This is a genomic window from Paraburkholderia dipogonis, from assembly GCF_042680985.1.
Lineage (GTDB): Bacteria > Pseudomonadota > Gammaproteobacteria > Burkholderiales > Burkholderiaceae > Paraburkholderia > Paraburkholderia phytofirmans.
Genome location: NZ_JBHUFR010000033.1, coordinates 112,062 through 154,523, shown reverse-complemented (window position 1 = coordinate 154,523; position 42,462 = coordinate 112,062). Strand labels below are relative to the sequence as shown.

Below are 42,462 nucleotides of genomic sequence, written 5' to 3'. Positions count from 1 at the left end.
GGGGCGCGAACTCCGTCTCCCAGCGCAAGCTTCCAGCTTCTGTCGCCTAACTCGAAAGCGACATACAGCGAGCCGACCACCTTTGAATCCTGCCCACCACGGGCCATGTCCGGTGCGTTCATTTGCGTGCTCCCACGAAGAAAACGGATGACGATTCCGTTTTACTCCTCCAGCTTTGCCTTTGCTGCCCTCATAGTATCTAGGGAAACGCTGATCAATCGGCTGGTCGTCCGCGTTGTTGGCGAGACGATGTGAAATTGTCAGGTTAGCGAAGGAATTTCTGATAGATCGAGACGAAATTGGCCCGCATTCGGGCTTCACCTCCCGCATTTTTCACACACATGACGGATTGCTCCCATGAGTGGACAGCAGCCGATTCTTCGCGATCACCAGGTTCGCCAAAGCGAACAGGCTGAACAACTGCGCCGTGTTCCTGGCCAAGCCTTTGTATCGGGTCTTGCGATGGTGAAACAGGTTCTTGACGATATGGAATGGATGCTCGACCCGCGAACGGATCTGCGCCTTGGTTCGCTCGACCGCGATCACCAGGTCCTTCAGCAATCCTTCCTGTATCGCCTCGATCTTTCCGCGCTTGGCTGCGAAGTGCCACTTCACCGTCTTGCCTTTCATTTCGTCGCGCTTGTCTACGCCAATGTAGCCCGCGTCGGCGAACGCCTCCTCTTCATGCCCGTGCAGCAGGGCATGCGCTTGCGACACATCCGACACGTTGGCCGCCGTGCCAACCACACTGTGGACCAGACCCGAATCGGCATCCACTCCAATGTCGGGTAGCGGTAGCGCATTGCCGCGCCACCGCCCCCTAAGAACCGGACGTGCGAGTCGCCCCGCATCCGGCTCAAGCCATTCCTCAGCCCCATCGAACAGGACCGGGCAATCAATCATCGATCGCGGCTCCGCGACGAGCAAAGTACGACGACCACGCAGGATCAAAGGGATTTGCCTGACCACGTATCTTCACGTGGCGAACAATTGAAATCATCGTGGCTCGAAACAGCCGAATCACTCCGCGGTCTTTGGTCCGCGCAGTAAAGGCCCAAGTACGATTTCCCTCTACCCGGAAGTATCTGTGCTTCACCCACCCCGTGCCTTTATTGGGATGCCGACGCATGGCCCATTTCCATAAGAGGTGCCAGATGTGAGCATCAATCGACGTAAAGCGAGACTTGGAAACCACATGACGGTGGTACATGGCCCAACCCCGAATCACAGGGTTGAGTTGTAAAATAAGATTCGTCTGTGTGGCACTTCTGTTCTGTCTCACGATTTCCCTAACCTTTTCCAACAGGACCTTCGCGTTCCTGTTGGCCGGTTTGATGAGCAGCTTACCGCCGTACTTCCGTACGTTCTGCCCAACGAAGTCGAACCCGTCGGCGATGTGAGTGACTCTGGTTTTCTCTTCCGAGAGTTCCAGCCCCCGAACGATCAGAAACTGCTTGATCGCAGGGAGTACGTTCTGTTCCAGAATCTCTTTCGATACTCCGGTTACGACGAAGTCGTCAGCATACCGATTGACGTTGACTTGAACTTTCGGCGAGCGCGTGGCGTCGGCCCTACGCTGGCATCTACTGCCGCTTCAAGTCCGTCCAACGTCATGTTTGCGATGACAGGTGAGATGATGTCTCCTTGCGGAGTTCCCGCCTCGGTCGCGAACAGGGTGCCTTTATCGATAAATCCGGCCTTAAGCCATCGCCGCAGGACCACCTTATCCATCGGTATATGTTTGAGGATCCAGTCGTGGCTAAAATTATCGAAACAGCCACGGATGTCTCCCTCTAAAACCCACTCAGGCGAGCAGACTGATGCCGCGCAGCGCCATCAACGCTTCGATTACCGGCCAAACCTGGCTGGCGTGCGCGGCTGTCTCGACTTCGCGGTCGAGGCTGGCCACGCGCCTGCCACAGGCCTGCACCGTGTCGATATATTCCTGCTGCACGATCTGTTGCTCCGGTCGGGCAAATTTGATGCTTTCGAGCCAGCGCCAGTGCGCTTGCGTCCACCTGGAGCGGCCCGTGTAGCGATGACCATGGCGCGACAGAAACGACAACAGCCGTTGCTTGGCCTGGCGTTGCAGATGCTTCATGTCCTCACGCGCACGGGTCAGATCGCGCAGCGCCTCCTGTGCCTCATCCGGAATCCACACGGGGCTCAACTCGCCGGCGCGATGCAGGCGCGCCAGGCTCAGGGCATCGCGCCGGTCGGTCTTCACCCGTTCGCCCGGTTTCTTCGGAATCAGCGACGGCGCGACGACCTGGCAATCCTGCTTGAGATCCCGCAGCTGTCGGCAAATTGGGTAGCCACAGGGGCCGGCTTCGTAGCAAAACGCCAGCCGTTCCGTGCGTCGCTTGAGCTGTGTAACCAGTTTCGCGATGGCTTCGGGCGTGTTCACGATCTCGCCCATATACCGCACCTCGCCGGCCGTGTCAGCGACCGCCACGGCAATCGTTTCCCGATGGACATCCAGGCCCACGTACTTGCTAAACTTGTTCATGACCTGCCCCCTCAATGGCGGCTCTGAGCCGCGGCGTAACCGACCTCAAGCTTAATCCGCGTACCTTGAGGTGCGGCAGGTCCATACATGATGTCTAGCTGTTCCAGCGTCTTCCACTGGCGAAGACCGTCGACGACTACGACGCGCTGTAGCGGAAGATGGCCGCCGAGCTCCGCTGACCCGTACCCCTACCACGCTTCTCACGCCTTTCACGCCTCAGAAACCCGCTCTGAGATGCGTCGTTTGTGGACCGCATACGTTTATGGAAAGTCCTGTCCGATTGTCGAAGCCACACAGCTCAGCTGTCCCTGCATTATCAAGGACAAGATTTTGAATGATCTGTACATCATAGGGTTATGGTTATCCCTATAGAAAATCGATAAAACTTACTTTAATCTACGGTTATTGCCAGCCAGATCGTGGAGAGGCCGCCCAGGCGCACATGAAAACGCAGGCGCGCGGGGCGATTGCTGCCACCACTTTCGCTGCCGGTTGCGGTGTTCATCTGGCTTGGCGCTGAGCGCATCTAACGCCAGCACGGCAATAAAAATTTTGGAGACAAGGAGATGCCTAAACCTCTTTTGAAAAGGCTTCGTATGTGTCTCCCGGTACTAGTGGCATTTTCCGCGTTCCCACTAGTTGCGCAGGAGCAAGGTCAGTCGCGGACGATGACGATGATCATCCCGTTGTCCGGATGCTCCGCAGTTGATGTCCTTGGACGTGCGTTGCGGAAGGGATTTCAAAGGCCCCAGGTCAACCCGTCGTTGTACTCAACCGCGACGGAGCTGGAATGACTTTGGATATGGATCAACTAGCCAAGGCCAAGCCTGACGGCTATACGATTGTCTTCAGCAGCGACGTCGCGATCAACATGACGCCACTGGTGATGCGCAGCGTTTCTTACAAGGATGGCGACTTCGAGGCTGTCTGCCGTCCAAATGTCCTCGATACGGTTGTCATCACCGGCCCCAACTCCTCGATCAAGTCTTTCGAGGACCTGATTGCTGTTGGGCATCCGTGGGCAGCACAGACAAGACTCATCAACGCAAAGGAGATCTCATGAGTGAGAAGGTCGTCATCAGTGGGGCGTCGGGAGACCTCGGTCGCCGGGTCACCGCTCTTCTGCAGCAGGAGCCAGGTGTCGAGCTGACGCTCGTCACGCGGACCCCGGAACGGCTTGCCCAGAAGCAGGCGAAAGGCATCACGGTGCGTCGGGGTGACTACTCCGAGCCTGAGTCGCTGGATACCGCGTTCGCCGGCGGCGACGTACTGTTCCTCATCAGCGGGCTCAACCTCGGGCGACGCGTTCCCGAGCACCGCAACGCCATTGCGGCCGCGAAGCGCGCAGGCATACGCCACATCGTCTATACCTCCGTCGGCGGTGTCCAGTCGGGCAACCCGGCGCTGTCGGCGAAGGACCACTACCAGAGCGAGCTCGACCTGCGCGAATCCGGCCTAGCCTACACCTTCCTCCGCAACCATCTCTACGCCGAAATCGTCAGCAACATCTGGATCGCTCCGGCCGCCACGACGGGGCGTCTTGAGCTCGCCGCGGGGCGTGGATCGCTGTCTCCGATCGGCAAGGAGGATATCGCGCGGAGTGCGGCCGCGGTCCTGCGGGCGTCGGAGCATCACGCGGGCGCCGTCTATGACATCACCGGCCCGGAGCTGCTGACGGTGGCAGAGATCGCGAAAATCGGCTCAGACGTTTACGGCGTGCCGATCGAGTACGTGCCCGTCACCGCCGAGGAGCGTCTCGCCTACTTCGACTCGGTCGGGATCCCGCGCACCTACGACCCGTCGATGGCACTGAGTACCGACGGGCACATGTGGGCCAGCGACGAGCTGGTCACCGCAGACGTGTCCCAGGCGGAGGACTTCCAGGCGATCCTCACGCACCACGTGAAGCAGATCACCGGACGCATGCCGGAGTCGCTTCGCTCGGTGATGGAGCGCGTGAAGTCTGTTCGCTACGACCAAATCGGGGCTGTTGCGCAGTGATGCCGCCCGGCGCCAATCAACAAGAAATCGGAGAATCACGATGACCAACGAAAACCCAGTTCCCCCGAGCCTGAGTGTCTACGATGTGCCGGTCTATCCGGACGTTGCCACCTACGGCAACGTCCTGGGAAGCCTGCGTATCTGGGAGGGCGACGGATGGAAGCGCGAGTCGATGTCCTGGAAGACGGGGGCTTACATCGCGTCCAACCTTAGTGGGCTGCCGGAGATCACGTTCAGTGGGCCGCATGCTCAGGAGTTTCTGTCGCGGGTCAGCGTCAACAACGTCTACAAGTGGCCGATCGGCACGTCGAAGCACCTCGTGTCGGTGAACGAGCACGGGCTGATCGCCAACCACGGGCTGGCCGTCCGCGACAGCGAGGATTCGTTCCGCCAGTTCGCGTCGATCCCGTGGCTTCCGTATCTGGCGGAATCCCTTGGCATCGACGTGCAGGTGGACTACCGGCAGATCTTCCTCTACCAGGTGGCCGGTCCCTCATCTCTCCAGGTGCTCGAGCGCCTCATCGGCGAGGAGCTGCGCAGCGTCGCGTTTCTCGGTTTGAAGAAGGTGCGCATTCCTGGCATCCCGGCGAATGTCGAGATCGAGGTTTCGCGAATCGGCATGGCCGGTACGCTCGCGTACGAGCTGCGCGGACCCATCGAGTACGGACCGGAGGTCTTCGACGCCGTGTACCGTGCCGGTGCCGACGTCGGAATCGCGCGGCTCGGCTGGCGCACCTATGTCGTCAATCACACGGAGGGCGGATTCCCGCAGCAGGGCTGCACTTTCCTGCCGTCGGCCTACGGCGACCCTGGTTTCGCGACGCACCCTGTGTTCGGAATCACCGCCCCGGATGCGAGCGCCCCGGCTGCGAACACCCCGAATGCCGGCCTGCCTGGCAGCGCCGACCCCACCGACATGCGCGCGCGCATGCGCACGCCTTTCGAAGTGAACTGGGGCTGGGTCGCGAAGTTCGACCACGACTTCATCGGTCGTGCCGCTCTCGAGGCCGAGGCCGCGAAGCCGCTGCGCAAGACCATAACCCTCCGCTGGAACAAGGAAGACGTGCTCGACGTGTTCGCTTCGCAGTTCGAACAGGGCGAGGAGTACAAGAACTTCGAGTTCCCGACCACCCCGCCCTCGCCGGCGGGCGGACATGCTGACCTGGTGACGAAGGACGGCGTCTCGGTGGGCATTTCGTCGCTGGCGGTCTACTCGTACTACTACCGCGAGATGATCTCCCACGCGACGATCGACAGGGACCAGGAGATCGGCAGCGAGGTCGTCGTCCACTGGGGCGATCACGGCGGACGGATCAAGGAGATTCGTGCGACCGTCGAGCGATTCCCGTACCTCGACCTGCCTAGTAACAAGGATTACGACCTCGATAGGATCCCCTCGGGAGTGGCGAGCGCGGTCATCGCACACCCGTGCGGTGAGATGACCGCGCGGATCCCCAACTCCCCGACGACCGAGTGCACGCGAGTGCAGGAAAGAGAAAGATGATGGCAACTGTGAACACCGAGACGGCGCGCGCCAGCGCGGGGGAACCTGTGGCACCGGATCCGCGGATGACCGGGCGGCTGATCGTGCAGTGCCGGGACCAGCCCGGCATCGTGAGCACGGTCAGCCGGATACTGACCGAGGCCGGGGCGAACATCGTCTCCCTCGACCAGTACTCGACGGATCCCAGCGGGGGGCGGTTCTTTCAGCGCACGGAGTTCCACCTCGAGCACTTCGCGGCGAAGCGCGCCGAGCTCGAGGCGACCCTGCAGGAACATGTCGGCGAAGCCTACGGCGCCGACTGGGCTCTCACAAGCCCTGCCCAGTGCAAGCGCGTCGCGATCATGGTGTCGAAGACGGAGCACTGCCTGCTGGAGCTCCTGTGGCGCCAGCGTCGGGGGGAGCTGCCCATCGACGTCGTCATGGTCATCTCCAATCACTCGGATCTCGCCAACGAAGTGCGGGGCTTCGGGATCCCATTCATGCATATCCCCGTCCACAGCGCGGACAAGAGCGCTGCCGAGCGTGCGCAACTCGAGCTCCTGCGCGGCAACGTCGATCTCGTCGTCCTCGCCCGATACATGCAGATCATCTCGGAGAGATTTCTCGAGGAGGTCGGCGTACCGGTTATCAACATCCACCACTCATTTCTGCCGGCCTTCATCGGCGCCGGGCCATATCAGAAGGCCAAGGATCGTGGCGTGAAGATGATCGGAGCGACAGCCCACTACGTGACGGCGGATCTCGACGAGGGACCGATTATCGAACAAGACGTCGCCCGCGTCGACCACACGCACACCGTGCGCGAGCTCCAGAAGAGGGGCGCCGACATAGAGCGCCGCGTTCTCGCACGCGCGGTCGAATGGCACTGCCAGGACCGCGTTCTGCGACACGGCAATCTCACCGTTCTGTTCCCCTAGGATAAGCGAGAGGCGGTCCATACCAGATCGGCCGCCTCTCGTCATGCGCACGCGGGTTACACAGCGTCGCCGACCTCCTGCGCGGTGGACGGTGGCTGGGCGGTATCCACGACGAATTGCAGGAAGCGGCTACTGCCTGCCCGCTCGGTCCGAGTGTCGGTGCCGATCCAATCCTCACCGCGAAGGGGCTGCGGCTAAAATGTCGCGGTGAAGTACGGCGTAATTGGGCAGATGCGACAGCAGTACCCCGTGCCGCCGATGTGGGGTGATTTCACCCTTACTCAGCAACATCTACCTCACCGAGGCGGACCGGATGCTGGAGCGGGCGAAAGACGCCACGCGTAACGGGAAGTACACCTACGTCGAGTATGCCCGCTTCGCTGACCATCTGGTCGTGCTGATCGATGCTCACCCGCGCCATGACTGGCTGCTGGGGGCGGCAAGCAGACGACTGCGGGAGGAGTTTGCCAGACTACAGGTCGAGGTGAATGATGAGAAGAGCCGCACCGTGGATCTGAGATGCAAGGAGAGCTTCGGCTTTCTGGGGTTTGACTTCCGTCAACTCCGCAGCTTCAGGACACGGGCGTGGCCAGCGCATTACACGCCGAAGCTGAAGAAGCGTACGGCGCTGCTGCGCAAGCTCGAGCAGATATTCCGGCGATACCAGTCGCAGCCGGTAAATCGGGTGGTATAACTCATCAATCCGGTGTTGCGGGGTTGGGTGCAATACTTCGCTGTGGGGGACTCCAACGAGGCTTCAACTTCATCAAGGACTGGGTGGAAAAGAAGATCCGGCGCTACATGGGGCGATCCCGGAACCGAAGGGGCTTCGGCTGGAAGCGGTGGAGTAGGCGCTGGCTGTATGAGGAACTGGGGCTGTTCAAGGCGCTGTCAAATTGTTTGGCGTAGTCTAGCTGGATCACAAAAAACAAGTCGTCCTAATTAAATAACCTTCTCTACCACGGCAGAGATTGTCCAGCCATGCCATGTGGCGAGGCGTTCCTTGAGTATGGTGCGATGACATGCTGCGTTCATCTGATGTCTGGGCAGCGCGAAGTGCTGCCGGATCGGGCCAAAACATGAGAGAAACGCTTGCGTGTGACGCGCATCGCGAAAACCGCACATCTGGCGTTCGCGCCTGCGGGTTGGCTGGTGGCTTTTCTCGGCGCGGTTGTTCACGCGTGCAGCCGCTTTGACGAAAACGTGCTTTACCTGAGCGAGCTCGGGAATATCAGCCTTCGCCGCTGGATAGCTGCGTAGCTGGTCGGTAACGATCCTGCGTGGCACGGGGTTTGAACGCAGCACCCGCCGGAAGAAGCGCTTGGCTGCGGCTCTGTCGCGCCGCTTTTGCACCAGCACGTCGAGTTCGGCACCATGTTCGTCGACCGCTCGCCACAACAGATACGGCTCGCCGCGGAGCGTCACGAACATCTCGTCCAGATGCCATGTATTGCCCGGTTTACGCCGCGCGGCCTTGGCGCGCTGGTTGAATCCCGCACCGAACTTGTCGCACCAGCAACGGATCGTTTCGTAGGTGACCACGACACCACGCTCGAGCAACAACTCTTCGATGTCGCGCAGGCTCAGGCTGAACCGGAAATACCACCGAACCGCGCAGCTGATGACGACCGCAGGAAAACGGTGGCCGTGATAAAGTGATTTTGCCTTCTTCATCGCCTCATTCTACCGCCGCATCCCCGTCAACCTGACAAAGCCTTCACGAGCAATGAACGCCGTCGGGGGTGGCAAACACCGGTCCGCGATCATTTTCCGCCGTCAGGACGAATTTTAAAAACCTCCGTCCCCACCGACTCACACCCCTGGTAAACCGCCAGTTTTTCAGTTTGCACTCGTACCGCTCGCACGCGGCCCTCCTCGAATAGCGCCGCGACAATTTCGTCACACATCGTCTCCTGAAGTCGAATGTGGCCACGAGAAAGCACTGACTGAATGGCGCTCGCGATAATGTCGCTGTTCACAATCTCGTGCAACTCGTCGCGCTCAGGCGTCGAGCACCGCAAGGCAACGAACAGGTCCACGTTGAATCTCATCTTCTGTGGCCTCTCCAGCTCTGACTCGTAGGCGCCTATCCAGGCATCCGCTTGGTAGTTTTTAACAAATACCCTTCGGCAATCGATTAAGGCATTGGACATTATTAGGTCGGTCATGACTCTTGCACCTCAAAACGCTAACACCTTACAGGGGCTGCGAAACTAAAACCAGAGAACAGCCGTGTCACTTCCACGGCCTCCATTCGTCTCGAATTTTCGGCCAGGCTGTTTGTGGACAGAGTCGGTCACTCGTGTCCATGGCAGCCGATGATTGCATCTTCTACCCAGGCCGGCCGCACGGTCCAGACCAGATGCTTACTAAACCATGCTTACAATAGAATCTTTAAGGAATGGTGCCAATCAATAGGTTCGTAAGATGGCGCGGACCGGGCTGGCGTCGACCGATACCAGTTTGAGCGGCAAAGCAATGAGTTCATAGACACCCACTGTAACGTCATCCAAAACAAGGCCCTCAAAGATAGCCATGCCGTGATCTCGCGCGCGATGATGCGCATCCATAGTTTTTTAATTTTGGAGGTCTAGAGATGGAGTGTCGATGCCAATAAGCTTCACACCTCGCTCGGCGAGCCAGTCGATCGCGTCGGCCGATACGGCCTTGAAGTCGTTGTTCCATTCTGCAATCGAGGCTTGAGCGCAAGTGCGAAGAGGTACGCGCGAGGCGAGACCCCAAGGTATATCGCTGAGAGCCACGTCGATGTCTTTAATGGTGACCACGGGTCCTGCGGATTCGACATGCAAGGCCAAACATTCGCCCAAATAGGTATCTATATCAACCAGTCCGATAGCGACTCCCTGTTGGTCATAATGCAACGGCGCATCAGCATGCGTCGCAGTACGGGGCGGCAGCGTCATACTGCCGACGTTTGACGGCGAACCCGACTCCATATCCCAGACTCGCTCTGTGCTTATTGGAGTGTCACCTGGCCAGATTGGCGTAGTAGCGTCTATGGAAGCGCTGATGTCAGTGCATGAGAAAAAGAGGTGGAAATGGCTTACGCCTTCCCCGCTTCGAGATCGGATTCCATGCTCCCACGCGCTTCGATTTGTGCGGCCCGCTCTGCCGATTCCAGTGTATTGACGAGAAGCATAGTAATCGTCATCGGCCCTACTCCGCCTGGAACCGGGGTGACATATCCCGCGATCTCACGAACGGATGCGAAGTCAACATCCCCGCACAGTTTCCCTTCTTCGGTCTTGTTCATGCCGACATCGATAACTGTTGCACCGGGCTTGATCATTCCGCCCGCCAAAATGTTCCGCTTGCCAACGGCCGCTACGACGATGTCCGCAGTCAGTGTGTGGTGGCTCAAATCCTTAGTCTTGCTATGGCAAACGGTGACGGTTGCGCCAGCGTCCAGGAGCATTAGCGCCATTGGTTTGCCAACGATATTCGAGCGCCCAATTACAACAGCGTTCATGCCAACGGTTGGAATCTCATACGCTTCCAGCATCTTCATCACGCCATATGGGGTACATGGTCGAAACTTTGGCAATCCGGTCATTAAGGCACCGGTATTTGCAACATGAAAGCCGTCGACGTCTTTCTCCGCAGAAATAGCCTCTATCACTTGGTGGCTGTTGATATGACGGGGCAGAGGGAGCTGAACCAGAATTCCGTGCACGTTAGGATCGACGTTCAACTCTCGAATACGCGTAATCAGTTGCGCTTCTGTCACGTCCGCCGGCAACCGGTCAAGGGTCGAGAAAAGTCCGTTTTGTTCGCATGCTTTCACTTTGTTACGGACGTAGACCGCGCTTGCGGGATCGTCCCCTACCAGGATGACGGCAAGGCCGGGAGTAATGCCCTTTTCTCTCAACGCGGCAGCGCGGCGTAAGACCTCTTCGCGCAGCGCCTTCGATACCGCAAGCCCATCGATGATCTTTGCTTGGTTCATTTTTTTTCGACTCGAAACTTCAAAGTTAAAGTCACAGAGGCAAACGCGCGCTGTCTCGAATAAGCGGCAAGCGACTACCGCGTAACGATTTTCCAATAGGAAGAAGGTTGTGCTTCAGGACCACAGTTGCATCTGACGTTTACGTAATCGCGCTAGGCCGTATCTTCCCGAAATTCCTGGGACTCTTCGACAAGCCATGTTAGCACGTACTCCTCGTACCCAATATCGAAGTACAAGAGATACTTCTTCTCGCCACGATGGATCAACATAGCAGGAAAACTCGCAAATCGGGTGGTCGCAGCTTGCCCGATCCCACGGCTCGCTGGGTCAATATCAATCGAGCAACTTTGAGAGGGCGCCGCGGATGGCTGTTCTCAGATACCGTCGACGGGGCGAACGCAAGCGCCAACCTGTACTCCCTCGTGGAGTCGTGCAAGGCGAATCGTATCGACCCGTACCGCTATCTCGCCTGGTTGGTCCAGCGCCTCCCGCTGGCGAAGACCGTCGACGACTACTACGCGCTGTTTCCCTGGAAGATTCCAGCCGATCTCCGCTGATCCGCTTCGCTACCACACCTCACGCGCTCTGCACCTTACTCTGAGGGGCGTCGTTCGTGGACCGCTTACGTTGCATCGTGACAGCGCCTCGCGCATCCACGTTTTTCCTAGGATATGCCCGCGACATCATCCCCCTATTGATGTCCTGGCACCGAATTTCATGGATTGGCGCATTTCCTGATTTCCTCGTAAGCAATCGATAAATAAGGCCAGATGCGGGGCATATTGGAGCGGCATTCCGGGCGATGCACAAATGGTGGGATAGAAATATCCTAGGTTAAATAGCTCACTTTTACACCGCGCTAGGTACGCACTAGGATGTGCTCACTGCACACGATGCACGGACGCTTTACTTATTCAAATGGAGACATATCCGATATGAAGCACGCTGGAAAAGTTGCGATTGTCACCGGCGGCACTGCAGGGATTGGTAACGCGATCGCCAAGCGTTTTGCCCTCGAAGGCGCGCATGTTGTCATCGCCGATATCAACAACGCGACGGAAGCCGCGGCTGAGATATCGGAAACGGGTCCTGAGGCGCTCGGCGTCTCCGTGGATATTTCGTCAGAGTCAGATGTGGAGACGCTCATCAGTAGCGTTATCGGGAAGTTCGGCCACATCGATATCCTCGTCAATAACGCCGCGATGTTCGGCACTCCAAAACCCTTCGAAGAGATCGGTGCTGCCGAATGGCGGCGCATGATGGAAGTGAACACCCTGGGACCGTATCTCCTTTGCTGCGCCGTCGCGCCTCATATGCGAAAGCGCAAAGATGGCCGCGTTATCAACATCGTCTCGAGTTCGGCTCAGACGGGGATCCCCTACATCCTCCATTACGTTGCGAGCAAGGGTGCCATGATCGCCTTCACGCGTTCCCTCGCACATGAGTTGGGTAACGACAACATCACCGTCAATGCGATTGCGCCGGGCTTTACGCTCAGCTCGCGGATCGCAAATCAGTCGGAGCGTGTCGATGCGTTTCGCAAGAACTACGGTCACCTCTACGCCATCAAGCGCGATGGCGTGCCCGATGATCTGGCCGGCGCCGCCAGCTTCCTAGCTGGGGTTGATGCGAGCTTCATTACCGGTCAGACGCTGATTGTAGATGGCGGGATGGAAAAGATCTGACGGTCACAGGTGCTAGGGCGCGACGAGTGGTCCGGGCCAGGCACCAGATCTTTCACTCAATCGATTCTGAACATTTTCTGGACATGAAATGAAGATCGCAACTTTTGTCAAACACGTTCCCGTTTCCGCGGTGACGCCGAAGATCTCGGCAAGCCGTGACCGTATCGAAGATGAAAACCTGGCACATGAGGTCAATGAAACGGACCTGTATGCGATCGAGGAGGCAGTCCATCAGCGCACCCAACATCAAGGTAGCGCCATCGCCATCACTATCGGTGTCCCTCGCGCGAAAGAGGCGCTGCACGTCGCGTACGCGCGTGGTGTTGATCAGGCCATCCACGTGGTCGATGACACGCATCGGGGCGGCAATTCGGTGGTGAGCGCTGCGGCCGCAGCGGCAGTCGTCAAAGATCTGAACTGCGATGCGATCTTCACGGGGATTCAGGCCGACGATGATCTGCTGGGGGGCTTCGGTATTGCTCTGGCCGAATCGCTTGGCCTGCCGGTAGTCACCGCGGTAACCGGTATCACCTTTGATCCGGCCAACAAGCGTGCGACGGTGATTCGCGAACTTGGCGCAGGCTTCAAGGAAGAGCTCGAAGTCGACCTGCCGTGTGTCTTCACGATTCAGTTCGGTATTCGTCCGGTCCGTTATCTGCCGGTCATGGCTGTGGTCAAGGCTCGTACCAAAAAGATCGATGCTTTGTCGCTCGACTCGCTCAACCTGGCAGTTGATGCCGAGAGCGCCAAGCGCAAGCTGCGCGTGCTGGAGTTTGCCCGTCCGGAAAGCCGCGGCAAGTGCGAAATGATCGAAGGCGAAGCGGCCGATGCCGTCAAGCAGCTCGTAGAAGCTCTTGTCCAACGCGGGGTAATCTGAATGTCCAAGGTTAATGTCATTGTTGTTTGTGAAGCCGGTGTTGGTCAGACCGAATCGGCCAATGCGTCACTGGTGGCTGCAGCCTCGAAGCTGGCTCGCAGTCAGGGCGGTCGCGTTTGCGCGCTGCTTATCGGCAACCAGGTCGCAGCGGTGGCCGCCGAACTGGCCAGTTACGGAGTGGAAGTTCGCGTGGCGGATGCGCCGCAGCACACCGATTACAACCCATCGGTTTATCTGAACGAGCTGAACAAGCTGATCGAGGCCATCAACCCGGGGGCGATTCTCGCCGCGCATACGTACCTCGGTATGGATCTCGCGCCGCGTCTGGCGGCCAAGCTTAAGGTCGCATTCGCCACCAACTGCATTGACGTCAACGTAGAAGACGGCGACGTGTGTTTCACGCGGCCAATGTACCGTGGCCGACTGATCGCCAAGGTGGCGCTGGACACGACGCCGCTGGTTGCCACCATGCAGCAGAGCGGCGCCAAGCCGGAGGCGGCGATCGAAACGGGTACCGTGGTTGCGGTCGAAGCTTCGGCAGGCGCCGATAACCGAGTGCGTCCTATCCGTACCATCGTGCCAGAGTCATCGGGGGTCGATATCGCGAAGGCCGACATTGTGGTTTCGGGTGGCCGAGGTTTAGGCGAGCAAAAGAACTACGCGCTTATCGAAGAGCTGGCTGATGCGGTTGGCGGTGTGCCGGCCTGCTCGCGTCCGCTGGTCGATATGGGGTGGTTGACAGTTTCGTCGCAGGTCGGTCTCTCGGGCAAGACGGTGAAGCCGAAACTCTATATCGCCTGCGGTATTTCCGGCGCGGTCGAGCACGTCTATGGCATGAAAGAGGCTGGTGTAGTCGTGGCAATCAATAAAGATCCCGAGGCCCCGATCTTCAAGACGGCCGATATCGGCGTCATTGGTGATGTGCTCGAGATAATTCCGAAGTTGACCAGCCAGGTCAAAAGCGTGCGCGCGTAACTTTCGGAAGATCTACACGAATAGCCGACAACCTTAGAGACAAACAGGATTGCTTATGAGCGAAGAACGTTTTGACGGCATTATTATCGGTGCCGGTCACAATGGCCTGATCACGGCAGCCTACATGGCGAAGGCCGGGCTCAAGATGGCCGTATTTGATCCTCGCATCAACGTTGGGGGGGGCTTCGCGACGGAAGAGCTGTCGGCGCCGGGCTTCAAACACAATACGCACGCGATTTTTACGAAGATGCATGATAGCCCTGCGCATCATGACCTTCAGCTCGACAAGTATGGCGTCGAGTATATTTTCCCGCGCGTGAAAAAGGCCTATATCAATCACAACGGTTATTTCCTTCACTATCAAGACATCGAGGCGACGGCTCAATCCATCGCCCGCGTTTTTCAGAAGGACGCCGATACCTACCGACGGGTCGCCCGCCAATGGCTGCATTGGTATCGCGACATTATCCTTCCCGATATGTATTCGGCACCCACGCCGCCCGATATCTGGGAAGCGGAAATTCGCCGAAAGCCGGGTGGTGCAGAGTTTTTGCGGGTCGCACTCGGCTACAGCCCGCTGGAATACGCGAACGAACTGTTCGAGTCGGATCTGGTCCGCATCGCACTTGTACGTGGTGCGGTGATTTCCGAATACGATCCAGCCACCAAAGGCATTCCCTCCTTGGTGTTTGCCACGATGATCTCGTGGTTTGCCCAGAAGAACGCGATGGTGCGGGGTGGGACGCGGCAGGTGGCCGAGGGCATTCGGCAAGTCATCGAAGAAAACGGCGGGAAGATTTTTCTAGGCAATGGCGTCCAGAAAATCATCGTTGAAAACAATACCGCGAAGGGCGTGATTCTCGATGACGGCCGTGAATTTTACGCAGACCGTTTTGTCGCGAGCAGCGTCAACCCGGTGCAGACGTTCCTGTTCATGATTGACGAGAGCCATTTGCCGGAATCGGTCCGCGAAAAGGCAGCGAACTTCAAGTTCAAGGAGCAATCGATCTTCCGCGTGTTCCTGTGCCTGAAAGAGCGACCGCTCTTCACGATGGCGGAACGCGAGCCAGATCTGAATCACAGTCTGTACTACACAATTGGATACGACTCGCCAACTGACATGACGCGAATGATGCAGCAGGCGAATGAAGGCCTCGTGCCTGACGTTACCGGTCTGAGCGGCGGTATCCCGACCATCCATGATCCGTCACAGGCGCCGCCGGGATTTCACACGGCTTTCTTCTCGATCCTCGCCCCGTTTGATCTTGCCGATGGCGGCCCGGGGAAATGGAACGATGTTTCACGCGACGTCACGGAAAAGCTTCTCGCCAAGCTCCGCGAGTACGCGCCGAACGTGAAGGATGCGAACATCATCGGGAAATTCCCCTATACGCCGGTCGATATCGAGGCCTGCATCCCGGACATGATGAATGGCGATATCTGCCAGGGGAAAGTCTGCCCGGAACAAAGCGGGTTCAACCGCCCCTGGGCCGGTATGTCGCAATATCGCACCTGCATCGACGGTCTTTACTTATGCGGTGCATCTTCACACCCTGGTGGTCTGGCTGTGGGAGGCCCCGGCTACAACGCCGCGAATGCCATTGCTGAAGATCTCAAGATCGAGAAGTGGTGGCCCCAGTATGACGCGACCAAGATCGTGACGATCTAAGCGGGCTGCACAGGCAACTTAGCTGCGAATACTAAAAATGCGCCGCCGGGTTTGACGCCCGGTGGCGGTATCAGAACGTACCAAAAAGGTTTCGTATGACCGAGCTGGATACACCAACGCGGCAATTATTCCGGCACATGCCGTCGTCCGAGGTCGCCATTTTTTACGCGATTGCACTCGCGGCTTGTTTGATCTTCTGCTACGGAATCTGGCTGAGAGTCAAGAAATACCGGTCTGGCCGGAAGGGTCCCGAAAAGCTGATGCCGTCGCTGCGGCAGATTCGCTTGGCGATAGCGGCGGTCGCCAAGCACAGCACGCTTCGCAAACGAAATCCCTTTGTCGGATTTGTGCACATGATTATGTTCTGGGGTTTCGCGGCGTTGTTTACCGCCACGGCTCTCATTACCATCGATCATGACGTACTGGCGCCGATCAGCGAGAATCTGCGCTTCTGGAAGGGGGATTTCTACCTCGGTTTCCTGCTGGTGCTCGATATTCTGGCCGCGGGGTTTGTGATTGGTGTCGCGCTGTTGATTGGTTATCGCTATCTGGCGAAGCCTGCGCGGCTGGACTATGCGCGCCGTGACCTGAAGCCCGAGGCTTACGACCGGACCGGCTACAAGCGCGATGACATGTTGTTTGCGTGGAGCCTGCTTATCATCGGTCTCACTGGCTTTCTGCTCGAAATTCTTCGTATTCTTGCCGACCGGCCGAAGCATGAAGTATGGGCCGTTGTCAGCTGGCATCTGGCCAACGTGTTCGAGTCGCTGGGCGTCGCGGCTGCCGATGCCAATGCGTTTTATCCGTACGCATGGTGGTTCCACGCGATCCTGGTGTTCTCCTTTATCGCCTACATTCCGTACTCCAAGGCGATCCACATGTTCGTGGCCACCGTCAACCTGGCGCTGAAAGATCCGCTAGCCGGCAAGCGCCTGCCGGCGCTAGATCTGGAAGCTGCCAGCTCAGGCTACACAAGCATCACGGATCTGACGGCCAAGGAGTTGATCAATATCGATTCCTGCACGAAGTGTGGCCGCTGCCATGCTGCTTGCCCCGCGGGGGCAGGGGGGTTCCCGCTCTCGCCGCGCGATGTCATCCTTAGCTTGAAGGAGCAGGCCGACGCGAAATTTGGTGGCGCAAACCTGTTTCATGAAATCAAGCCTGAACCTGCCAGCGAAAACGCCAACCTGATCGAGCCGAAAACGCTTTATTCGTGCACTACATGTCTTTCCTGCGTGGAGACGTGCCCAGTCGGTGTCGAACACGTGCCGCTGATTGTGAAGATGCGGCGTGCGCTGGTCGAAGAAGGGACGATGGAGACCAACCTGCAGAAGGTGCTCGAGCGCATTGCGATGACTGGGAACTCGTTCGGGCAGCCCGAGGACGAGCGTGGTTCGTGGACATCATCGCTGCCCTTCAAAGTGAAGGACGCGACTCAGGAGCCGGTGGATGTACTCTGGTTTGTCGGCGACTACGCTTCGTTCGACGCGGGCCTCCAGGAGATTACCCGCAAGGTCGCCACGATTCTGCATCGCGCAGAGGTCAACTTCGGCATTCTGTATGCAGCCGAGCGCAATTCCGGGAATGACGTACGCCGGGTAGGTGAGGAAGGCCTTTATCAGATGCTCGCCGAAATGAATATCGCGGCGATTGCACAGGCTCAATTCAAGGAAATCATCACGACTGACCCGCATTCGTATAACACGCTGGTCAACGAGTATCCGGAGTTCGGCGGTACCTACAAGGTGCGCCATCATACCGAACTCATTTGGGAATTGATCGAAAGCGGTGCGTTGCCGGTTGCAAATCGGTTGAGCGGTGCAGCGACGTATCACGACCCTTGCCATCTGGCCCGATATGTCGGTGTGACGGATGCGCCGCGCGCGATTCTTGGTGCGGTGGGTGTCGAGCTTCGTGAGATGCCGCGTAACCGAGAAAATACCTTTTGCTGTGGTGCGGGCGGCGGTCGCATCTGGATGACAGACACAGGGGACAAAGACCGTCCTAGCGTGCAGCGCATTCACGAAGCGCTCGAGATCCCCGGCTTGGAATACTTCGTCGTGACGTGCCCGAAGGACCTGGCGATGTATCGCGATGCGGCCAAGACGGTGGGTAACGAACGACTGAAGGTCACGGATCTGGTCGAGTTGGTCGAGGCCGCGACAGCAAGTTAAGGCGGCACCAGCGATTCAGACGGCTCGATTGATTCGAATCGCTTCGTGATGTGGATTGTTTACTACGGGAATAGCGGTGCCATTTGCACTGCCGGCAGTGAGGCGTCGAGACCTCGCCGGTGGTGCAATGGCACCGGTCAAGAGGCTCACCATCGTGAATCCGTCCAGTACCGTCAAGTCAGCCGTCAGAGTACTCAGTCTGTTCGAGTTGTTTGAATATGAGAAGCGTCCACTGCGGATTAGTGAGATCGTGGACAAGCTGGATGTACCTCAGTCAAGCATTTCAATGCTGATGCGCACACTGCGGGAGCGCGGCTATGTCGATTTCAATGCGGTAAGTCGGGATTACATCCCATCTCCACGGCTGTCTTTTCTGGGTGATTGGGCCGCGGGTGGGGCAGCCAATCGGGAGGCCATCCAGACAGAAATGAGGCGTCTCGCAGATGAGATCGGTGAAACCGTCTTGCTCGGGCGCCAGAGCGGTTTGCTGCTTCAATACCTGGCCATCATTCAAGGACAGCACCCGGTTAGATTGGTCATCAGTACCGGTTCATTGCGACCGATGCATCGAACGGCGATCGGGATAGTTCTGTTGTCTCGCATGAGTGACGATGAGATTGGCCGGTTTATTCGCCGGTACAACGCGGAGCATGGGAAGAATTATGGAATTGCCGGCCTTGATGACGTAATGAATACCGTAGGCGAAGCGCGCCGTACCGGATATTACTGTTCGATGGGGATGGCGAGTTCGCATGCTGGCGTGGTCGCCCGCGTTCTTCCGTCCGTTCGTGGACATGGCGAAATGGGGCTTGGAATCGGTGGTCCCGTTGAGCGAGTAAAGACAAACTGGATACAGTGGCTCGAGATTCTCAGCGGCATTTCGCTGTTCGGTCGTGACCGGAAAGTCTCTTCATCTTCTACGTCTCAATAAAATTTGAGGAGCACTCCTTGGATCGCTTCACCCAGATGGACCTGTTTGTCCAGGTCGCGGAGCTCGCCAGCATCACGCGCGCCGCGGCACTACTTGGTCTTTCGGATTCTGTCGCAAGCCGAGCAATTAGTGCGCTTGAGGCGCGGCTCGGCGTGCGATTGCTGGAGCGTACCACCCGGCGACTTTGGTTGACCGAGGCCGGACAAGCCTATTACGAGCGTTGCGCGAAGCTCATGGCAGATATGGCTGAGGCAGATGCCATGGTGGATCAGTACAGCACGCATCCGTCGGGACAACTTTCGCTAACTGCGTCGCCGTCGTTCGCGATGATGTACATAGCACCCCTATTACCGGAATTTCGGCGCCTCTACCCGGATCTCACGATACGCATTCTTGCGGCCAATCACTACGAGGATGCCATCGATCCTGGTATCGATCTTGCCATTAGAACGCGTGAATACGAGCCGGATTCCGGAATCACGATTCGCAAACTTGCACAGGCCAGATATGTTCCCGTGGCTTCGCCGCACTACATCACCGAACATGGAACCCCGACAACGCCAGCGGATCTGGTGCGGCATCGGGTGTTGATGTATTCGGTGTCCAAGGAATCGCCGCCTATCACTTTCTCGAAGGATGAGAACAAGGAGTCGGTTCGAGTCAAGCCAGTGTTGACGTCGACGGAGGGCAGAGTGCTCTGCTCCGCGGCGCTTGCGGGCGAGGGCATTGCTATCCAACCGATGTTTACGCTTTATGACGATGTACAAGCGGGGCGTCTTGTCCCGCTTCTCCGGGACTGGGCATTGCCACACGTCACGGTGAATTTGGCATTCCACACCCGGCGTCACCAGCCGGCCAAGATCAAGGTGTTTGCCGATTTTCTCACCGCACAATTTCTACAACATGAGTTCGGGCGTAAGTGGATGGAGTAAGCGGCCACGCGACACGGAATCACTGTACGACTGAAATGATCCATATGACCAATTTATTGATGACCGCCATCCGCGAGGCACGGACCTTCCTCTTCGTTCCAGGAAACCGACCGGAGCGCTTCTCAAAGGCGGCGGCGAGTGCGGCCGATGTGATCGTCCTCGACTTGGAGGATAGTGTGCCGCCGCAAGATAAGGAAGCCGCACGTGAGGCGATTGCCGCGGCGCTGCCTGCGTTGATTGAACAACGAACGGTCATGATTCGTATCAACGCTTTGCGGACTGATGTCGGCAGAGCGGATGTGGCATGGGCTGCCACGCACGGACATGGCGTCGCCATAATGGTTTCCAAGGCTGATGATGCCGGTGATCTGGTGGCTGCGCTTGCGAGATTGCCTAGGTGTCCTCTGATGCCCCTTATTGAGTCAGTCGATGGCTATGCCGGACTGGACAATATCGCACAGGTTGCGGGTGTTGCCCGACTTTCGCTTGGCACGATCGATTTCATGGTCGATGCAGATATGCAGTGCGACGCGCAAGAGACGCAGCTTGCACCATTGCGCTTTGCTACCGCCATGGCGAGCCGTCGGTATGGGCTCGCCGGTCCTGTCGACGGAGTGACTGTGAACGTTTCAGATATTGCGCATTTGACTGAAGACACCATGCGAGCTCTGCGGTTCGGCTTTGGTGGCAAACTCTGCATTCATCCGGCTCAAATCGGACCTGTACACGCGGCACTTTCGCCTAGCCGCACGGAGCTGGATTGGGCCCGGCGCGTGATCGATATGGATCAACGCAGTGGCGGTGCTGCGGTGCAGTTGGATGGCCGGATGGTCGATGCGCCTGTTGTTGCGCAGGCGCGTCGCTTGCTGGCTCGGGCACCGAAAGAGTAAGTCGAGCGCCACATCTCGCATAATGTGGGGGAGTACGGCGTTAGTAACGCAAACTCGGGCATCGGGCTGAAGGTCAACGAGAAGATTGGTCGAATGGTGCCGCTGGATGCAAAGTCCGGCTTTGGAAACAAAAATTTATCAGAGGAGACGTTTGTGGCAACTGGGTCAAGCGAGCGAGGAAAGCAGCTGGGTGAGTTCCTCAAGTACATGCGTGCACATACGACGCCAGAGAGCCTCGGTCTTGACTCATCCGGTCGACGTAGAACGCAGGGGCTGCGGCGCCAGGAGGTCGCAGACGTCGTTGGCGTCAGTGTTGACTGGTACACGTGGCTGGAGCAGGGCCGAGATGTCCAGGCCTCTGAGAGCGTCGTCAAGAGGCTGAGTCAAATTTTTCGATTGAACGCGGATCAGCATGCGTATTTGTTCCGACTCGCTCGTCCACAGTCATACTTGGTCGAAGATATTGTCACGTCGGTACCGGACCGATTGCTTGACATGATCAACTCGCTTCGGGATCGACCAGCTTATATACGCAATATCCGCTGGGACATCGTTGCTCATAATGCTGCTTTCGCGAAGATTTTCAGCTTTTCGAGACAACCGGAACTCCCCAATATAATGCGGATGCTGTTTGCGGAATCGAATTTCCGGGCGATTACGGACAACTGGACTTCGATTATCGAACAGGTGGTTGCACGGTTTCGAAATGACCGAAGTCGAAATCCAGAGGACGAGTGCTCGACTGAATTGATACATGAATTGCAGGCGATAAGTCCTGAATTTCGTGAGTTATGGAGTCAGTATCGGGTTACGGAGACCTCGCCATATCCACTGGAAATAACTCACCCTGTTGGCGGCCGATTCAGGTTGGATCGCGTTCCATTCCGACCGGAAACTACTTCGGGATTGACCGTGGTGATCTACCTTCCAGTCGATGAAGAGTCTCGTCGGGCTGTCTCTGCAATGTGTAGCTGACGTCTTGTCGGCGACTCAATCGGGACCTGCTGCGGGGTGCCCTTGCTGCATGCGGCAACCATAGGCGTTACAAATAGGACTATCACCATGTCGAATCAGAAGATTGCCATTCTCGGCGGTACTGGTTATTCCGGCAGCAACATTGCTCACGAGGCCACGCGGCGCGGGTATACCGTCACCGCTGTTGCGCGGACTGCGCCAAAAGACGCGCTCGCGGGCGTAACCTATGTGCAGGGCAGCATCGCTGACGAAGCGCTGTTGAACAAGCTCGCCGCTGACCACGACGTCCTGGTGGTTGCTATCCGCGCTATTGATGGTGTGCTACATGCTAGTCTTCCTGCGTTGACCAGGGCGGCAATCGCCGGGAAGGCGCGTGTTGGTCACGTCAGTGGCGCAAGCAGCTCGTTGGTCGCCAAGGGTGGCACGCGTCTTCTCGACACCCCTGAGTTTCCCGTCGCGTACAAGGTCGAAGCGAGCACTTGTGCCGATGTACTCGATTGGTTTCGCAGCAAATCTCCCGCCGAGCTCGACTGGTTCTCGGTGACTCCGCCGGCTGGTTATACGCCGACCAACCCTGGCCAAGGGCTCGGTCGTTACCGTAGAGGCGGCGATCAGCTCGTGACTGACGGGCACGGTCTGTCGTACATTTCGGGTGCCGACCTCGCGCTGGCCTTCGTCGACGAGATCGCAACGCCCACACTACATCGTGCACGCGTCACGATCGGTTACTGACGCGTCAGTGCAATTCGAATCCCATCGCTTTAAGTGTCTCCGTCAAGCGATCACGGCCATGCAAGGCGCTGCATTGCATTACCGCTGGAGTGATCGCTGCTAACAACCCGACTAATGAAGGTCTTTCGTTCCTTGAAATAACGTGAGGACTTGGTCGAAAGCGGCGATATCGTTTGCTTTTGCCTGGGAATTGTATTGTTCGCGATGCAGTACGACTGATTGCGGCAGTTGCGGTTTGATTTTTGACACGTCGTCTTCAACTGAGCAATGTGATCAAAGAAAGCATTCATTCGGGCGTGGGAAGTCTGTTTTGTGCCGGCTGAATTTTTCTAAAACTCCGGTTTTTGCATAATAGGCCATCGTTCAACGAACTTGAGGAAGGAAAGTCATGGCTAATGCAGAGACCATTGCGATTGTCGGCGCAGGCCCGGTCGGGTTGATTACTGCTCTTGGGCTGGCGAAGTCCAGCATCTCCGTCACCGTATTGGAGCGGGCGAATAGCATCGTTCCTTCACCGCGCGCCATCGTGTATCACTGGGCGTGCCTCGAGGGGTTGAACGAACTCGGTTTGCTTGACGATGCGCTTGAGGCCGGTTTTTCAAAGCAAGATTACAGCTACATCGAGTTCAAAACCGGCGAGCGCATCGATTTCAGTCTGGATGTGCTGGACGACCGCACGAAGTTTCCCTACAACCTTCACCTCGGCCAAGACGCACTGGCCGAAATCGCGCTGAAGAAGCTCGAGACCTATCCGAATGTGAGGATTCGGTGGGGCGTCAAGGTCACGGGTATTCAGCAGGATGACACCGGTGTCTCGATCGAGGCAGAAGGGCCGGACGGCAAGCTGGAACTGCGCGCTGGCTGGCTGGTGGGTGCCGATGGTGCTGGCAGTACCGTGCGGACGCAACTGGGTCTGGAGTTCGAGGGGATTACCTGGCCCAAGCGCTTCGTCGCTGCCAATATCCATCTCAATTTTTCCCAGTACGGTTTTGCCAGAACTACCTTTCTAGTCGACTCCACCTATGGCTCGATCATCGTCAAGCTGGATAGGAACGATCTGTGGCGGGTGACTTTCAGTGAAGACCTTGAGCTTCCGGAAGAGGGCATCCCGGAACGTCTTGAGCAGTTCCTGAATGTCATCATCCCGAACGTGAAGGACTATAAGGTCGACGCCTACGCGCCGTACCGCATGCATCAGCGCGCGGCGACGAAATTTCGTGTCGGTCGCGTTCTGCTTGCAGGCGATGCGGCGCATGCGACAAATCCCTGCGGTGGCTTGGGCTTGGTGGGTGGCCTGTTCGATGTCTATGCACTGTACGGCCCTCTGGCTGCAGTGGCGCAGGGCCGTGCGACGGATGAAGTGCTCGACAAGTATGCCGAGGATCGCCGCCGCATCTTCACGCAAATCGTTTCGCCAGCCGCTTCAGAGATCAAGCGTGTGATCTTCGATACTACGGATACAACGCAGCGGGCTACGGATATGGACAATCTCCGCAAGTTGGCAACTGATAAGGCCACGCTGGTCGAGCGCTTGATGTTGACGACGCGTATGAATTCGGCGTCTACATCGAGCAAATAATGGAGAGCTTATTTTGAGTAAACTTCCAGTCATTTTTGTTCCCGGGATGGTGTCTGACAGCCGCTTGTGGCAACCGGTTATTGACCGGCTCTCTGACATCGTCAAGCCGACGATTGCCCGTTGTAGCGGCAACTCGGTCGCCGCATTCGCGGACGAAATCCTGGTTGATGTACCGGACCGGTTCGCGATCGCTGGCATTTCGATGGGCGGGTATGTAGCCCTTGAGGTCGCTCGACGTGGCGACCCGCGTATGGCTGGTCTCGCCTTGGTGAACACCAGCGCGCGCCCAGCAGCACCTCAGCAGGTGGAGCGTTCCAGTGGTCTCATGGAAGAGGCTAAGTCGGGCCAATTCGAGCAGGTGGTCGACAAACTTGCGGGCACTGTGGCCGGTGGTAAGGCGGAGATTGCGTCCCTTGCGGCTGCGATGGCGCGTGACTTGGGGTGCGGCGGATATCTCCGGCACCAAAAAGCAGTGCTCGAACGCCGCGATCAGCGTGACGCGCTACCAGAAATCGCTGTGCCGACGCTAGTGATTGCTGGGGACGATGATCGTATCTGTACGCCGAGCATGGCCAACGAGATCGTACGATTAGTGCCGCGGGCGGAGCTGGACATTTTTCCGTGCGGGCATCTTTCAACTGTCGAGGTTCCCGACATGGTGGCGGAAAGTCTGCGGGACTGGGTCTCCAGGCGAATCGTGGTTGGGGCTTGAGCGAACTCAACCGACGGTGTAGCTCATCGGCATAAACCGCCCTGATTTTTTGACCGGCAAAGAGGACAACCATGCGCAATTTGGATCAAAACACGATTACCGAAGCCGTGCTCGCGCGACACGTCAACACACTGAATCCTCGCCTCAAGCAGATCATGACTAGCCTGGTCAAGCATCTGCATGATTTCGCACGGGACGTGGAACTCACTGAGGGCGAGTGGTTCCAGGGCGTCGAATTTCTGACCCGCTGCGGCCATATCACGGATGACAAGCGCCAAGAATTCGTCTTGCTGTCGGATGTGTTGGGACTGTCGATGCTGACAGTAGCTATGAACAACGACAAGCCCAACGGCTGTACCGAGGCGACTGTCTTTGGTCCTTTCCACGTCGAAGGTGCGCCGCATTACGAACTGGGCGCAGACATCTCCAATGGCGCGCGTGGCATCCCTTGCCTGGTTCGCGGTACCGTACGCGGTGTTAATGGCGAGCCCGTGGCAAATGCGATGCTGGACGTCTGGCAGTCCGACGAGGATGGCCTCTATGACGTGCAGCATGCGGATATCGATCACGCTCAGGGGCGAGGCATTCTGCATACAGACAATGAAGGTCGGTACTGGTTCAAGTCCATCTTGGCCGTGCCCTATGCGATTCCGCATGATGGCCCGGTCGGCAAGATGCTCGACGCGACTGGCCGACACCCGTGGCGGCCCGCGCATCTCCATTTCATGATCAAGGCGTCTGGCTATGAGACGCTGACTACGCACGTGTTCCGAAGCGACGACCAGTATCTGGACTCGGACGCGGTGTTCGGGGTGCGCGAGTCGCTGATTGCAGCGTGGAAGCCGCAGTCCGACGGCAGCTATCTGGTGGGGTATGACTTCGTACTCAACCCGGCACCAGTCAAGGAGTAAGCGGGGATGCAAGATTTCATCTTCAACGGGCAGCCATCGCGTGTGGTTTTCGGTGCAGGCGCTCTGCGTCACCTGGAGGAAGAGCTCGAGCTGCTTGGCGCACAACGAGCTCTGGTGTTGTCCACCCCCGAACAACAGGCTCAGGCCGAGCAGGTGGCCGACCGGCTGGGTGCCCGGGCTGCAGGGGTCTTCCCCCGCGCGGTGATGCACGTGCCCATCGAGACCGCCCGCGAGGCGAGGGAGGAGGCGCGACGTCTGGGGGCGGATTGCGCGATCGCGATTGGCGGTGGCTCCGCCACCGGGCTGGGCAAGGCAATCGCGATGGAGTCGGGCCTACCGATTCTGGCGATCCCAACGACTTATGCAGGCAGTGAGATGACGCCGATATACGGCATCACTGAGGCAGGCCTGAAGAAGACCGGGCGCGACCCCCGCGTGCTGCCGCGTACAGTGATCTATGACCCGGAACTGACCTTAGGCTTGCCGGTGGCGCTGAGTGTCACTAGCGGCATGAACGCCATCGCGCATGCAGCCGAGGGGCTGTACGCAAAGGATGGCAATCCGGTGATGGCATTGATGGCCGAGGAGGGTATTCGCGCTCTGGCGAAAGCTATCCCGGCGATCCGTGCCGACGGACGCGACGTGGAAGCGCGTGGTGATGCTCTATACGGGGCATGGCTATGCGGTTCGGTGTTGGGCAATGTAGGTATGGCGCTGCACCACAAGTTGTGCCATACGCTGGGCGGCAGCTTCAACCTGCCGCACGCCGAGGTACATGCGGTGGTGTTGCCCCAGGCGATCGCCTTCAATGGAGCAGCGGTGCCCGAGGCCGTGGCGCGCATCGCCCGAGCGCTTGGTGCCTCGAACGCGGCACAGGGCCTGTTTGATCTGGCACTGAACAACGGTGCACCCGTAGCTCTGCGTGACATCGGGATGGTAGAGGCCGACTTGGACCACGCTACCGATATCGCGGTGAGCAACCCGTACTGGAACCCGCGAGTGGTTGGCGGGGCACAACGGGATGAAATCCGCGGTTTGTTGCAGAACGCTTTCGAAGGCGTACGGCCTAATGCTGGATGATCATGTACGTGATATTTGGTCGCTGACCTACTGACGAAAACTGTGTGCGCGTAGTATTAGTTTTGAATTGAAGTTATAAAGAATTTGCCGGATCAGGTTTTCGCGGCATTGCTATATCTGCCTTAGGTCTCGTGAAAAGTAAATAGGGATGCTACTTAAGTTTTACCATGAGATCAGAGGCTAAATAAGTCCGGATAACCTTCCTTTAAATAGGGTAATGGCTATTCGATTTCGTTTTGTGAGGCCGTAGAAGTAAATGAGCGATACAAATTCCCAATTTCCGCACCTCCGAGAATGGATTGGCCAGAGTGAGACGGTGGTTGACGAGATCACGCGGGCACCGGTCCGGGCGATGAATGCGACGCTGGATTACCCGGAGCAGGAAATCCCGGTCGGGACGCCACTTCCGCCGTTGTGGCACTGGCTCTACTTTTTGCCGGCGCACCGCCAGAGCGACCTTGGTCCGGATGGTCATGCCCGCCGAGGCGGATTCCTGCCGCCGGTACCGCTGCAGCGCCGTATGTGGGCCGGTAGCCAGTTCGAATTTCATGCGCCGCTGCAAGTTGGTGACTCGGTCCGGCGCGTCTCGACCATCGATGACGTCACCGTCAAGGAAGGACGTACGGGCATCTTGGTGTTCGTGAAGGTACGCCACGACATCTTCCGCGAGGGTTATGCGGAATCTGCCATCACCGAATTCCATGACCTCGTTTATCGCGACGTGAAGCGTCCCGGCGACGTCGAGCCGGCTCCGACTGCGGCACGCACCGATGCGCCGTGGCAGCGCATCGTCGAGCCAGACGACGTACTCCTGTTTCGTTACTCGGCTCTGACGTTCAATGGGCATCGCATTCACTATGACCGTGATTACGCGACCAAAGAGGAAGGTTACCCCGGCTTGGTGGTTCACGGGCCGCTGATTTCCACGTTGCTAATTGATCTGGTGCGCCGGCAGGCGCCGGACCGGGAAATCGCCAGCTTCAAGTTCAAGGCGGTGCGCCCCACGTTCGACGGTAAGCCGTTCAGCCTGAATGGTGCACTGTCCGAGGACGGACGCACGGTTGAACTGTGGGCTGCGGATCACGAAGGTTGGCTGACCATGCAGGCCACTGCCACCTTGATTTAAGCGACGGAGTTTCTAATGTCATTGCCACTGGACGGCATCACAGTCGTATCCCTCGAACACGCCATCGCGGCGCCTTTCTGCACACGTCAGCTCGCAGACATGGGCGCACGTGTTATCAAAGTGGAGCGCCCTGGCACGGGCGACTTCGCCCGCGCCTATGACAAGCGAGTGCGTGGCGAGGCCTCGCACTTCATATGGACCAACCGTGGCAAAGAAAGTCTGGCGCTAGACCTCAAGAATCCGGAGGATCTGGCGGCATTGAGCGCCTTGATTGCCCGCGCCGACGTGTTGGTGCAGAATCTGGCGCCAGGTGCCACCGCCCGTATGGGACTCGATTACGCTTCGTTGCACGCGGTGCATCCAGACCTGATCGTGTGCGACATATCCGGCTACGGCGACGACGGCCCGTACCGCGATAAGAAAGCCTACGACCTGTTGATCCAGAGTGAGGCCGGCTTTCTCTCGATCACCGGCACGCCCGAAACGCCTAGCAAGGCGGGCAACTCGATCGCCGATATCTGCGCTGGCGTGTACGCCTATAGCAACATCCTCAACGCTCTGCTGTTGCGTAACAGGACTGGCGAGGGTGCGCACATTGATCTGTCGATGTTGGAAGCGCTGACCGAGTGGATGGGCTATCCGATGTATTACGCGTTCGACGGTGCCTCGCCGCCGGTGCGTGCAGGTGCTTCACATGCCACGATTTACCCCTATGGCCCGTTTCCGACCGGTGACGGCAGCACGGTGATGTTGGGTCTGCAGAACGAGCGCGAATGGAGCGTCTTCTGCGCGCAAGTCCTTGAAGATGAGGCGCTGGCCCGGGATGAGCGTTTTGACAGTAATTCTCTACGCAGCGCCAATCGTCAGGCGCTGGATAACCACATCCTCGGCAAATTCAAGACGTTGACTCGTGCCGAGGTGCTAGAGCGCCTGGAAAAGGCAGGCATCGCCAATGCGGCGGTGAACGACATGGCAGGTTTGTGGAGTCACCCGCAGCTGCAAGCCCGTGACCGCTGGCGCACGGTACGCAGCCCAGCTGGAGACGTTCCCGCATTGCTTCCGCCAGGCCGGAGCAATCTTTGGGAGGCCCGCATGGGTGCGGTGCCGAGACTGGGCGAGCATACCGAAGCAATCCTTCGGGAAATCGCCGGTAGCTCAGCATCCGCATAACGTTCGACCTGCAGAAAGTCAACATGGCATACGACACCGATACTCTTGGTACCTTGACCGAGCGCTTCGCGGCACTGTGGTCAGACCTGACTTGGACTGATGTCTCCGAAGCAGATATCGCCGGAATCAAGGATCACGTCCTCGATACTCTTGCCTGCGCGCTTACAGGCGCGCGCACGGCGGAAGCTGGCAGTGTTATCCGCGCACTCTCCACAGCTAACGGGCGCGACGCCGGTGTAACCGTCTGGGGCACCTCGGGCCGACTGCCGCTAACGCAGGCCGCGCTCGCGAATGGCACCTCGTCGCATGCCCGCGATTTCGACGACGGTGGCGGAGCAGGGCATGCCGGGGCGACTGTGATTCCGGCTGCGCTGGCGATGGCAGAATCGACGGGCGCCTCTGGACAGGATTTCCTGCTCGCCACAATCGCAGGGTATGACGTCGGATATCGCTCGCTACTGGCCGTGGGCGGGTTCGCGGTGCACACGGGCAGGGGATGGCACTCGTCTGGCACGATGGGCAGTCTCGGTGCCGCGGCTGCCTCGGCCAAGGTGCTGGGGCTGGACGCCGGGAAGTTTGCCGACGCGCTGGGTATCGCGGGCTCGTTTACCGGAGGCGTGTGGGCATTCATCGACGACGGCGCGATGACAAAGCGTATTCACCCTGGAAAGGCGTGCGAGACCGGCGTAAATGCAGCGCTGCTTGCTCAAGGCGGCATTACCGGCCCGCATCGGATTTTCGAGTCCGAGTTCGGTGGGCTTTTCACCACCTATAACGGCGGCGTGGGGTTCCGTGAAAAAGCGCTGGAGGGTCTCGGCGCAAACCTCAACGTCGCTTCGTCGTACCTCAAGCCTTACGCCTGTTGTCGTGGATGTCATTCCACGATCGACACGGTGCTCTCGCTCGTGCGCGACCGCGGCTTGCGGGCAGACAACGTAAAGCACATCGATATCACAGCTGGGCAGACCGCCTACGACATGGTCAATGTCTCTCCGATCGAAACTGTCTTCGATGCACAGTTCAGCTTGCCATATTCGATGAGTGTGGCATTGGTCAGTGGCGAAGCCGGTCTCGACCAGTTTGAACCGCCGAGGCTCAATGACCCAGTGGTGCGGAACGTATTCGACCGAATCAGCTTTACTGTGGACGAGTCTATCGGTCTGGAAGACGGTCCCCAACTGCGCATCGAACTTACTGATGGTACAACAATTGCCGTTCCTGCCGGGAACCCAACGCTTGCCAAGGGATCCGCGCTGCAGCCGATGACGCACTCGGAAGTGGTGGTGAAAGTGCATGCCTTGATCGATCCGATCAATCCCGCCGTGGCTGACGCGCTCATCGCCGCTGTAGATGGGCTGGATAAGGCTCCGGACATTGCCGCTCTGATTGAAGCACTGACGACCGAGGAATAACTACAGATACATGGGCCTCAGGCGCAGATTGGGGCTATAAGCCATTTTGAGTAAACGAGACGCGCAATCGGGAGTTGCAGGAATCCGGTAGATCTGTTTCATACGAAGCGAGATTAGTATAACTAAATAATGGAGACTTTAGGATGGAAAGTGGTGCATCTAACTTGAGAGCCGGAGCCGATACCGGTCAGCGTTCTAATGGGCTTGCAATCCTGGTTCTATGTGTCTTGATAGCGGTATGCGAAGGCGGCGACGTTCAAGCCATTGGTGTAACTGCCGCGCAAATCGAACGAGCCTTCCACTTGTCCCCTTCGCAGATGGGCATCATTTTCAGTGCCAGTGTGTTCGGCATGTTGCCTGGCTCGCTCATTGGTGGGCGGCTGGCTGACATCTTCGGCCGCAGGCAGGTCTTGCTGTTTTCCATGGCCATCTTCGGATTGTTTTCGCTCGCAACGACCCAGATTTGGGACTATTCGAGTCTTGTTGTGATTCGCTTCTTGACAGGAGTCGGATTGGGCGGGGCGATGCCGAATTTGATTGTGTTGTCCTGCGAGTCCGTTTCCGCTGAGCGACGGGGTACTGCAGTCAGTGCCATGTATGCCGGAAATCCTATCGGCGGCGCTCTCATTGCGTTTGTTGCGTCACTGAACGGTGGCATTGATGCATGGCACAACGTTTTCTATGTTGGCGGGATTTTACCGATCGTGCTTATTCCCTTGGTTCTGGCGTTCGTTCCGGCGCGAAATGGGCAGAGTGCCACTCATGGTGCTGAATCTTGTCGTACCTCCATTTCAGAGGCGCTTTTTGGCGAAGGTCGCGGGCTCACTACGGTTTCGGTGTGGATGAGCATCACTTGCACGATGATCGTCTTTTACTTCATGGTCAATTGGATGCCTACGCTGATCATGGGGCGTGGTCTTTCGCACGCGCAGGCCTCTATGACGCAAGTGTGCTTCAACTTGGGCGGCGCAGTGGGGACGTTTGCAGTGGGTGTGGTGCTGGATGCATTTTCGAAGCGGAAGGTCGTCATCGCTGTTTTTTCGCTCATTTTCGCTGGACTGATCGGGCTGGCCAATTCGTACAGCATGGTGTGGCTGTTGGTGTTCATCACTTTGCTGGGTGTCACATCAATCGGTGCGCAGTCGGTTATTTACGCGATCGCGGCACCGCGCTATCCATTTTCCGGCCGAGGCACTGGCATTGGTGCAGCGGTTGGTGCGGCACGGGTCGGCGGGGTAGCTGGGCCGGCCGCTGCAGGTCAATTGCTCGCCCTCGGAAAGAGTGCAGCGATGGTCATCGGTGCAAGTGTTCCCGTTGCAGTCGTAGCAGCAGCGGCAATTCTGATTGCATATCGTCGACCGGAAGAGCGCGAGTGAGCGTGCGCGCAAAGGAGCTAAAGTCGGAAGTGGTGTACGGGGGATCTGAGCCGGGGAATTGAAGGCGGTGGAGGTTTCAGCTGAGAGTCTGATTGTCGAAGTCGGAAACCAGCAAACAACAAACCATCCACCATGAGCAAGGATACGGAAAAAGCAGTCGTCGGTCTATCGGGCGCCGGCCTCTATCTAAAACAAGCATGGAGACTATAAAGATGGCAATCCGCAATTTTCCTCTCAACGCTGGTGTGGTGGCAGCAGCGCTGTGCGCGGCCGGTGCCGCGCAGGCGCAAAGCAGCGTGACGTTGTACGGCATCGCCGATGCCGGTTTGATGTACCTGAGCCGTACGACGCCCGGTGCGAATGGTACTGGGCGTCAGTTCTCGGTGACGAACTCCGGTTATTCGCCTTCGAGTTTGGTTTGATGGGCACGGAAGACTTGGGTGGAGGTCTGAAGGCGAGCTTCAAGCTCGAAAGCGGTATCGACCTGTCGAACGGCGGATTCGACAACCCCGGCGGTGGCCATGGTCTCTTCAACCGGATTGCGACCGTCGCCCTGTCGAGCGACAGATTCCTTGAAGTGACGGCGGGTCTCCAGATTTCGCTGTTCTTCGAAACGATTTTTGACCTCGACCCGCGCAGCGCGGCCCAGATGGGCAGTATTCTCGTTCCGGTCGTGGACAATTCGATGATCGCGGGCCTATTCATGCCCAATTCCGTCATGTACAAGTCACCCAGCCTCGACGGCTTCCAGGTGTCGGGCCTGTTCGGTCTGGGCGCCGTCCCTGGCGATTTTCAGGAAGGCCGCTCGTGGTCGGTCAGCGGCAAGTACACCAACGGCACGCTGCTCGTCGCCGCGAGCTATATTGACGTCAACAATGCCGGCGACGCGACCCTCGGCGCGCTAAACGCGATTTACCTCGCCAACGTGCGAGCGTGGACGGCAGGTGCTACCTCGATCTGAACGCGGGCGTGTACTACCAGCAGGATCGCAAGAATTCGGGCAGCCACTCGCTCACGGCGGTGAGCCTAAGTAGTCCCAGCCATATCAGGCTTTTGCTCAACTTGTAGTCGCGGTCACGACAGAACCAAACTGCTCGCGAGAACGGTGCTCGTGGTTTCGCGGAAATGCTGGGCGATAAGCTCGCATGCCCCGTCTGCGTCTCTTGCCATGGCCATCTCCATCAAGCGCGTGTGCTCGTCCGTTGCTTCGCGGGTGCGTTCCCGGGTGGTTCGGACCGCGGCCAGGTTGCGATAGCGCTCCGACTTGTCATACAGGAGCCCGCACAGCCGCATCGTCCAATTTGACCGGCATCCCGAAATCAGTGCTTCATGAAACTGGCGGTGTGCCTGCGACCAGACGACATGCTCTTCGGGGGACATGGGTAACCCAATGCGTGACAGACGGTGCAAGCTACTTAAAACGCGCGTCTCCCATTCGACATCACCGCGCTCCATCGCCAAACGAAGGGCCATTTGCTCGAGCTGAATCCGAGTTTCTGTTAGGTCGATCAATTCATCGCGCGAGACAGACGCGACCGTGAAGCCGCGTTGATCTTCCGAGTCAACCAAACCCTCGGTTACTAGCCGCGACAAGGCTTCGCGGATCGCCGTAGCACCTGCGTCATAGCGATCGCTCAGTGCTTGGATGCGCAACCTTTCATCCGGGCGCAGCCGGCCGGACAGAATGTCTTCACGCAGGCGCTCGAATGTGAGTGTGGTCAGGCTTCTAGTCGTGGTGGGAGTAGCCATGGGAATCGTACCAGATCGTTATCTACCCATAGTTTAGCGCCATTAGCGACAAGATTGGGGGTGATCCACATATTCTCAAATTATGGTTAACGTTAGTATAAAATCGATAAACGTGCATTTAATCTATGTTCATCGTCCGCCGGACCGAGGAGTGCACCTCGGTGCATAGGAAACGCAGACTCGCATTGCGGTTGCTGTCATCACCTCCGGTTGCGACGTTCCTCCGTTCGGCGCTGGACAGCATCAGGCGCCAGCGCGGCAACGTAGCCATAATCAACTGACTCAAAGGGTCGAATCATGTCGAATGAAAACTATCAAAGCATCTGGACGCACCTGATGGCAGCATCGTTTCGTCAGGACTATGTTGACGCTGGCGGGGTGAAAACCCGCTACGTCAATGCGGGGCCGAAGGATGCACCGAAGTTGATCATGCTGCACGGGATGGGTGGAAGTTGGGAAAACTGCTTTGCCAACTTCGCCGAGCATGCCAAGTATTTCGATACGTATGCCATTGATATGCTCGGCCACGGCTACACCGACAAGCCCGACCGGTTGATGACGACCGCTGAATACGTGAACCACGTCAAGAACTTCATGGATGCGATGAAAATCGACAAGGCATCCTTTTTGGGTTTGTCCTTGGGTTCATGGGTATCGACGAAAGTTGCCGTGAAACATCCCGAGCGCGTCGAGAAAGTATCGATGTTGTCGGCTTGGGGGCGCCTTGTCGCAAGGCCGGATGTGAATAGCCCGTTCTTCAGAGAAGCCCAGAAGAGCCGCCTGGAAGCAGCGCGTAACCCGACTTGGGAGCGAATGGAAAAGGTTTTTGAAGGCCTGATCGCCAAACACGAACAGCGGTTGCCGGACCTGCTCGGCCTGCGGATGAAAATCTATAGCCAACCCGGTATGGGCAAAACTATGGAGAACATTTTTAATGGTCTCGAATCTTCATGGAGCGACGGTTACATCACCGATGATGAGGCGCGCTCGGTCAAATGCCCCTATCTGATCTATGCGGCTGTTGATCATAAGGACATCTTCCTCGAGTGTTCCTATGAATACGCCAAGCTGATTCCCAAAAATCGACTTGTTGAACTCAAAGGTGCATCGCATTGGCCGCAGTGGGAGGCTCACCAGGAGTTCAACCGCATCAATCTCGAATTTCTGCGCGGCTGACGTAGGCGCGGTCGCGCAAACGAAAGCGAGCTCAAGGATCCAGGTGGCTCTTTCTTTGCTCATCATGGCGACAGTTTCCATGTTTTCAGGAGCGCTGGCGGTGTACCTGGAAGGTCGAGTTTCGATTCGTCTCGTGCTTTTTCTATTGCCAGTTGTCTTTGCTGCAATGGTGTCGCTGATGCTGACGGCGTCCAAGTTGGCAATGTACAGAATTGGAATGACGACGATTCCCGCATCAATGATCTTCATGCAGATATTTGTTTTCGGCGCCTTGTCCAAGCTCGACCGTAGCGGACGGTCCCTGGCTGCGTTCCCTGCCACCATCATGCTTGGTACCGCGTTAGGCCCCGTGATTGGAGGAACCCTGGTGAAATCTTTCGGCTACGGTGCACTTTCCATAGGGGTAGCTGCGGCTACGGTGATTGGGATGTTTGGATTTCTTCGCTTGACAGGTGAGCATGAACGGCCAGGTCGCAAGAAGATCGAACAGCCGCCTGCGTGCGTCGACGTAGCCGACGGCCCGCGCCTGTGAATGCATCAAACTGATTTCCAATATTTGACTCATCGACCTCGCAAGTGCTTTGCTGAATGCAGTAGGAGCCTCCTGAGGAGTTCAACCGGATGCCCCCCCCCGAAATATCTACGTGGCTGAACTTGATTCAGGCACGAAGGACAATGTACTTAAGGAATGAAGAATGCGCCTAGTATGCTTTGAATGTGACGGAAGAAAGAAAATTGGCGTGCGAGTTGACCAAAAGATCATCCCCCTTGCCGCGCACCGCGCCGCGACTATCGAGGATGTGCTGAAGATCCCCAATTTTCAATCAGCGTTGGCCGGCGAAATCGCCGCAGGTGCTCCGGATGCGATCGCACTCACGGATGTGAAGCTGCTGCCTCCGGTGGGGCCGGCGAACCGGATCTTCTGCGTTGGGCTCAACTATTACGAACATGTCGCTGAAACGCAGGGAAGTGACGAACCAGCACCTCCGCAGAAGCCGCCCGCGCCGACGATCTTTCTGCGTGTGCTCTCATCATTCGTTGGTGACGGACTGCCTTTGCAGTTGCCCTCGATCTCCGACAAGTTCGATTGGGAAGGCGAGCTTGTGGCAGTCATCGGCCGGCCGGGCTATCGCATTTCTGTGGAACGCGCGCTAGATCACGTTGCCGGCTACTCTATCGGAAATGACGGTTCGATCCGCGACTGGCAGCTTGCGTCAACGCAATGGACCATGGGAAAGAATTTCGATAAGTCGGGCAGCATCGGGCCTGAGATTGTCACCGCCGACGAGCTGCCATTTGGCGCGCGCGGGCTGCGTATTCAGACACGTCTGAATGGCAAAGTAATGCAGGAGGACACGACCGACAACATGATGTTCGATCTTCCTACGCTCATCGCTTATCTCAGTCAAGCGGTGAAACTGGAGACTGGAGATCTTATTCTGACGGGAACCCCTTCGGGCATCGGCATCACTCGCAAACCACCGGTACTGATGGCTGCAGAAGATATTTGCGAAGTGGAAATCGAACAGATCGGTGTGCTACGCAATCGGATTGAGCGGGAATTGTGACTGCAACCGGTGAGGTCGGTGGTCTTGCTCCGAACCATACGGTGAAGTCACGTAATCAAAAGGTCCATATGTCCAGAGAAAAATTCAGTGTCGGCGGCGTTCTGTATGACCGCCCTTTCAAGATTCGGCGCCTCAACCACTTCGGCATCAGCGTCGACAATACCGGTGAGTCACTCAAGTTCTATCGTGACGTCCTCGGGTTCTATGTTTCGGACTCGATTGATACCGCTCTGTCCGACCCCGGACCATGGCTTGATGGCGTCCCGGATACGAAGATCTACTTCCTGCGGCATAACAGTGACCACCACACATTCGTCCTCATGCCGAGGCCATGGATCGAGCACTTCGAGCCGCCACAGCGTACAGACTTAACGGTGAATCAGATTACTTGGCAGGTGGGCAGTCTTTGCGAGGTGGTCGAAGCCCGGAAATGGCTTGTCACTTTAGGTCAGAAGGTTGATCGCTATGGTCGTGACCCAGGCTCGAACTGGCACACATATTTCCCTGACCCGACCGGCCACACCAACGAGCTTGAGTATGGCATCGAACAAGTGGGCTGGGATGGATTGAGCAAGCCGGTAGCGATGTGGCCTTGGCGCAACGATCATCCAGAATTGCCATTTAAGTCGGAGGTTACGGAGGTCGCAGAAGCAGGAGCAAGAGGCATCGACATCTTTTCCGGGCATCGCTGGACTGATGACCTGCCGAAGACCTATGATGTTGGTGGCGTGCTCTTGGCCCGACCATTCAAGCCGGTGCGAGTTGGTCCCGTCAGCATTTTTGTTGCGGACATAGATACTGCCGTTGCCTTTTATACCGTACGCCTGGGTTTGACCGTTAGCGAGGAGACGGTCGTTTCTGGGAAGCGAGTCGTATTCCTGCGTGCAAACACCGAACATCACAGTTTGGTATTACTCCCACTGGAACTGCGCAGTATCTTGGGCGTGCGAGACGACAGCACATTGCTGGCGTTCGGCGTCCAGCTCGGCTCCTATGAACAACTTCGTGCCGCAAAGAATTTCCTGGAGAAAAATGGTGTGAAGGTTATCGACCTGCCGCAGGAGTTGCATTTGGGTATCGATTACGTCGTTCATGCCGTCGCTCCTGATGGGAACATGATTCAGTTGTATTACTACATGGAGCAAGTCGGCTGGAATGGGCAGGTACGCAAGCCCGCCAACCGTCGCCGGGTTGTTCCCGGCGTATGGCCCGAGACTCTGGACGCGCTCTCCGATACCTATGATGGCGAGACTTTCTGGGGGCCACTGGGCTAGTCGACAGGGGCATTTACTCGCGTAGACGTCCCAATATCAGACGCGAATCGCGATGGCGGTACTAGAGGCCGACAGTCCGCGCAGTCTGCGCCGCCGCTTTGATGGGAACGTTGCCGGAATCAATCTGCGGCAGTACAAGTGGGTGCCCTGCGTATTGCGCAGGGGGTGAATGGCATGACGTCGGTGACGAATAGTCAGTCGATCACCCCGGCACCGATGTCAAATAGACTGACTCACAGCACAACTTGCCCTGACTCGCGTGAGCGACGATGGTAAGGCCGTCGGCTAATTCCGAGATGCGAGTGGGAAAAGCCGGTCCCTCAACATGAATGATTTACCGCACGTAGCACCGGTGGCGCTGCGCGAAATCGGGATGGCGGAGGCTGACCTGGATCGGGCAGCCGATATCGCGGTGAGCGACCCATAATGGAACCCTAGAGTGGTCAGCGAGTCGCAACGCGGAGAGATCCGTCTGCTACTGCAAAACGCCTTCGAAGGCGCACGTCCTATCGTGGGATGATCACGTATGTGATTTTTTTTCTTCCCCCGCCCACGAAGACCGCCCGCCCGTAGTATTTCGTCATGCAACGAAACATAGCATGCCTAAATAACGGAGATTTTATGATGGAGAGTAGCGCTTCCAACTTGACAGCCGGTGCTAGAACTTGGCAGCGCTCGAATGGTCTCGCAATCCTCGTGTTGTGTGTCTTGATAGCGATGTTTGAAGACGTTCAGTCCATCGGCGTTACTGCCCCCCAGATTGCACGAGAGCTGCAGCTGTCCGCTTCACAGATGGGAATAATCTTTGGGTCCAGCGTGCTTGGTATGCTGCCAGGCGCTCTCATCGGAGGGCGCCTGACCGATATCTTCGGCCGCAAAAACGTCTTGCTGTTTTCCATGGCAGTTTTCGGACTATTTTCCCTCGCAACGACCCAAGTCTGGGACTACTCGAGTCTTGTTGTGGTTCGTCTGCTGACGGGCTTGGGACTGGGTGGTGCGATGCCCAATCTTATGGCGTTGTCCAGCGAGGCTGTATCGGCCGAGCGCCGGGGTACGGCGGTTAGTGCCATGTATGCCGGAAACCCACTCGGTGGCGCGTCCATAGCGTTTGTTGCATCACTGAGCGCCGGTACCAGAGGGTGGCACAACGTTTTCTATGTCGGCGGCCTCCTGCCGCTCGTGCTTATCCCCTTGGCTTTGGTATTGATTCCGGCATCGAGTGGACGGAGTGTCACTCACACGGATGAATCCAAACACAGTTCAATTTATGAGGCGCCTTTTGGTCAGGGGCGTGGGGTAACGACCATTTCGATCTGGGCGGCTATTGCCTGCACGTTGATCATTTTCTACATCATGGTTAGTTGGATGCCCACGCTGAGCATGGGGCGTGGTCTTTCACATGCTCAGGCCTCGATAACGCAGGTTTGTTTCAATCTGGGTGGTGCTGTGGGAACTATTGTAGTGGGATTTTTTCTTGATGCGTTTCCGAAGCGGGCGGTGGTACTCGGCGTCTTTGCACTCATCTTCGCCGGACTGACTGGCCTGGCAAATTCGTTCAGCCCGCTCGGGCTGGCCGTTTTCACCACTCTGCTTGGCATCACTTCCATCGGTACTCAATCAGTCATTTACGCGATTGCATCGTCACGCTACCCGTTCTCTGGTCGGGGCACAGGTATAGGTGGTGCAGTCGCCGCAGCGCGGCTGGGCGGCTGGGCGGCGTCATGGGACCAGCCGTAGCAGATCAATTGCTTGCCTTGGGAAAGTCCGCAACAACGGTCATCAGTGGAAGTGGCCCGCTGGCAATTGTGGCAGCGGTGGCCACGCTGATTGCACTTCATGGGCGAGATGAACACTACTGAGCCGGCTTCGAGACTGGATCTGGAATGGATTGCATAGTGCCGGCGTTACTGGTGCGAAATACCAATATTCTAAAGACGAGCCGGAACTTAAGGGTGCAGTTTGCAAGACAAGCCCAAGAATACACGGCGAAATACAGGAGACGAAAATATGGCTAGTAAATCGCACTACAAAATGACGATCAGGTCCACTGTCGTGGCTTCGGTATTATGTGTGGCGGGTGCTGCGCATGCGCAGGGCAGCGTGACACTGTATGGCATTGCCGATGCCGGTGTGATGTATCTGAGTCATACGACGCCAGGTTTAAACGATTCAAAGGGTACCGGGCATCAGTTCTCAATGACAAACTCCGGCTATTCGCCGTCGATTTGGGGCCTTAGTGGCTCGGAAGACCTCGGGGGTGGACTCAAGGCGACCTTCAAGCTCGAAAGTGGCATCAGCCTTGCCAATGGCGGATACGATAACCCGGGCGCGAACAACGGGCTCTTCAACCGTACCGCCGAGGTGGGGCTGTCCAGTCGCTTCGGGACCGTTACGGCGGGTCTGCAATTTTCACCGTTCTTCCTTACCGTGTACGAACTCGACCCGCGGGGCTTCAGCGAATTCGGTAGCATGGTGACGCCGATGATCGACAATTCGCTGATCGCGGCGCTCTTCATGCCGAATGCGGTCTCCTACACGTCGCCCGATATTTCAGGATTCCAGTTCGCTGGTTTGTTCGGTTTCGGCGGTGTCGCGGGCAACTTCCAGAATGGACGATCCTGGTCAGTAAGCGCGAAGTACACGAACGGCACGTTTCTCGCGGGTGCGGCCTACATCAGCGTCAACAATGCGGCTGACGCCAGCCTCGCCTCGGTTGGTGGACTCTACCCGGCCAACGTGCGGGCCTATACGGCCGGCGCCAGCTATAAATTCGGTGGCTTGACGGTCAAGGCGGCATTCACGAACTTCAAGGCGAACAGCGCACCGGTCACCAACTCGTCCACCGACACCAGCGTCAACGTCTACAGCGGTGGCGCAGACTGGTTCGTACTCCCATACCTCGATCTGAACGGGGGCGTCTACTATCAACAGGACCGCGTACATTCAGGTAGCCACTCGATCACGGCGGCGCTCGGCATGCAGTACTTCCTTTCGAAACGTACTGCACTGTATGCGCAGGTTGGCCTCGTCAACAACAAATGCTCGGCAAACGGCCAATGTCTGGGATCTGGCCTGACCGTGGAGAGTGCCGGCAGTGGCGTCGGTGGCCTTCAAGGAAATATTGGTAGTGCCGCCGCAGGCGCAGGCCTGCCGCCCGGCACGACATTCGGCGGCAACGTCGGCATTCGCGTGATGTTCTAAATCCGTGGCATCCATTTAACCCCAAATTACACGGCGCGATCATGAATTTACATCAATTTGCATTGACCGCAGGGGCCGCACTGGCACTCCTTACGCTGGACGTCCACGCACAGCAAGCGGTTGCACCTTCTTCCGCTGCCGTGCCAGTCTCTGCAGCGCCGGAGCCGTCCTCCACCGCCGATAAAACGGCCGAGAAGGCTGCGTTGAAAGCCCAGCGAAAAGCAGACCGTATGCTTGAAAAGGCTGTGCGCTACGCGCTTGCGAAAGACAAATCCGTCGATGTGACGCGGATCAATGTGCGCGCACGTAGCGGCGCCGTCACCCTGCTCGGTTCTGTACCACAACAGGACCAGAGCGACGCGGCCTTCCATGTCGCACAGGCGGTGACTGGTGTGACTTCCGTGGAAAATGCCTTGACCATCAAGGCTGCCGGACAGTAAGACTCCCCCGGGCTTGTCTTTAAGCCCGAGCGCTGGACTCCCGCGTCTGTATCGGAATTGGGTGGTCAATCAACCTGGCCGATTTCCTCGGGCACTACGAAGTGCGTTGCATGGATATGCAACGGCGGTAGGAGCACCATGGTGGTCATCAAATGATTGCGCAGGGTGAGAACGCAAAAAGCTGCAATTTGTAGTCTGAACGATGGCTACGGCCTCTCTGAAATCATTTCGCGGACTAGGTAAAGGAGCTCTTATGATAAGACACATCGTGATGTGGAAAGTCCGAGGCGAGTCCCCTAAGAAAAAAGCCGAATCGGCGCGTCTGATCAAGCAAGCATTTGAAGGTCTGAATGGCAGGATCCCCGGGATGATCAAGCTGGAGATCGGCTTAGACATCACCGGTATCGATTACGCGTGCGACGTTGTCCTGTATTCAGAGTTCGAAAGCAGGGAATCACTGGAGGCTTACGGAACCCACCCCGAACATCTGCGCGTGCGGGATGAACTCATTGGCTTACGTACCGAACGATATCAAGTCGACTATTTACCGAAACCGCGAGATTGCACGTCAGGCGCGCGGCGCGCTGAGTGCGATGCGTAACTCTCGATGCCAGACGTTGCGCTTCGCCTGACCGGTGTCTGCGGCAAAGCCGCCGTTCGAATGTCTGCGCGGATGGCCGGACCAATGGCCGAATCTGGCCGAACCTTGCCGATCGTCTAGCGATCGAACGGTGCTAGCTTGCCAAGAGCGGCAGCACGCGGACACATTGCCTTCGTTCGGACGAACGTCGCTACCCGTCCGCTTAAGAAGCGAACCGGCCTGAAACTTTTGACGCCCCCTCTCCTGGTGTTGGGCCGACGAGTGCCCTGGTTCGGCACGGTCTGTCAAGATGCGCACCTCCCCATTCAAGCGTTTGTGGCGAAAACACACACCGCATTTTTTGCTCTGA

At 57.6% G+C, this 42,462-nt stretch carries 39 protein-coding genes and 4 pseudogenes; 34 read left to right on the top strand and 9 right to left on the bottom strand.

The features are described from left to right. Positions 1 to 333: 333 nt before the first annotated feature. The 4 genes and pseudogenes from ACFSNN_RS35405 to ACFSNN_RS35385 form a co-directional block, all read right to left on the bottom strand. Positions 334 to 783: pseudogene (locus tag ACFSNN_RS35405) on the bottom strand (transposase); the annotation flags it as partial. A 112-nt stretch (positions 784 to 895) separates the two neighbouring features. Further along, the gene (locus ACFSNN_RS35400; protein ID WP_279631198.1) at positions 896 to 1,483 is read right to left on the bottom strand and encodes a group II intron maturase-specific domain-containing protein; all 588 of its coding nucleotides are present in this window, start codon (positions 1,481 to 1,483) and stop codon (positions 896 to 898) included. Positions 1,484 to 1,503: 20 nt separating this feature from the next. Then, a complete protein-coding gene (locus ACFSNN_RS35390) occupies positions 1,504 to 1,785 on the bottom strand; it encodes a reverse transcriptase domain-containing protein (RefSeq protein WP_279631197.1) in 282 nt (93 codons plus the stop codon). 22 nt (positions 1,786 to 1,807) lie between these two features. Continuing rightward, positions 1,808 to 2,509, bottom strand: a pseudogene (locus ACFSNN_RS35385) (IS110 family RNA-guided transposase); the annotation flags it as partial. A 736-nt stretch (positions 2,510 to 3,245) separates the two neighbouring features. Here ACFSNN_RS35385 and ACFSNN_RS35380 point away from each other — a divergent pair. From ACFSNN_RS35380 to ACFSNN_RS35360, 5 genes are all read left to right on the top strand, one after another. Beyond that, the gene (locus tag ACFSNN_RS35380) at positions 3,246 to 3,572 is read left to right on the top strand and encodes a tripartite tricarboxylate transporter substrate-binding protein (RefSeq protein ID WP_134465739.1); all 327 of its coding nucleotides are present in this window, start codon (positions 3,246 to 3,248) and stop codon (positions 3,570 to 3,572) included. Beyond that, on the top strand, positions 3,569 to 4,510 hold the full coding sequence (locus ACFSNN_RS35375) for an SDR family oxidoreductase (protein WP_134465738.1): 942 nt from the start codon (positions 3,569 to 3,571) through the stop codon (positions 4,508 to 4,510). Before ACFSNN_RS35380 ends, ACFSNN_RS35375 begins: the two co-directional genes overlap by 4 nt. Before the next feature lie 40 nt (positions 4,511 to 4,550). Next, positions 4,551 to 6,014, top strand: coding sequence for an aminomethyltransferase family protein (locus tag ACFSNN_RS35370; protein WP_134465737.1), 1,464 nt, complete (start codon positions 4,551 to 4,553; stop codon positions 6,012 to 6,014). A 65-nt stretch (positions 6,015 to 6,079) separates the two neighbouring features. Beyond that, positions 6,080 to 6,931, top strand: coding sequence for a formyltetrahydrofolate deformylase (gene purU, locus ACFSNN_RS35365; protein WP_134465803.1), 852 nt, complete (start codon positions 6,080 to 6,082; stop codon positions 6,929 to 6,931). A 265-nt stretch (positions 6,932 to 7,196) separates the two neighbouring features. Beyond that, positions 7,197 to 7,625, top strand: a complete 429-nt coding sequence (locus ACFSNN_RS35360) for an RNA-dependent RNA polymerase family protein (protein WP_208949632.1) — start codon at positions 7,197 to 7,199, stop codon at positions 7,623 to 7,625. Between the two features lie 248 nt (positions 7,626 to 7,873). Here the strand turns inward: ACFSNN_RS35360 and ACFSNN_RS35355 are convergent, their stop codons facing one another. The 4 genes and pseudogenes from ACFSNN_RS35355 to folD form a co-directional block, all read right to left on the bottom strand. Further along, positions 7,874 to 8,605, bottom strand: coding sequence for an IS6 family transposase (locus ACFSNN_RS35355; protein ID WP_134465736.1), 732 nt, complete (start codon positions 8,603 to 8,605; stop codon positions 7,874 to 7,876). A gap of 89 nt (positions 8,606 to 8,694) precedes the next feature. After that, positions 8,695 to 9,084 (bottom strand): dihydroneopterin aldolase, encoded by a 390-nt coding sequence (locus ACFSNN_RS35350; RefSeq protein WP_134465802.1) that lies wholly within the window; start codon positions 9,082 to 9,084, stop codon positions 8,695 to 8,697. Positions 9,085 to 9,342: 258 nt separating this feature from the next. Next, positions 9,343 to 10,023 (bottom strand): annotated as a pseudogene (gene kynB / locus ACFSNN_RS35345) (arylformamidase). Further along, positions 9,996 to 10,898, bottom strand: coding sequence for a bifunctional methylenetetrahydrofolate dehydrogenase/methenyltetrahydrofolate cyclohydrolase FolD (gene folD / locus ACFSNN_RS35340; RefSeq protein ID WP_134465735.1), 903 nt, complete (start codon positions 10,896 to 10,898; stop codon positions 9,996 to 9,998). Before folD ends, kynB begins: the two are co-directional and overlap by 28 nt. 353 nt (positions 10,899 to 11,251) lie before the next feature. On the opposite strand from folD, the pseudogene ACFSNN_RS35335 reads away from it, so the two are divergent. The 21 genes and pseudogenes from ACFSNN_RS35335 to ACFSNN_RS35235 all read left to right on the top strand — a co-directional run. Then, positions 11,252 to 11,455: pseudogene (locus ACFSNN_RS35335) on the top strand (transposase domain-containing protein); the annotation flags it as partial. A gap of 378 nt (positions 11,456 to 11,833) precedes the next feature. Continuing rightward, positions 11,834 to 12,583: an SDR family NAD(P)-dependent oxidoreductase gene (locus tag ACFSNN_RS35330; RefSeq protein ID WP_134465734.1), complete on the top strand. Its 750-nt coding sequence runs from the start codon at positions 11,834 to 11,836 to the stop codon at positions 12,581 to 12,583. Positions 12,584 to 12,671: 88 nt separating this feature from the next. Beyond that, complete coding sequence (locus ACFSNN_RS35325) at positions 12,672 to 13,460, top strand: electron transfer flavoprotein subunit beta/FixA family protein (RefSeq protein ID WP_134465733.1); 789 nt, start codon at positions 12,672 to 12,674, stop codon at positions 13,458 to 13,460. Beyond that, positions 13,461 to 14,435: an electron transfer flavoprotein subunit alpha/FixB family protein gene (locus ACFSNN_RS35320; protein WP_134465732.1), complete on the top strand. Its 975-nt coding sequence runs from the start codon at positions 13,461 to 13,463 to the stop codon at positions 14,433 to 14,435. Positions 14,436 to 14,490: 55 nt separating this feature from the next. Then, complete coding sequence (locus ACFSNN_RS35315) at positions 14,491 to 16,104, top strand: phytoene desaturase family protein (RefSeq protein WP_377689205.1); 1,614 nt, start codon at positions 14,491 to 14,493, stop codon at positions 16,102 to 16,104. Between the two features lie 95 nt (positions 16,105 to 16,199). Then, complete coding sequence (locus ACFSNN_RS35310) at positions 16,200 to 18,278, top strand: (Fe-S)-binding protein (protein ID WP_134465729.1); 2,079 nt, start codon at positions 16,200 to 16,202, stop codon at positions 18,276 to 18,278. Between the two features lie 127 nt (positions 18,279 to 18,405). Next, complete coding sequence (locus ACFSNN_RS35305) at positions 18,406 to 19,209, top strand: IclR family transcriptional regulator (protein ID WP_134465728.1); 804 nt, start codon at positions 18,406 to 18,408, stop codon at positions 19,207 to 19,209. 17 nt (positions 19,210 to 19,226) lie between these two features. Beyond that, complete coding sequence (locus tag ACFSNN_RS35300) at positions 19,227 to 20,141, top strand: LysR family transcriptional regulator (RefSeq protein WP_134465727.1); 915 nt, start codon at positions 19,227 to 19,229, stop codon at positions 20,139 to 20,141. 44 nt (positions 20,142 to 20,185) lie between these two features. Further along, positions 20,186 to 21,031, top strand: coding sequence for an HpcH/HpaI aldolase/citrate lyase family protein (locus ACFSNN_RS35295; protein WP_244323152.1), 846 nt, complete (start codon positions 20,186 to 20,188; stop codon positions 21,029 to 21,031). A 93-nt stretch (positions 21,032 to 21,124) separates the two neighbouring features. Further along, positions 21,125 to 22,006: a helix-turn-helix transcriptional regulator gene (locus ACFSNN_RS35290; RefSeq protein ID WP_134465726.1), complete on the top strand. Its 882-nt coding sequence runs from the start codon at positions 21,125 to 21,127 to the stop codon at positions 22,004 to 22,006. A gap of 87 nt (positions 22,007 to 22,093) precedes the next feature. Then, positions 22,094 to 22,738, top strand: coding sequence for an NAD(P)-dependent oxidoreductase (locus ACFSNN_RS35285; RefSeq protein WP_134465725.1), 645 nt, complete (start codon positions 22,094 to 22,096; stop codon positions 22,736 to 22,738). Positions 22,739 to 23,126: 388 nt separating this feature from the next. Then, on the top strand, positions 23,127 to 24,317 hold the full coding sequence (locus ACFSNN_RS35280) for an FAD-dependent oxidoreductase (protein WP_134465724.1): 1,191 nt from the start codon (positions 23,127 to 23,129) through the stop codon (positions 24,315 to 24,317). Between the two features lie 13 nt (positions 24,318 to 24,330). Next, positions 24,331 to 25,029 (top strand): alpha/beta fold hydrolase, encoded by a 699-nt coding sequence (locus ACFSNN_RS35275; RefSeq protein ID WP_134465723.1) that lies wholly within the window; start codon positions 24,331 to 24,333, stop codon positions 25,027 to 25,029. A 71-nt stretch (positions 25,030 to 25,100) separates the two neighbouring features. Then, positions 25,101 to 25,940: an intradiol ring-cleavage dioxygenase gene (locus tag ACFSNN_RS35270; protein ID WP_134465722.1), complete on the top strand. Its 840-nt coding sequence runs from the start codon at positions 25,101 to 25,103 to the stop codon at positions 25,938 to 25,940. 6 nt (positions 25,941 to 25,946) lie between these two features. Then, entirely contained in the window at positions 25,947 to 27,020 is a 1,074-nt protein-coding gene (locus tag ACFSNN_RS35265; RefSeq protein ID WP_134465721.1) for a maleylacetate reductase, read from the top strand. Positions 27,021 to 27,276: 256 nt separating this feature from the next. Next, positions 27,277 to 28,146, top strand: a complete 870-nt coding sequence (locus ACFSNN_RS35260) for an HTD2 family dehydratase (protein WP_134465720.1) — start codon at positions 27,277 to 27,279, stop codon at positions 28,144 to 28,146. Between the two features lie 15 nt (positions 28,147 to 28,161). Further along, complete coding sequence (locus tag ACFSNN_RS35255) at positions 28,162 to 29,316, top strand: CaiB/BaiF CoA transferase family protein (RefSeq protein ID WP_134465719.1); 1,155 nt, start codon at positions 28,162 to 28,164, stop codon at positions 29,314 to 29,316. A gap of 23 nt (positions 29,317 to 29,339) precedes the next feature. Continuing rightward, positions 29,340 to 30,728: an MmgE/PrpD family protein gene (locus tag ACFSNN_RS35250; protein WP_134465718.1), complete on the top strand. Its 1,389-nt coding sequence runs from the start codon at positions 29,340 to 29,342 to the stop codon at positions 30,726 to 30,728. A gap of 143 nt (positions 30,729 to 30,871) precedes the next feature. Continuing rightward, positions 30,872 to 32,104 (top strand): 3-(3-hydroxy-phenyl)propionate transporter MhpT, encoded by a 1,233-nt coding sequence (gene mhpT / locus ACFSNN_RS35245; RefSeq protein ID WP_134465717.1) that lies wholly within the window; start codon positions 30,872 to 30,874, stop codon positions 32,102 to 32,104. A gap of 92 nt (positions 32,105 to 32,196) precedes the next feature. Beyond that, positions 32,197 to 32,526 carry a porin gene (locus ACFSNN_RS35240; protein ID WP_134465716.1) on the top strand — a complete coding sequence of 110 codons (330 nt, stop codon included), beginning with the start codon at positions 32,197 to 32,199 and terminating at the stop codon, positions 32,524 to 32,526. Next, positions 32,526 to 33,065 (top strand): porin, encoded by a 540-nt coding sequence (locus ACFSNN_RS35235; protein WP_134465715.1) that lies wholly within the window; start codon positions 32,526 to 32,528, stop codon positions 33,063 to 33,065. Before ACFSNN_RS35240 ends, ACFSNN_RS35235 begins: the two co-directional genes overlap by 1 nt. A gap of 113 nt (positions 33,066 to 33,178) precedes the next feature. Here the strand turns inward: ACFSNN_RS35235 and ACFSNN_RS35230 are convergent, their stop codons facing one another. Continuing rightward, positions 33,179 to 33,853 carry an FCD domain-containing protein gene (locus tag ACFSNN_RS35230; RefSeq protein WP_134465714.1) on the bottom strand — a complete coding sequence of 225 codons (675 nt, stop codon included), beginning with the start codon at positions 33,851 to 33,853 and terminating at the stop codon, positions 33,179 to 33,181. A gap of 297 nt (positions 33,854 to 34,150) precedes the next feature. Here ACFSNN_RS35230 and ACFSNN_RS35225 point away from each other — a divergent pair, with 297 nt between their 5' ends. The 8 genes from ACFSNN_RS35225 to ACFSNN_RS35190 all read left to right on the top strand — a co-directional run bounded on the left by ACFSNN_RS35225 (position 34,151) and on the right by ACFSNN_RS35190 (position 42,113). Beyond that, a complete protein-coding gene (locus tag ACFSNN_RS35225) occupies positions 34,151 to 35,029 on the top strand; it encodes an alpha/beta fold hydrolase (RefSeq protein ID WP_377689207.1) in 879 nt (292 codons plus the stop codon). A 43-nt stretch (positions 35,030 to 35,072) separates the two neighbouring features. Then, a complete protein-coding gene (locus ACFSNN_RS35220) occupies positions 35,073 to 35,561 on the top strand; it encodes a hypothetical protein (RefSeq protein WP_166799423.1) in 489 nt (162 codons plus the stop codon). Positions 35,562 to 35,724: 163 nt separating this feature from the next. Continuing rightward, positions 35,725 to 36,597, top strand: a complete 873-nt coding sequence (locus ACFSNN_RS35215) for a fumarylacetoacetate hydrolase family protein (RefSeq protein ID WP_134465710.1) — start codon at positions 35,725 to 35,727, stop codon at positions 36,595 to 36,597. Beyond that, complete coding sequence (locus ACFSNN_RS35210; RefSeq protein ID WP_377689208.1) at positions 36,594 to 37,871, top strand: VOC family protein; 1,278 nt, start codon at positions 36,594 to 36,596, stop codon at positions 37,869 to 37,871. The genes ACFSNN_RS35215 and ACFSNN_RS35210 overlap by 4 nt, the downstream gene beginning before the upstream one ends. A 621-nt stretch (positions 37,872 to 38,492) precedes the next feature. Continuing rightward, a complete protein-coding gene (locus ACFSNN_RS35205; protein ID WP_166799422.1) occupies positions 38,493 to 39,608 on the top strand; it encodes an MFS transporter in 1,116 nt (371 codons plus the stop codon). A 222-nt stretch (positions 39,609 to 39,830) separates the two neighbouring features. Then, positions 39,831 to 41,072, top strand: a complete 1,242-nt coding sequence (locus ACFSNN_RS35200; RefSeq protein ID WP_244323150.1) for a porin — start codon at positions 39,831 to 39,833, stop codon at positions 41,070 to 41,072. A 41-nt stretch (positions 41,073 to 41,113) separates the two neighbouring features. Further along, entirely contained in the window at positions 41,114 to 41,512 is a 399-nt protein-coding gene (locus tag ACFSNN_RS35195; protein WP_134465708.1) for a BON domain-containing protein, read from the top strand. Between the two features lie 253 nt (positions 41,513 to 41,765). Continuing rightward, positions 41,766 to 42,113 carry a Dabb family protein gene (locus ACFSNN_RS35190; RefSeq protein ID WP_134465707.1) on the top strand — a complete coding sequence of 116 codons (348 nt, stop codon included), beginning with the start codon at positions 41,766 to 41,768 and terminating at the stop codon, positions 42,111 to 42,113. The last annotated feature ends 349 nt before the right edge of the window (positions 42,114 to 42,462 follow it).

Excerpts from the sequence above, each read along its gene's own strand:
- ACFSNN_RS35280 (WP_134465724.1), top strand. The coding sequence starts at position 23,127 with ATGGCTAATGCAGAGACCATTGCGATTGTCGGCGCAGGCCCGGTCGGG.
- ACFSNN_RS35290 (WP_134465726.1), top strand. The coding sequence starts at position 21,125 with ATGGTGCCGCTGGATGCAAAGTCCGGCTTTGGAAACAAAAATTTATCA.
- ACFSNN_RS35190 (WP_134465707.1), top strand. The coding sequence starts at position 41,766 with ATGATAAGACACATCGTGATGTGGAAAGTCCGAGGCGAGTCCCCTAAG.
- ACFSNN_RS35285 (WP_134465725.1), top strand. The coding sequence starts at position 22,094 with ATGTCGAATCAGAAGATTGCCATTCTCGGCGGTACTGGTTATTCCGGC.
- ACFSNN_RS35375 (WP_134465738.1), top strand. The coding sequence starts at position 3,569 with ATGAGTGAGAAGGTCGTCATCAGTGGGGCGTCGGGAGACCTCGGTCGC.
- ACFSNN_RS35230 (WP_134465714.1), bottom strand. The coding sequence starts at position 33,853 with ATGGCTACTCCCACCACGACTAGAAGCCTGACCACACTCACATTCGAG.
- ACFSNN_RS35260 (WP_134465720.1), top strand. The coding sequence starts at position 27,277 with ATGAGCGATACAAATTCCCAATTTCCGCACCTCCGAGAATGGATTGGC.
- mhpT (WP_134465717.1), top strand. The coding sequence starts at position 30,872 with ATGGAAAGTGGTGCATCTAACTTGAGAGCCGGAGCCGATACCGGTCAG.
- ACFSNN_RS35305 (WP_134465728.1), top strand. The coding sequence starts at position 18,406 with ATGGCACCGGTCAAGAGGCTCACCATCGTGAATCCGTCCAGTACCGTC.
- ACFSNN_RS35225 (WP_377689207.1), top strand. The coding sequence starts at position 34,151 with ATGTCGAATGAAAACTATCAAAGCATCTGGACGCACCTGATGGCAGCA.
- folD (WP_134465735.1), bottom strand. The coding sequence starts at position 10,898 with ATGAACCAAGCAAAGATCATCGATGGGCTTGCGGTATCGAAGGCGCTG.
- ACFSNN_RS35235 (WP_134465715.1), top strand. The coding sequence starts at position 32,526 with ATGGGCACGGAAGACTTGGGTGGAGGTCTGAAGGCGAGCTTCAAGCTC.
- ACFSNN_RS35205 (WP_166799422.1), top strand. The coding sequence starts at position 38,493 with ATGATGGAGAGTAGCGCTTCCAACTTGACAGCCGGTGCTAGAACTTGG.
- ACFSNN_RS35270 (WP_134465722.1), top strand. The coding sequence starts at position 25,101 with ATGCGCAATTTGGATCAAAACACGATTACCGAAGCCGTGCTCGCGCGA.
- ACFSNN_RS35350 (WP_134465802.1), bottom strand. The coding sequence starts at position 9,084 with ATGTCCAATGCCTTAATCGATTGCCGAAGGGTATTTGTTAAAAACTAC.
- ACFSNN_RS35265 (WP_134465721.1), top strand. The coding sequence starts at position 25,947 with ATGCAAGATTTCATCTTCAACGGGCAGCCATCGCGTGTGGTTTTCGGT.
- purU (WP_134465803.1), top strand. The coding sequence starts at position 6,080 with ATGACCGGGCGGCTGATCGTGCAGTGCCGGGACCAGCCCGGCATCGTG.
- ACFSNN_RS35325 (WP_134465733.1), top strand. The coding sequence starts at position 12,672 with ATGAAGATCGCAACTTTTGTCAAACACGTTCCCGTTTCCGCGGTGACG.
- ACFSNN_RS35215 (WP_134465710.1), top strand. The coding sequence starts at position 35,725 with ATGCGCCTAGTATGCTTTGAATGTGACGGAAGAAAGAAAATTGGCGTG.
- ACFSNN_RS35320 (WP_134465732.1), top strand. The coding sequence starts at position 13,461 with ATGTCCAAGGTTAATGTCATTGTTGTTTGTGAAGCCGGTGTTGGTCAG.
- ACFSNN_RS35195 (WP_134465708.1), top strand. The coding sequence starts at position 41,114 with ATGAATTTACATCAATTTGCATTGACCGCAGGGGCCGCACTGGCACTC.
- ACFSNN_RS35250 (WP_134465718.1), top strand. The coding sequence starts at position 29,340 with ATGGCATACGACACCGATACTCTTGGTACCTTGACCGAGCGCTTCGCG.
- ACFSNN_RS35295 (WP_244323152.1), top strand. The coding sequence starts at position 20,186 with ATGACCAATTTATTGATGACCGCCATCCGCGAGGCACGGACCTTCCTC.
- ACFSNN_RS35315 (WP_377689205.1), top strand. The coding sequence starts at position 14,491 with ATGAGCGAAGAACGTTTTGACGGCATTATTATCGGTGCCGGTCACAAT.
- ACFSNN_RS35330 (WP_134465734.1), top strand. The coding sequence starts at position 11,834 with ATGAAGCACGCTGGAAAAGTTGCGATTGTCACCGGCGGCACTGCAGGG.
- ACFSNN_RS35355 (WP_134465736.1), bottom strand. The coding sequence starts at position 8,605 with ATGAAGAAGGCAAAATCACTTTATCACGGCCACCGTTTTCCTGCGGTC.
- ACFSNN_RS35370 (WP_134465737.1), top strand. The coding sequence starts at position 4,551 with ATGACCAACGAAAACCCAGTTCCCCCGAGCCTGAGTGTCTACGATGTG.
- ACFSNN_RS35255 (WP_134465719.1), top strand. The coding sequence starts at position 28,162 with ATGTCATTGCCACTGGACGGCATCACAGTCGTATCCCTCGAACACGCC.
- ACFSNN_RS35310 (WP_134465729.1), top strand. The coding sequence starts at position 16,200 with ATGACCGAGCTGGATACACCAACGCGGCAATTATTCCGGCACATGCCG.